Genomic DNA, 57025 nt, shown 5'->3' with positions numbered 1-57025 from the left:
CGCCTTCGAACATGTTGGCGATCTTGTCTGTGAAGGCCTTGTCGGTGTGCAGGCGCGCCACTTCGTACTCGTCCTTGTACGCCATCAGCTTGAACAGGTAGCGGGCCACGGCTTCGGACAACTTCGTGCTGGTGCCGAGCTTGGCTTCTGCCGCCTTCACCTTCTCGACAAAGGCCTGGTAGTCGGCAGCGTAAGCAGCGTTCTGGTAGCCGGTGAGGAACTCCACGCGCTTGGCGACCATTTCGGTCAGCGAGGGCTTCTTCACGAACTGGATCACCTGCGCCGCCTGGAACAGCGCCTGCACCGACGCCAGGTCGTGCGCGCAGCGGCGGCCCCATTCAAACGCCGCCTTGTTGTTGTCCACCTGCACGCCGTTCAGCTCCATGGCGCGCATCAGCGATGCCAGCGTGAGCGGCACGCGGCCCTTTTGCCAGGCGTAGCCGAGCATCAGCGGGTTGGTGTAGATGCTGTCGCCCAGCAGCTGCGTAGCCACCTGCTCGGCATCAAAGCTGCCTACACCGCCTGCGCCCACGGCCGCTGCAATCGCGCTATCGCAATTGGCGCCCGGGAACTGCCAGTCCGGGTTGGTCACAAACGCCGCGGTGGGCGTGCTGTGGGTGTTCAGCGCCACAAAGGTGCGGCCGGGCTGCATCACCGTCAGCGTGTACTTGTGGGCCGCCACGATGGAATCGCAGCCGATCACCAGGTCCGCCTTGGCCGTATCGACCTTGGTGGTGTAGATGGCTTCGGGGCGGTTGGCGATCTGGATGTGGCTCCAGGTGGCGCCACCCTTCTGCGCCAGGCCGCCAGCGTCCTGCGTGATGACGCCCTTGCCATCCAGGTGCGCCGCCATGCCCAGCAGCGAGCCAATGGTGATCACGCCGGTGCCGCCCACACCGCCGACCACGATGCCCCAGGCCGCTTCGGCCAACGGCAGCACGGGTTCAGGAATGGAGGGCAGCGCCGACAGGTCGCCCTTCTTTTCCTTCTTGGGCTTCTTGGGCTTGCCGCCCTCCACCGTGACGAAACTGGGGCAGAAGCCGTTGACGCACGAATAGTCCTTGTTGCAGGTGCTCTGGTTGATGCGGCGCTTGCGGCCAAATTCCGTCTCCACGGGCTCCACGGAAAGGCAGTTGGACTTGGTCGAGCAGTCGCCACAGCCCTCGCACACCAGCTCGTTGATGACCACGGTCTTGTCGGGCGTGGCCAACGTGCCGCGCTTGCGGCGGCGGCGCTTTTCCGTCGCGCAGGTCTGGTCGTAGATGATGACCGTGCAGCCCTTGATCTCGCGGAACTGGCGCTGCAGCGTGTCGAGCTCGTCGCGGTGGTGCACCGTCACGCCCTCGGCCAGCGCCACGCCGTCGTACTTCTGCGGCTCGTCGGTCACGATGATGAGCTTGACCACGCCCTCGGACTTCAGGCTGTTCATGATCTGCAGCACCGAGTGGCCCTCGGGCCGCTCGCCCACCTGCTGGCCGCCGGTCATGGCCACGGCGTCGTTGTAGAGCACCTTGTAGGTGATGCTGGTGCCCGCCGCAATGCTCTGGCGGATGGCCAGCAGCCCGCTGTGGAAGTACGTGCCGTCGCCCAAATTGGCGAACACGTGCGCGTCGGTGGTGAACGGCGCCTGGCCCACCCAGGTCACGCCCTCGCCGCCCATCTGCGTGAAGGTGGACGTCTTGCGGTCGGGCATCCAGTTGGCCATGTAGTGGCAGCCGATGCCCGCCACAGCGCGCGAACCCTCGGGCACGCGGGTGCTGGTGTTGTGCGGGCAGCCGCTGCAGAACCACGGGGCGCGTTCGCCCGTGTCCACCTTCAGCTCCGTCATCGCGCGTTCGCTGGCCTCGATGACGGCAATGCGCGAATCCATGCGCGCGATGATGTCGCTCGATACGCCCAGCTTCTTCAGGCGCTTGGCAATCGCCTTGGCGATGATGGCGGGCGTCAGGTCGGCCTTGGCGCGCAGCAGCCAGTTCTGGCTGGGGTTGGGCATGGACCATTCGCCGCCCGTGGCGTCGCCTTCGGGCTCGTCGAACTTGCCCAGCACGTTGGGGCGCACGTCGGCGCGCCAGTTGTACAGCTCTTCTTTCAGCTGGTACTCGATGACCTGGCGCTTTTCCTCCACCACCAGGATCTCCTGCAGGCCTTGTGCAAAGTCGCGCGTGATGGTGGCTTCGAGCGGCCACACCACGTTGACCTTGTGCACGCGGATGCCCAGCTGGCGGCAGGTGTCGTCGTCCAGGCCCAGGTCCACCAGCGCCTGGCGCGTGTCGTTGTAGGCCTTGCCGCTGGCAATGATGCCGAAGCGGTCATTCTTGCCTTCGATGACGTTGTAGTTGAGCTTGTTGGCGCGGATGTACGCCAGGGCCGCGTACCACTTGTAGTCCATGAGGCGCGCTTCCTGCTCCAGCGGCGCGTCGGGCCAGCGGATGTGCAGGCCGCCGGGCGGCATCACGAAGTCCTCGGGCATCACGATCTTCACGCGGTCCGGGTCGATGTTGATGCTGCTGGAGGACTCCACCACCTCCTGAATGGTCTTCATGCCCGACCACACGCCCGAGAAGCGGCTCATGGCAAACGCGTGCAGGCCCATGTCCAAAATCTCTTGCACGCTGCTCGGGAAGAACACCGGCGTGCCGCAGGCCTTGAAGATGTGGTCGCTCTGGTGCGCGGCCGTGCTGCTCTTGCTGATGTGGTCGTCGCCCGCAATCGCGATCACGCCGCCATGCTTGGCGGTGCCGGCCATGTTGGCGTGCTTGAACACGTCCGAGCAGCGGTCCACGCCCGGGCCCTTGCCGTACCAGATGCCGAAGACGCCGTCGAACTTCTTGCTCTGCGGGTACAGGTCCAGCTGCTGCGTGCCCCAGACGGCCGTGGCGCCCAGCTCTTCGTTCACGCCGGGCTGGAAGACGATGTTGTTGGCCGCCAGGTGCTTCTTGGCAGCCCACAGCGCCTGGTCGTAGGTGCCCAGTGGCGAGCCCCGGTAGCCGCTGATGAAACCCGCCGTGTTCAGGCCCGCCACGGCATCGCGCTGGCGCTGCAGCATGGGCAGGCGCACCAGGGCCTGCACCCCGCTCATGAAGGCCCGGCCGTGGTCCAGGGAATACTTGTCGTCAAGCGTGACGGTTTCCAGCGCCTTGCGGACGGATTCTGGGAGTGGGGCATTCATGGCTATGTCTCCAATGGCTTTTTTGTGGGGGCCGCGCCTTGTGGGCCGGTGGGGGGCAGAGTCCATCCGCCCGTTTAGGGCAGCGACTCCAGTGTGGAGAGAAGTGTATGTCTGCGCCGCTGATATGTCTTTGCGTTCTGTGCCGTGTTTAGGCTATTCTGAGAAAGGATCTTTCTCGTTGCAGCCATTTTGTGAACACTCTCGACAAATTCGATATCGCCATCCTCAACGAACTGCAGGCTGACGCCCGCCTGACGAACGCCGAGCTGGCTCAGCGCGTGGGCCTGTCGGCCGCGCCCTGCTGGCGGCGCGTGCGGGCCCTGGAGGAGCAAGGCTTCATCAAGGGCTACCGTGCCGAGATCGACCGGCACAAGATTGGGCTGGGGGTGCTGGCCTTTGTGCGGCTCGATGCCGACCGCAGCACGGGCAACCTCACGCGCAAGATGGAAGAGGCCATCCGCCAGATCCCCGAGGTCGTGTCGTGTCACTACATCAGCGGCACCGGCACCTTCGAACTGCAGGTGGTGGCGCGCGACCTGGACAGCTTCTCGCAGTTCGCGCGCGATGTGCTGCTGAACCTGCCCAATGTGAAAGACATGCACACCAGCTTCTCGCTGGGCGAGGTGAAGGCCAGCGGGGCGCTGCCGCTCACGCACCTGGCGCGGGTCAAAGCGTGATTGCTATTAGATCAATAGCTAGTAGGGCTTGATGGACGGGCGGAGAGGCCTGTTTTGGCCTCAAATCCGGGCAGCGCAAGCCCCCGCCCCGGGGCGTGGGGCTCGATGTGGCTGGGCGCCCTGCAGCAAGGTAACAAGGCGTTAAGGCGTGGTTCCTGCGCAGGGTGTGCTGTATAAGCCTGCAGAACCACAGCGGGGCTGCCAAGCTGCCGCACGCAACCTCTCCGCCACGCGCCTGCAAGGCCCTGCACCTCGTGTCCCTGACCGGGGTGTTGGTTCACAAGGTGGCTGCACGAGCAGTTGCCGGTGGGTCTACCAATACGACGGCTCCTTTCGCGCAAAGCCCCAGGGCCTGCCGACCGGAGCCTAAAAAAGAGGGCGAGGGCGGGCATGATCATCTGGGGCATTTTCTGGGGCGCGGTGCTGGGCTCGTGGTTCGGCGGCTACGGCGACTTCGGGCCGTTTGTGGGCGGCATTCTGGGCTTTTTCGCCGGGCTTTCGCTGCGCTGGGCAATCCGCTCGGCCATCCGCACCGAGCTGCAGGCGCACGCCACCAAGGCCACTGCCCAGCCCACGCGGGCACCGCAGGTGGCGGTTGCCGAAGACCAGCCTGTGGCGGTAGCGCCCGTGGCGCAACGGCCTGTGCCACACGCACCCCCTCCACCACCCACCACCAGCGACACCCCCCGGGATGCAGACGACGCCTTTTGGACCGGCGAACTCACGCCCCAAGGCCTGCCGCGTGTCCCGGTGTCGGCCCCGGCGTCGGCCCCGGTGGCCGCCCGCACGGATGCGCCTGACGCGCCCCGCAAGACAGCCCAGCCCGCCCAACCCAACCCCATCGAGCTGGCCGTGCTCGCGGCCAAGAACTGGCTCCTGGGCGGCAACACCATCGTGCGTGTGGGCCTGGTGATCCTGTTCATCGGCCTGTCCTTCCTTGCGCGCTACGCCGCCTCGGCCGGGCTGCTGCCGGTCGAGTTCCGCCTGGCGGCGGTTGCAGCGGTGGGCATTGCGCTGCTGGGGGTGGGGTTCCGCAAGCGCACCCACAAGCCCGGCTTTGCGCTGGCCCTGCAGGGCGGCGGTGTGGCGGTGATGTACCTCACCGTGTTTGCGGCCTTCCGGCTCTATGGGCTGCTGCCGCCGCTCTGGGCCTTCGGGCTGATGATCGCGGTCTGCGCGGCCAGCTGTGCGCTGGCGCTGCTGCAGGATTCGCGCGCGCTCGCGGTGGCGGCGTTCGCCGGCGGCTTCGCTGCGCCCATCCTGCTGTCCACCGGCCAGGGCAGCCACGTGGGCCTGTTCAGCTACTACACCCTGCTCAACCTGGCCATTCTGTTCATAGCCCACAAGCGCTCCTGGCGCGTGCTCAACGTGGTGGGTTTTGTCGCCACCTTTGGCGTGGCCACGGCCTGGGGGGCGCTCAAATACGTGCCCGATCACTACGCCAGCACACAGCCTTTCCTCGCGGGTTTTGTGCTGATCTACCTCGCCACCGCCATCCTCTATGCGCGCAACACGCCCACGAAGCTGGGCAAGACGGTGGACAGCATGCTGGTCTTCGGCACGCCACTCGTGGGCTTTGGCCTGCAGGCCGGGCTGGTGCAGCCGTTTGAGCTGGGCGCGGCCTTCTCGGCACTGGCCTTTGCTGCGGTCTACCTGCTGACCGCGACCATGCTGGCGCGCCGCGCGCAAGCCAGCTGGCGCCTGCTCACCGAGTGTTTTATCGCCATCGGCGTGGGTTTTGCCACGCTGGCCGTGCCGCTGGCGCTGGATGCGCAGTGGACCTCGGCGGTGTGGGCGCTCGAAGGCGCGGGCGCCTTCTGGGTCGGCATGCGCCAGGCGCGCTGGATGCCGCGTGCCTTTGGCCTGGTGCTGCAGGTCGTGGCCATGCTGGCGTTCATGGGTGGCGTGGACAGCGGGGGCCTGCAGGTCTCGCCTCTGCCGCTGGCCAACCCGGCGTTCCTGGGTGCGATGCTGATTGCGCTGCCCGCGCTGCTGCTGGCCTGGTGGCTGCGCCAGCCGCTGCCCCACAGCGGTTCGGCCTGGGCCCAGGGCTATGCCAGGGTGGAGGTGCTGCTGCCCAACCCTGCCTACCTCTACGGCTTTGTCTTCTGGTGCCTGGCCTGGTGGCTGGAGATCACGCGGCGTGTGCCCGGCCTGGAGCAGGGCCAGTGGCCCGTGCCGGTGTTCTCGGACCGCGTTGCCGAACTGCTGGGCATGCTGGCCGTGGTGCTCAGTGCGGCCCTGTCGATGGTGCTTGGCCTGCGCACGCGCTGGGCTGTGGCCACCTGGCCCGCGCGCGCCACCATCGGCGTGCTGGCGCTGGGGTGGGTGGCGCAGGTGGTGGATGGCCACCGCGTGCTGACCACGCCCGCCTGGGCCGTGTGGCCTATCGTGCTGGCGCTGCACGGGTGGATGCTGTGGCAGACCGATCGCTGGCAGGCGGCGGGCACTGAGGGCCCGTCCGCCCAAAGCGCGCCGCGCTTCGGCTGGTTCCACGCCGCTACGGCCTGGCTGGTGACCTTGCTGCTGGCCGACTGCCTCTGGTCCGGCATCGGCAAGGCCGAGCTGTGGCGCACCTCGTGGGCCGGTGTGGTCCTGCTGGTCAGCGCGATTGCGGTGCTGATGCTGCTGGCGCTCTGGGCGGGCCGTGGCAACCAGCCTGCGGCACGCGCGGCGCTGCCCTGGCCGCTGAACCCCCATGCCCAGGCTTACTACTGGTTGGCGGCCCTGCCCCTTGCGGTGCTGGTGTTCGGGGGCGCGCTGCTGGCGGCCGTGCATTCGTCCGGACACACGGCGCCGCTGCCCTACATCCCGCTGCTCAACCCCACCGACCTGACCCTGGCGCTTGCGCTGGGCGGCCTGGTGTTCTGGCGGCGCGTGCTGCTCGCAGCGCTGCCGCCCCCGGCCCGCTCGGGCGGGCTCACCGGGCGCCATGCGCTGGTGGCCTTGGCGCTGCTCGCGTTCATCGTGATCAACACCGTGTGGCTGCGGGTGGCCCACCACTTCTTTGGCGTGCGCTGGGATGCGTCGGCGCTGTTCAGCAGCTTCGTGGTGCAGACCGGCTACGCCATCCTGTGGACGCTGCTGGCGCTCAGCCTGATGGTGCTGGCACACCGCCGCGTGCAGCGGCCGCTGTGGCTGGTGGGCGCGGGCCTGCTGGGCGTGGTGGTGGTCAAGCTGCTGCTGATCGATCTGTCCAACGCGGGGGGTGCCGAGCGCATCATTGCCTTCATCGCCGTGGGTGTGCTGATGCTGGTGGTGGGCTACTTTGCGCCTTTACCTCCGAAGTCGCCTCCGAAGTCGCCACCCAAGTCGGACGCCCCTGCGGAGCCTGCCGCGCCACCGCTGGCGCCATCGCAACCAGAAACACTGCCATGAAGAAGCCTGTCGCCCTGAACCTGCCCCTGGTGCTGGCCGCTGCCGCCCTGTCCCTGTGCACCGGCGTGGCCCAGGCGGCGGCCGATGCCAACAGCCCTGCGGCCTACGCCATCCGCGTTCCTGTCACGCTCGCGGCCGATGCGCCGCTGCAGCGCGTGATGCTGCCTGCCGAGGTGCTGGTGCGCCTGCAAAGCCCGGGCTATGCCGACGTGCGCCTCTTCAACGGCGCGGGTCAGCCCGTGCCCATGGCACTGGCCGGTGTGGCGGCAGCCAGCGCGCCCGAGGAATCAGTGACCTTGCCCGCGTATCCCATCCTGGGCGCCGCCAGCACGGGCACGGCCGGGCTGGAGGGGCTGTCGCTGCGCATCGAGGAGCGCCAGGGCCAGCGTGTGGTGCAGATCGACACGACCACCACGGCAGGCCCTGCCACCCCGCAGGCCGTGCGCGGCGCGCTGCTCGACGCGCGCAATGTGCAGCTGCCCGTGGCCCGCATGGCCCTGGACGTGGATCTGCCTGCGGGCCAGCCCGTGACGTTCCGGGTGCAGGCCAGCAAGGACCTCAAACATTGGCAGCCACTGGCCGAGACCGTGCTCTACCGCGCCGACGCGGCAGCGGCACCCACGGCACCGGGCCGCCTGGGCAACGAGCAGATCGACCTGCAGCGCGCCGACCTGAAGGGCCACTACCTGCGCGTGACCTGGGGCGACGCCGCCGTGACCCTGCGCGGCGCCACGCTGGCCACCTCGCGCAGCACGGGCCCGCGCGAGCGCGTCAGCGCCAGCATGGCCACGCCCGCCCTGGCCAACCCGCGTGAACTGGTGTTTGCGCTGCCGTTTGCCACACCGGTCGCAGCGCTCGCCATCACGCCGCCCGGCAGCAATGTGCTGATTCCCGTGCGCGTGCTGGGCCGCAACCACCGCGAGCAGCCCTGGTCGCCACTGGCCAGTGCCGTGGTCTACAAGATGGCAACCGGCGGCAAGGAACAGGCCAGCGGGCCCGTGGAGCTGGGCGGTGCCTCGGTGCGCGAGATCAAGATCGAAGCCGACCCCAAGACCCCCGGGTTTGCTGCTGCGCCCGCTTTGGCGCTGCAGTTCGAGCCTGCGCAGCTGGTGTTCCTGGCCAGCGGGCAGGGGCCCTTCACGCTGGCGGCCGGGCTGCCCGGGGCCACGGCGGCGGCCAGCGCCTTCCTGCCCCTGGCCAGCCTGGTGCCGGGCTACCAGCCCGCGCAAGAGAACCAGCTGCCCGTGGCGCTGGCCGATGTAGCCCGGGCCGACATCACCGGCGGCCAGCCCGCAGACGGCGCGCTGGTGCCCGCTGCGGCGGCCAGCGGCGGCATCTCCACGCGCAGCGCCGTGTTGTGGGGCGTGCTGCTGGCGGGCGTGGCGGCACTCGGGCTCATGGCCTGGCTGCTGCTGCGGCAAACCAAACAGGCGGGCACCCAGGCCCCGGCTGCGCCGACCGATGCGGCGTGACGAGGCGGGAGAAGGCGCGATGTTTGGCGCAGGCCCGCAGTGGGCTATTTGGCGCTGAGCCACCACAGCCGCGCCAACCGTCGCACAATGCGCAGACATGCCGCCATTGCCGTCCCACGAAAGCACGCGCAGCGTTGCGCCCCCGCCCTCCCCTGATGCCCCGGACCTGAGCCCGGGCGCCCCGCCGCAAAGCGATGCGGCTGCAGACCGTGCCGCGCGTGCGGATCTGGCGCATGGCACCGAAGAGTCCGTCGCCGCCCAGTTGGGGGACAGCGCGGCGCTGAACCAGGCGGCTTCGCTCTCACCGTTTGCGCCGTTGTCGGTGCCCGTGTTCCGCATGCTCTGGCTCACCTGGGTGGCGGCCAACACCTGCATGTGGATGAACGACGTGGCGGCCGCCTGGCTCATGACCACGCTCACTACCTCGCCGGTGCTGGTGGCGCTGGTGCAGACCGCTTCCACGCTGCCGGTGTTCCTGCTCGGCCTGCCCAGCGGTGCGCTGGCCGACATCCTGGACCGGCGCCGTTACTTCATCGCCACGCAGTTCTGGGTGGCGGCCGTGGCGCTGGTGCTGTGCGTGTTCGTCATGGCCGGGGGCATGACGGCGCCGCTGCTGCTGGCGCTCACCTTTGCCAACGGCATTGGCCTGGCCATGCGCTGGCCGGTGTTTGCGGCCATCGTGCCCGAGCTGGTGAGCCGCCCGCAACTGCCCGCCGCATTGGCGCTCAACGGCGTGGCGATGAACGCCTCGCGCATCATCGGCCCGCTGCTGGCGGGCGCCATCATCGCCAGCGCGGGCAGCGCCTGGGTGTTTGTGCTCAACGCCGTGCTGTCCATCGTCTCGGGCCTGGTCATCATGCGCTGGAAGCGGGTGCACACACCCAGCCCGCTGGGGCGCGAAAAGCTGCCCAGTGCCATGCGCGTGGGCCTGCAGTTTGTGCGCCAGTCGCCGCGCATGCGCGCCGTGTTGTGGCGCATCTCCATCTTCTTTTTGCACGCCACTGCGCTGCTGGCCCTGCTGCCGTTGCTGGCCAAGGGGCTCGAAGGCGGCGGCGCGGGCACCTTCACGCTGCTGCTGGCCAGCATGGGCGCGGGCGCCATCACGGCGGCCATGTTCTTGCCGCGCCTGCGCCAGGCCATGGCGCGCGATGTGCTGGTGATACGCGGCACGGCGCTGCAGGCCGCCGCCACGGGCGTGATGGCCGTGGCGCCCAATGTGTACGTGGCCGTGCCCGCGATGTTCGTGGCGGGCATGGCGTGGATCACCACCGCCAACTCGCTGTCGGTGTCGGCCCAGCTCGCGCTGCCCAACTGGGTGCGCGCGCGCGGCATGTCCATCTACCAGATGGCCATCATGGGCTCCACCGCGCTGGGCGCCGCCGTGTGGGGCCAAGTGGCCACGGTCACCGATGTGCATGTGAGCCTGGGCATCGCCGCCGCCACCGGCGTGGTGGCCATGCTGCTGGTGCAGCGCCTGGTGGCCGACCGCAGCATGGAGGAAGACCTGAGCCCCTCGCGCGCCTTCAAGGCGCCCGTGGCCGACACACCGCCCGGATCAGGGCACCTGGTGGTCACCATCGAATACTTCATCGACCCCGCGCGCGCCGCTGAATTTCGCGCCGTGATGCAGGAAAGCCGCCGCAGCCGCCTGCGCCAGGGCGCTCTGGGCTGGCAGTTGCTGCACGACATCAGCCAGCCCGCGCGCTATGTGGAGCGCATTGAGGACGAGTCGTGGACGGAGCACCTGCGCCGTTTTGACCGCGTGACGGCCTCGGACGTGGCGCTGCGCGACCGCAAGCTGGCGTTTCATGTGGGCGAAGCGCCGCCGAGGGTGACGCGGTGGACGGTGGAATAGGCGCTTGCGTGCTGGGGGCCTCCCCGGTTTCGCCTACGATGGCGGCCTTCCCTGCCTGACCGCGTGCCCTTGGCGGGCCCGCCCTTTCTGCATGCCGAGCTATTTGCGTTCCGTCCTCTGGACCCTGGCCCTCGTGGCCCCTGCCATCCACGCCGCCGCCCCCGACCCCGCCCTGTTCGGCTGCTGGCGCGCCACCAAAATCGTGCTGCACACGCCGGATGGCGAGAAGGCTGAAGACAGCTCGGGCCGCTGCACGCTGCAGTTCAAGGACGACCAGTTCGACTCCGTCTGCAAGACCACCAGCGGCGTGTCCACCACCACCTACCGCTACCAGGTGGTGCGGCCCCAGGTGTATGCGGCCACCATGGCCAGCAGCAGTTTTCGCACCGAGATGGTGGGCTCGACGCGTGAATACGAATACCGCATCGACGGCGACCGGCTGCGCACTGTGACCGTGCCCCCGGCCATGGCGTTTGCGGCGGCGGCTGCAGCCCCCCGCGTGGAGACCGAGGCGGCCCGGGTAGCCTGCCCGTAAAGGCTGTGGGTTACTCCTGTTTTGATAGCTGTTAAGGCAATACCAACAGGCGGTAGCGGCCAAAAAAGCCAATAGTCAACCTGCCAGTGGGCCTGTGGGGTTGGTGCCAGCCCCCTCTGCCGCACAACTGCGCTGCAGGATCCCCATCAGCACGGTGCGCAACAGCGGTGTCAGGGCTTCAGCGTTTGCGCCGTCCTGCAGCGCGGCAGCCAGCGCCGCGCCATGGGCGGCCACCGTGCCGGTGACCTCGGCATGCCAGCGTGTGGCCCAGGGGTCAGCATCGCCCGGTGGCATGCGCTGCTGGTGGGCGATGGCAAGGTAGTGGCTGCAGGCCGCTTCGGCGGCGTGTTGCAGCAGGTCCTGCCGTCCTTCGTCCTTCTTTTGCAGCGATCGCACCACCCAGGCCGTGGTGCCGCCCAGCAGCGCGCCCAGGGCCGTGCCTGCACCCAGGGTCAGGCCGCCTGTGCCCAGGTCAATCAGCGCACCGGCCTTGGCCCCGGCGGCAGCGCCCGCAGCGGCCCCGGCCGAGGTGCCCAGGGCCAGGGCCGTGCTGTCGATGCGGCGTGGTGCGGACAGCGGTGGGGCCAACTGCGCCGACGGCATGGCCGGCGCAGTGGGCTCGCCATGCAGGGCGCGCAGCGTGGCGTCCAGCGCGCGCACCTGGTCTGCGTACTGCGCAGCGGCGGCATCTGGCGGCAGGCGGGTGAGCGCGGCACAGGCGCGCAGGTGCTGCGCGAGCGCCAGCAGGGCCTGGCCAAAACGCTGCTCGTTGCGTTCCACCCAGGCGGCGCGCAGGCGGGCCCATGCATGGCGCTGGGTGGGCAGGGCGCCGTCCAGCCGGTCGAACAGCCTGGGCTCCAGCACCCAGCTGGCGCCAAAGTCTTCCCAGCGCAACGCCACATGGGGGCGGCCTGCCAGGCGGGCGGAATGGGGTCGTCGGCCCAGGCCAGCACGGCGTCCACGGGCTGGTCGGGCTGGCCGGTGTGCCCGGTGTGGCACGTGTGGTCGGTAAACCGCAGGTGGTCGCCTTCCGGGGTCTGCAGGCGGGCGCCCAGCAGCACCTGGGTTTGCGCCTGCGGGCCGTGCAGGCCGATCACCAGGTCGCCCGGCAGGCTGGCGCGCAGCGTGTCAAAGGCGGCGCCCTGCGGGTCGATGTGGCCCTGCCACCGGTGTTCGCACCAGCGCGCCCAGGCGGCCAGGGCCAGGCGCGGCAACACCACGGCCAGCAGCAGCAGGCCCACGTACATCCCCACCCAGCGGCTGCCAGCGGCACTGCCCATGCCCGCCACGCCACTTTCGCCCGCAAAGTTCTGCGTGGCCGCGATCTCTTGCAGCGTGAAGGGCGCCAGGCCCAGCAGCAGGGTCAGCGGCGCAAACAGCACCGAGACGATGGCGTGCACCTGCGTGGCGTCGAGAAAGGTGCTCTCCCAGCCAAACTGGTAGCGCACCACCAGCCCGCGCAGCAGCAGTGACAGCGCAATGCCCGCGCCCCAGGCGGCGGCGCACAGGTGCAGCACCCGCGCGGCGCGCTGCTGCAGCAGGTCGGCCGCATGGGCCCACCAGCGTTGGTGAAAGTCGGCCGCAATGCGCGCGGCCAGCCCGCGCCCCCGCTCGGCACGGCTGAAGGGTGGACCGAGGGGGCGCAGCGCCTGCTGCAGCCATGCACCGGGCGCCTGGGGCGGGTGCATGGCGCGCCAGGCGATCAGCCAGGTAGACGGCGAGGTTCCAGGCCAGCACGGTGAGCAGCGGGGGCGAGAGCAGGTCCACCCGGTGCGCGTTGCTGATGCGGTCGATGGCCAGGCCCAGCAGCAGTGCCGCCAGCGGCAGGCCACGCGCCACCCAGGGCCCCAGCCCGCCTGCGCCGGGCTTCTGTGGGTGCAGTGCGGCCACGGTGTTGTCGCGGCCGCTGGCGTGGTTGGCGATGGTGGTGGCGCGTTCCAGCATCACCTCGGCCACCCCCACGCGGGGCACCCCGCGCGCCCGGGCGGCGGCCACGGCGCTGCGTGTGGCGTCCTGCAGCTCCACCGGGCTGACCAGGGTGTGCCGGGTGTCGGCCTGCTCGATGGCCTGGGCCAGCAGCAGGGTGCGCAGCTGGGGCTCCGTCACGCGCATGGATGCTCCTGATTCAATAGCTATCAGCGATTGATGGACGAGCGCAGAAGGGCATTTTGAGTACTACTTTGGCCACAGCGCCCAGAGCCGCAGGTTCTGCTTGAGGCGCCCGGCAATGTCGCCCGCCTCGGGGCCCCAGCCGGTGAAGTAGTCGGCCCGCACCGCGCCCAGGATGGCGCTGCCCGTGTCCTGTGCCAGCACCATGCGGCTGAGCTGCACCTGCGGGCCGCTGGAGGCCAGCCACACGGGCGTGCCGTAGGGGATGCTCTGGCGGTCCACCGCGATGGAGCGGCCGGGGGTCAGGGGCACGCCCTGTGCGCCCTTGGGGCCAAAACCTGCGTCCATGCCCACCAGGGGTTCCTCCTTGAAGAAGACGTAGCGCGGGTTGGTCCACATCAGCTCGTTGGTGCGCTGGGGGTTGGCGTTCAGCCAGGCGCGGATGCCGGGCCAGGTGGCGTCGCGGGTGTAGCCCTGGTCCAGCAGCCAGCGGCCGATGCTCTGGTAGGGCTGGTCGTTGGTGCCCGCGTAGGCCACGCGCACGGTGGTGGTGCTGCCATCGGCCTCGGTGATGCGCAGGCGGCCCGAGCCCTGGATGTGCAGCACCATGGATTCGACCGGGTCGCGCAGCCAGCCGATGGCGCGGCCCGCGAGTGCGGCCTGGGCCTCGGGCAGGGTTTCGATCTGCTGGCGTGTATACCAGGGCTTGCGTGCGCCAAAACCGGCGGGCAGGCGGTAGATGGGCACGGTGAAACCGTTGCCGGGCTGGCGCGCGGCGTCCATCATGGGTTCGTAGTAGGCGGTGAGCAGGCCCTCGGCATTGCCGTCGGTGGCTTCGACGCGGTAGGGCTGCAGGCGGGCCACCAGCCAGGCGCGTTGCTCGTCGGCGGTGGCAATGCTCAGCTGGCGCACGTCGCTGCACAGCGCGGTGAAGGGGGGAGCGGGCCGCTCGCAGCTTTTGATCCAGGCGTTCCAGGCCTCGTGCAAGGCGTCTTCGCCAAAGCCCGGCAGCTCGGCCCAGCGCACCGGGATCCAGCGGCTTTTGGGCTGTGCCAGCGGCGGTGGCAGCGGGCCGGTGTCTCCGGGCAGCACCACGGTGCTGGCAGGCGGCGGGGGCGGGATGGCCCCGGGGCGGGAGGGGCTTGGGGCGGGCGGCGTGGAGCAGGCTGCCAGCGTTCCTACAATCAGCGCCGTTACAACAAGGCGCAGGGGGTTCAGGGTCATGGGGCTGATTTTGCTTGAAGCGCTGCTGGCGCTGGTGCTGCTGGTGGCCATCGTCTGGTGGACCATGTTCTCGGGCCGCAAGAAGGGTGAACTGCCGGGCGACGATGCCGAGCAGCCGCCCAAGTAACTCTTTTTTGATAGCAATAAAGCGCCATTGGGTGCGCGCAGATGGCCAAAAAAAGGCCTGAAAACTCCTAAGCAGGCATTCCAAAGCCGCAGACAGTCACCCCGCCCCGCGCAGCAGGTTGGCCAGCTCCACGGCCGACTTGACCTGCATCTTGTCGAACACGCGCGAGCGGTGCACCTCCACCGTGCGCACGCTGATGTCGAGCTGGTCGGCGATCAGCTTGTTGGGCAGGCCCGCCACCACCAGGTCCATCACGTCGCGTTCGCGGTCGGTCAGCTCGCCCAGGCGCACCTGCAGGCCGCTGCGTGCACGCAGCTGGGTAAGGTGTTCGGTGGACTGGGCGAGTGCCTGTTCGATGCGGTCCACCAGGGCGTTGTCGGAGAAGGGCTTTTCGCAGAAGTCGAACGCGCCGCGCTTGACGGTGTCCACCGCCGTGGGCACGTCGGCATGGCCGGTGAGAAAAATCACCGGCATGGTGGCCAGGTCGCCGCGTGCGGCGAGCAGGTCGAACAGGGCCAGCCCGCTCATGCCGGGCATGCGCACATCCAGCAGCAGGCAGCAGGGCTGGCGCTGGGCCGGGCGGGTTTGCAGCATGGCGTCAAAGGCCTCGGCGCTGTCGTAGGACTCGCTGGGCAGCCTGCGCGAGCGCAGCAGCCAGGCCAGGGCTTCGCGCACGCTGGCATCGTCGTCCACGATGTACACGGTGGCGTTGGTGATGGGTTCCATCAGGGTCTTGAATCAGGTTGTGACGCAGGCAGCGTGAAAGTGAACACCGTACCACGCGGCACATTCGGCGCGAACCCGAGAAAACCGCCGTGCTGCTCGATCACCGTGCGGCACATGCTCAGGCCCAGGCCCATGCCCTCGGGGCGGGTGGTGAAGAAGGGGGTGAAGAGTTTGGCGGCCACGTCGGGCGGGATGCCGGTGCCCTGGTCGGTCACCACGAACTCGACCCAGCCGCTGTGCTGGCTGGGGGCCGCGTGCCGCACCCGGATGTCGAGCACGCGGCTGCGCACGGCGGGGTCGTCCATGGCCTGCATGGCGTTGCGCGCCAGGTTCAGCAGCACCTGCTCGACCATGGTGCGGTCGCACAGGGTGGGGGGCAGGCCGGGCTCCACGGTGGTGTGCACGCGCACGCCCAGTTTGCGCGCCTGCAGGCTCACCAGGGGCAGGATGGCGTCAAGCAGCTGTTGCGCGCTGACCGCCTCGCGCGCCTGGTCGCGGCGGCGCACGAAGTCGTGCACGCTTTTGATCACCCGGCCCGCGCGTTCGGCCTGGCGCGCAATCTGTCGCATGGCCATGCGCACGTCGTCCAGTGCGTCGGGGGCGGGCGGGGCGGCGCTGGTGCCCGGGGATGCAGATGCAGACGCAGAGGCCAGGGCCGGTGTGGCCTGCTGCTCCAGCAGGTTCAGCGAGCCGTTGGCGTAGCTGGAGATGGCGGCCAGCGGCTGGTTCAGCTCGTGGCTGAGCAGCGAGGCCATCTCGCCCACCGTGGCCAGCCGGGCGGTGGCCTGCAGCCGCTCTTGCGAGGCGCGTGAGAGTTCCTCGACGCGGCGCTGCTCGCTGATGTCCAGGAAGGCGCTCATCCAGCCGGTGTGTTGCCCCTGGGCGTTGATCAGCGGCGCCTCGATGATGAGCACCGGGAAGCGCGTGCCGTCCTTGCGCATGAATTCGGACTCGAAACCTTCGCGCGGTGGCATGGTGCCCGCAAAGCGGATGGCCTGGCGCTGCTGGTATTCCTCCACGCGCTCGGGCGGCCAGTACGGCGCCGACATGCTCAGGCCCAGCAGCTCCTGCGGCGCGAAGCCCACCATCTCGCAGAACGCCGGGTTCACGTAGGTGATGCGGCCCTGCAGGTCGCGGGCGCGCAGGCCGGTGACGAGCGAGTCCTCCATCGCCTTGCGAAACGCCAGCGCGTCGGCGAGATCACGTTCGGCACGCAGGCGGCGGCGGTTGTCGCGCACCAGCACCACCATCACCGTGACCAGCGCAATCGACATGGCGGTGACCAGCGCCGTGAGCACGTTGGGGAACACGCTGGGCGCGGTGTGCCAGCCGTCCATGCGCAGCACCAGGGTGGCGCCGGGCAGGTCCAGCAGGTGCTGGGCGGTGAACATGCGCGAGCCCCGGCGGGCCGCGCCCATCACGGCCAGGCGCGTGCCGTCGGGTTCGGTGAACGAGGCCTCCTGGCTGCGCGTGAGGTTGTGCGCCACCAGGTTCAGCAGGATGTCCTGCAGCCCGTAGGTGGCCACCAGGAAGCCGGTGGTGCGCCCGCCTGCGGTCAAGGGCACACACAGCTCCATCATCTCGGAGCCCAGGCCGTCGCCATGCGGCTGGAAGTAGCTGGTGGAATAGGCGGGGCTGCCCAGGCGCCGGGCGTTGGTGCAGGCGATGGTGAGGTCGGACTGGCTGCTGTCGCGTGCCCGCATGTCCCAGGCCACAGGGCGGTAGGGCGACTGCACATGGGTGCGCAGCTTCAGGTGGGCGTCGCGCAACTCGATGCGCACCAGCTCGCGGCGGATGCGCAGCAGCTCGGAGGCCTCGACCTCCCAGGCCAGCTGCCCCGGGGTGTCGGCAGGCAGGGCCTGCAGGCTCTGCAGGTTGTGTGTGAGCGCGGTGCGGATGTCGGACACCGCATCGGCCGCGTCGCGCTCCAGGCGCGTCTGCACCTGGCTGGCTTCGTAGCGCCCCGCCAGCCACACCATGGTGGCCAGCATCGACACCACCAGCAGCACCAGTGCCGTCCACAGCGACCAGCGGCGCCAGGCGCCACGCCAGCGCTGCAGCAGGGTGCGGGGGGCGCGCGGGGCGCGTGGGTCGGTCACGGCAGCACGCGGTGCGTGAGCGCGGGCAGCTGGGCGCGCACGGCGCGCAGCCGCTCGGCGTCGAGCACGCCGGTCACGGCGCCGGGGCCCTGGTCCTGCTGCGCCAGCACGGTGCCCCAGGGGTCCACCAGCATGCTGTGGCCCCAGGTGTGGCGCCCGTTCTCGTGCACGCCGCCCTGGGCGGGGGCCAGCACATAGGCCAGGTTCTCGATGGCGCGGGCGCGCAGCAGCACCTCCCAGTGCGCCTGCCCCGTGGTGTGGGTGAAGGCGCTGGGCACCAGCAGCAGGTCGGCGCCCGCCCGGGCATGGGCGCGGTACAGCTCGGGAAAGCGCAGGTCGTAGCACACCGACAGGCCCACGCGCCAGCGCTGGCCGTCGCGCGCCTGCAGGTCAAACTGCACCGGGGTGTTGCCCGCCTCGATCACGCGGCCTTCGTCGTACAGCTCGCGCCCGTTGTCGAAGTGGAACAGGTGGATCTTGTCGTAGCGCGCCACGCAGGCGCCCGTGGGGTTGAAGACCAGCGTGGTGTTGCGCACGCGGTCAAGGGCAGTGGTCTGCAGCGGCAGGGTGCCACCCACGATCCACATCTGCAGCGCGCGCGCCGTGTCGGCCAGAAAGCGCTGGATCACCCCATCACCGTTGGCCTCGCGCAGCGCGAGCTTGTCGGTGTCCTTGTGGCCCATCACGCAGAAGTATTCGGGCAGCACGGCCAGCTCGGCGCCGCCCTGCGCAGCCTGCTCCAGCAGCGCACGGGCTGCGCCCAGGTTGTCGTCGCGCTGGGTGCCAGACACCATCTGGATGGCGGCTACTTTCATGAGGGCTCTCCGGTTTTGGGGGGGCTGCTGCGGGGCGGGGTATCGGTGGTGGGGTTGGCCTCGCGGCCCCGGCGCGCCACACGCACCACGCGCGGGTCGACCCAGGTGCCGTCCACGCGGAACTCCTGCGTGGCGGCTTCGATGAGCGGGCCGCGCAGGAACACCTGGGCCAGGAAGCTGCCCAGCCCGATCACGGGGTTGATGGCCGTGGCCACCAGCGAGGCCGTCATGGCATTGATCTCGGGCACCACTACCACCCGCAGGTCCTGGGTTTCCTGGTCGATGTTGGCATGGCCTTCCATCAGCACGGCGGCGTTCACGCCTTTCATCTGCAGGTTGTTGGTGATGGCGACGCCGCGCTCGATGCGCAGGTCGCCGCGCACAAAGTCAAACGCGAAGCCCTCGCTGAACACGTCGCGGAAGTCGAGCGTGAGCCGGCGCGGCAGCGACTGCAGGCTCAGCACGCCCAGCAGCTTGGCCAGGCCTGGGTCGGCCTTGAGGAACTGGCCGGACTCGATGTTGAGGTTGATCTGTCCGGTCATGCTGCGGTAGTCGGGGCTGAACGGCGCGCCGATCCAGGCCACCTGCCCCTCCATGCGGCCCTTGCCGCGCCGCATCACGTTGGCCATGCCCATGCGGCCCAGCAGGTCGCCCGAGTCGCGGATGTCGAGCTTGAAACTGAGCACCGTGCGCCGCTCGGCCGCACGCGGGCCGGCCCCTGCGGCATTGAGCACGGCCCAGTTGCCGTTGGCCGTGAGGCTGGCCTCGGGCGCGGTGATGTTGAACTTGGCGAGGCGCCATTCGCGCTGGGCGCCCTCGCCGCCCCGGTTCTGGGCTTCCATCTCGACCCGGCCCAGGCGTTTTCCGCGCAGCTCGAAGTCGTCCACCACGATGTCGAGCGCAGGCAGCGTGCCGGGCTGTTCGTCCAGCAGGGATTCCACCTGCGTGACCTCGCTCTGCGGCATGTTCACGCGCGACAGGCGGGCAAACAGGCGGCCGCTGGCGTTGTCGGGGGGGCCGGGCTGGCGGTATTCCAGATAGCCGTTGAGTTCGGTGGCGTCCAGGTTGGCGCGCCAGGTCGTGCCGTCGCGCAGGGCGCCCGCCACCACGTTGTGCAGGGTGCGGCCCTGCAGTGTCAGTTCGCGCGCGCGCAGCGCCAGGGTGGTGGGCAGGTAATCCTGTGCCATGGCCGGTCCGGAGGTGCTGGGCGTGGCGGCAGTGGTCGGGACCGTGCGCGCGGGGGGCTCGGCCGTGGTGGCCTGCGTCAGCACGTCTTCCCAGGCGTCCACGTCCACCTTGCCCTGGCTGATGTTGGCAGCCACGCCCTGCACGGGCAGCGGGGCGGACTCTCCGCCGCTCAGCCCCAGGCCAATGGCGCCGCGCAGCACGCGGGGCTGGGGGCCGCTCAGGTCGCGCAGGTAGGTGGCCGAGCCCAGGGCGCCCAGGTCCAGTGTGATCTGGTCGCGCAGCGGTGGCGTGTTGCTGCCATTGCCGTTGCTGCTGCCATTGGCGGCCAGGCCGGTGAGGGATTCGCGCGCCACCTGGTTCTCGAAGCGCAGCGGCAGGCTGCTGTCGGCAGGTTTTCCCAGCGGGGGCGGCAGTGCCAGCGCCAGGCCCTGCAGCGTGGTGCTTACCTGCAGCTCGGGCACACCCCGGCGGAACGCCAGGGCCAGGGTGTAGGGCGTGCTGCCGGTGGCGCGGCGCGCCAGCTGCGCCAACATGCCCAGCTGGGGCGTTTGCTGCAGGCCCTCGGCGGTGGCCGTGCCCTGGGCACGCAGCTGCACGGCCGACTCGGTGGCGGGCGCGTTGGGAGCCAGCGCCCGCATGCCGCCTTCGAGCCGCACGTTGCCGCCCAGCGCCTGGGCCTGCACGTTGGTCAGCGAGAACCCGGTTTCGCTGAACTGCACGGCGCCCCGCACCCGGCTCAGCGCGGGCGTGTCGGGGGTGATGCGCAGCTCGTTGCCCGCCAGCGTGACGGTGCCCTGCACCTTGGATTTGTTGATGTCGCTGATGGGCAGGCTCAGGCGCAACTGGAAGTCGGCATTGCCGGTGCCGCTGGCCTGGTCGAGTGCGTGGCCGGTCATGCCCCCCAGGGGCGAGGTGGTCATGAGCGTGAGCAGCTCGGCCAGCGGGCCACGCGCGTCGGCGTTCACGGCCACCACGGTGTGTTCCAGGTCGGGGATCTTGGCGTCCACCTTGGACAGCCGCAGGCCCTTGCTGCCCGCAAAGCTGCCGCTGGCGCCGCGCACCATCATGGATGAACGCTCGAAGATCAGCTCGCCGCCCAGCTCCGTGAGCGCGGGCCAGGGCAGGGTGCCCGCAGGCTGCAGCGAGGGCGGCACATAGGCGTAGGTGACATCCTTGACCCGCGCAGCGATGCGGAATTCGCCCAGCTTGGGGTCGTTGAAGGGCAGGTCGTGCAGATCGCCCTTGACGCGGAACTGCACGTTGCTGGCGCTGCCCGCCACCACAGCGTCGCGCACATAGTGGCGCGACTCGGCAGGGATGGACAGGGGCAGGTAGCGGTGCACGCGTGTGCCGTCGGCGCGGTTGAGCGTGCCGGTGAGGTCCAGCACCCCGGGGAAGCGCGATTTGTGGGGTGCCTTGTTGGCATCGCTGGTGTGCCAGGTGGCGCGGGCCTCGCCCTGCGCATCGGCGTTGGCAAACTGCACGTCGTTGGCCTGCACGGCAATGCGACTGCCTTCGATCTGCCAGCGCAGGTCGGCGCTGAGCCGGTCCAGCGGCAGCAGGGGGTCTTCAAACACCCCCGGCAGCACCAGTGCCCCGGAGGCCATGGTGAGCGCGGCCTTGCCGCCAGCCTGGGTCATGTCGATGTCCACCGTGGCGCCGCGCAGGCCAAGGTGCTTGGGCGCCACCCCGGCGGGGGCTCCAGCCAGCGCCAGGCCCCGGATGCGGCCCTTGACCTGGTATTGCTGCAGGGCATCCAGGGGGCCTTTCCAGGTGGCCTGGATCTCATCGACCAGGCCCTCGGGGGTGTAGGTGCGCACGGCATCGTGGGCCGTGGGCCCCAGAGGCAGGCGGCTGGCGATCTGTGCCAGCGCAGCCAGGTCCAGGCGGTCGGCACGGAACTCGCCCTGCTCCGGGGCCTTGCCCGTGGCCGCCGTGTGGATGAGTCGCAGGTTGCCGCCGGGCCAGGTCAGGCCGTCGTCGGTCTGGAACTGCAGGCCCTGCGTGGAGAACTCGAACCCGCCGTTCAGCCGCCGTCCGCCCAGGCGCCCCTGGATGGAAGGCAGCACCAGCGCCTGCAGGTCGGGGCTGAGGGTGGTGTTCACGTCGGCCAGCGCCAGGTCGGCCGTGCCGCCCACGATCTGCCCGCCGCGCACATCGGCCCAGGCGCGCAACGCGCCCCGGCCTTGCGCCACCTCAATGCCCACGTCGGCGTGGTGGCGCAACTGCGAGACATCGACGCGTGCGAAATCGGCAAACACCTGGCCGTTCCAGTGCTTCCAGTTGCCGTCGCCAGCGCGCAGCAGCGGCGCGCGGAACAGGCCCACCACCGAAAAGCGGTCGCCCCAGGCCGGTGGCGGTGTGGCGTCCAGCCGCATGTGGTGGTGCCAGTTGCCGTTGCGCAGCAGCAGGTTGACCTTCTCCAGCGCCAGCGCGGGGGCGCCGCGCTGCTCGTCGGTCCAGCGCACGGTGCCATCCTGGATGAACACCTCGCCCTGTGAAAAAAGCCAGTCGGCCGCGTCGTTGTTGTCGCCCTGGTTCTCGGCAAACTCCAGGCCCGCGACGTAGATGCGGCCATCGGTGGCACGGCGCACGTCCAGCTCCGGCCCCTGTACATAGAGCTGCTCGAACCCGCCCTTGAGCAGCGAGCGGGGCGACAGCGCCACCACCACACGGGGCAGGTGCAGGGCCGAGCGGCCCGATGCGTCCAGCAGCGCCACGTCCGACAGCTCGATCGATGGCACCAGCCCCTCGGTGCGGGCCGCGATGGCGCCGATCTGGACGGGAACCCCCAGAGCCCGTGCGGCATGCGCCTCCAGCTGTGGGCGGAAGTCCCCGATTCGCGGCACAATCCAGCCATGAAGGGCCCCCCACGCGATGGCCAGCAGCAGCCAGAAGGCCAGCAGCAACCCCAGTGACCACCGCGCAAAACCTGCCACTATTTTGAGCAGGCGTGAGGGGTGCGTGGTGGGATCGATCATGGTGGGATTCAATGTGGCAGGAATTATGACCCGCAGGCCTCGCGCGGGTTCACTACAAACCAGTGTTCTTATGGATGCAGCCCAGCGCTGCGGCCGCCCTATCCTCCATGACCGCACCGTCCTCTGACCCCCGCTGCAACCAGCCCTTCCTTGAGGGGCCGCTGGCCGGACACTCGCGCTTCTACCAGCGCCTGCACCGCCGCTACGCGGATGACCTGGCCCTGCTGCCGCCGGGTTGCCCGGTGCTGGCCACCATGGAGCAGGCCTACGATGCGTTGTGTGCCCGGGGCTGTGACACCGGCACCGCCCTGCGCATGCTGCGCCAGCTGGTCATGGAACGGCTCATTCAGCTCGATTGCGAAGCCCAGGCCCCGCTGGCCGACATCACCCGCGCCGTGACCGAACTGGCCGAGCTGGCCCTGGACCGGGCCTGCGCCCAGGCGCGCCGCGAACTTGACGAGCGCCATGGTGCACCCTGCGGGCCGCAGGGCCAGCCCGTGCAGCTCTGGATCATTGGCATGGGCAAGCTCGGCGCCCGCGAGCTGAACGTGTCCAGCGACATCGACCTGATCTACGTGTACGAACACGACGGAGAAACGGCGGGCATGCCCGATGGCCGGGGCCGCATCTCCAACCATGAATACTTTGCGCGCGCCGTCAAGGCCATCTACAGCCTGGTGGGCGACACGACCGAGCATGGTTTTGTGTTCCGCGTGGACCTGGCGCTGCGCCCCAACGGCAACTCGGGCCCGGCCTCGGTGTCGCTGGCGGCGCTGGAGGAATACCTGCAGATCCAGGGCCGTGAGTGGGAGCGGTTTGCCTGGCTCAAGAGCCGGGTGGTGGCGCCACGTGACTGCATTGGCCGCCCCGAGGTGCAGGCGCTGCGCGGGGTGGTGCTGCCTTTTGTGTTCCGCCGCTATCTGGACTACAGCGTGTTCGATGCGCTGCGCTCCCTGCACAGCCAGATCCGCGACCATGCGTCCAAACGCAGCGCCGGGCACCCCGAGCGCGCCAATGACGTGAAGCTCTCGCGCGGGGGCATCCGCGAGATCGAGTTCACCGTGCAGCTGCTGCAGGTGGTGCGCGGCGGGCAGTTCCCCGAGCTGCGCCGCCGCCCCACGCTCGATGCCCTGCAGCGGCTTGCCCACGCAGGCCTCATGCCGCAGGCGACGGCCGACGCCCTGGCGCAGGCCTATGTCTTCCTGCGCCGGGTCGAGCACCGCATCCAGTACCTGGACGACCAGCAGACCCATGTGCTGCCCACGCGCGACGACGACCTGGCCTGGATCGCCCAGACTCTGGGTTTCAAAGACTGCTGCGCGTTCTTGCACGAGCTGGACGCCCACCGCGAGCTGGTGGCGCAGGAGTTCGACACCCTGCTGGGTGGCGCGGGCAAAAAACAATGCAACGGCGGCGGCTGTGGTGGCCCCCGCGCTGCCGCGCCCCCACCGCCCGAGCTGGAAGCCCTGCTGGAGCAACTGCCCGGTGGCTTCCGCGAGCGTGTGGCCGAATGGCGCAGCCACCCGCGTGTGGAGGGGCTGCGCGACGAGGCGCGCGCGCGCCTGTTCCGCCTGGTGCAGCGTACCGCGCAGTGGCTCAAGGAAGGGCGTGTGACCGAAGAGGCCGCCGTGCGCCTGGCCAACTGGCTCGAACCCCTGCTGCGCCGAGAGAGCTACCTGGCGCTGCTGCTGGAGCGCCCCTCGGTGCACGAACAGCTGCTGCACCTGCTGGGCGCCGCCAAGTGGCCCGCGCGCTATTTGCTGCAACACCCGGGCGTGATCGATGAGCTGGTGGGTGACCACCTGCTGTCCGAACGTTTTGTGGTGGCCGACTTCGAGCGCGAGCTGGCCATGCGCCTGGCCTCGCTGCGGTCCACCGGCGAAGACGACGACGAAACCCTGCTCAACCTGCTGCGCCGCGCGCAGCACGCCGAAACCTTCCGCACCCTGGCGCGCGATGTGGAACGCCGCATCACGGTCGAGCAGGTGGCCGACGACCTGAGCGCGCTGGCCGACAGCGTGCTGCGCATCACCAGCCAGTGGTGCTGGAGCCGCCTCAAGAACCGCCACCGCGACGAACCCCAGTTCGCCATCATTGGCTACGGCAAGCTGGGCGGCAAGGAGCTGGGCTATGGCAGCGACCTCGACATCGTGTTTGTGTTTGACGACGATGACGAGCGTGCGCCCGAGGTCTATGCGGCCTTTGTGCGCAAGCTCATCAACTGGCTCACGGTGAAGACCGGCGAAGGCGACCTGTACGAAATCGACACCGCCCTGCGGCCCAACGGCAACTCCGGCCTGCTGGTGACCAGCTTTGAGGCCTATGCCAACTACCAGCAACAGCGCGGCAGCAACACCGCCTGGACCTGGGAGCATCAGGCCATGACGCGGGCGCGTTTTGTGATGGGCAGCGAGGCCTTGCGGGCGCGGTTTGACGCCGTACGCGAAGCCGTGATCACCTCCAGCCGCGACCCGCTGGCCTTGCAAGGCGAGATCGCGACCATGCGCGAGCGTGTGCGCTCGGCCCACCCCGCACCCGCCGGGCGCTTCGATGTGAAGCACAGCACGGGCGGCATGGTGGACGCCGAATTCGCCGTGCAGTACCTGGTGCTGTCGCAGTCGGCGGCCCACCCCGAACTGCGCGGCAACGTGGGCAATATTGCGCTGCTGCAGCGCGCCGAGCAGGTGGGCCTGCTGCCTGCCGGTGTGGGCATGGCGGCCGCCGACGCGTACCGGGAACTGCGCCGCGTGCAGCACGTGGCGCGCCTGGACGAAGCCCCCACCCAGGTGACCCCCCCCGCGCTGCAGGCCGAACGCGATGCGGTGCTGGCGCTGTGGCGGGCGGTGTTTGGCGCGGAGGCATAGCGCCTTCTGGGGCGGTGACAAATGGTTGCATCTTGGTGCTGCGCCGCTTCATGAAAAATTCATTAATTCAAACAACTGTTTGAATTCTGGTGGTTTAATCCGGGGCCATGAGTTCCGGTGCCCCTTCCATCATTCCCGCCTCCCAGCGCACGGCCCGCAGCGACGGCGAAGACACGCGCGCACGCCTGCTGCAGGCCGCGTTGCAGCTCTTTTCTGAAAAGGGCTTTGCCCAGACCTCCGTGCGGGCCATCGCCCAGGCGGCGGGCACCAATGTGGCGGCCATTGCCTACCACTTCGGCGACAAGGCCCAGCTCTACACCGCCACGTTCTATGAGCCCTTTGGCAGCGGCAGCGACCTGATCCCGGTGTTTGCCGATCCGGCGCTGGACCTGGCGGGCGCGCTGCACCACTACTTTGCAGGTTTTCTGGAGCCACTCAAGCACGATGACCTGGTGACGCAGTCGCTGCGCCTGCATGTGCGCGAGCTGCTCGACCCCACCCATGTCTGGCCCGAACTCATCGAACGCGAGTGCCGCGCCCCCCACATGGCACTCATCCAGGTCCTTTGCCGACACATGGGTGTCTCGGTGGTGGACGACGATATGCACCGCCTCGCCTTCTCCCTGGCGGGTTTGATCATGCAGCTGTGGACGCAGCGCGACCCCCTGCAGGCCATTGCCCCCCAGCTGGCGACAGCGGCGGCGGTGGACCAGTGGGTGGAGCGGCTCACCGGCTATGCCCTCTGCATGGTGCAAGGGGAAATCATCCGGCGGCAGGCCACACAAGGGCCCGCGCGCCGCGCTTCCAGGACTTCGCACAAGAAGGAATCCAACGCATGAGATTGAGCACTACCTTGCGCACCCGCCAATGGGCGTGGGCGGCCTGGGCGGCCTTGCTGCCCCTGGCGCTGGGCGCCTGCGCAACCACCGCGCCGCCCGCCCAGGTGCCTGCGGCCCCGCCCGCGGCCTGGCAGGCCCCCTTGCCACACCAGGGCTCGCTGGGCGACATGGCCCGGTGGTGGACCCAGCTGGGCGACCCGCTGCTGGTCGAGCTGATCGACGCCGCCCAGGCCGTGAGCCCGGGCATCGCCCAGGCCCAGGCACGCCTGGTGCAGGCCCGCGCCACGCAGGTCAGCAGCCGCGCCGCGCTGCTGCCGTCGCTCGATGCGCAGGCCAGCACCAGCCGGGGCTTGAACGAGCAGTTGGCACGCGTAGCCACCACGGCGCAGGCCGGGCTGCAGGCGAGCTGGGAGATCGATCTTTTTGGCGCGAACCGGGCTACCAAGACCGCCGCCGATGAGCGGCTGGCGGGCGCGCAGGCCCTGTGGCACGAGGCCCGCGTGAGCGTGGCGGCCGAGGTGGCGCTGCAGACCAGCAGCCTGCGCACCTGCCTGGCGCAGCTGCAGGTGGCCGAGCGCGATGCGCAGTCGCGCGGCGAAACCTCGCGGCTGTCGGGCCTGAGCGAGCGCGCAGGGTTTACTGCCCCCGCCACGGCGGCCCTGGCCCGCGCCAGTGCGGCCGAAGCCCAGGCCCGGGCATCGCAGCAGCGCATGCTGTGTGATGTGGACGTGAAGACCCTGGTGGCGCTCACGGGCTGGGAGGAACCCATCCTGCGCACCCGCCTGGCCACGCCCGTGGCTGCGGTGCCCGACACGCTGTTTGCGATTGCCGCGCTGCCTGCCCAGGTGCTGGCCCAGCGCCCCGACGTTTACAACGCCGAGCGCGAAGTGGCTGCCGCCAGCGCCGAAGTGGGCAGCGCACAGGCGCAGCGCTACCCGCGCCTGTCGCTCAGCGGCTCGGTGGGCAGCGCCTGGGTGCGCGCCAACGGTGTGACGACCGACCTGAACACCTGGACCATTGGCCCGCTGGCGCTGAGCGTTCCCCTGTTCGACGGCGGCCGCCGCGCTGCGGCGACCGACGCCGCACAGGCCCGCTACGACGAGGCCGCCGCGCTGTACCGCGCCAAGGTGCGCCAGGCCGTGAGCGAGGTGGAGCAGGCGCTGGTGCGGCTGCAAAGCACGGCCGAGCGCAACGCGAGCGCACGCACGGCGGCCGAGGGCTACCGCGCCTCGTTCGACGCGACCGAGGCGCGCTGGCGTGGCGGGCTGGCCAGCCTGGTGGAGCTGGAGGATGCGCGGCGCACTGCGCTCGCTGCCGAGAACGCGCTGGTTGCTTTGCAGCACGAACGCCAGACCGCCTGGATTGCGCTGTATCGCGCTGCGGGCGGAGGCTGGGACGGGCAGACGGCCGTCGCCACGGCCGCCCCCTCTGCGGCAGCCACCGCTGCACGCTGAACGAAACCCCGGGGGCCAGGCCGATCGCCGACCTCCATTTCCTGACACCGACTGGATGAACGGATAGACAACATGCCAACGCAACGCTTTCAATTTTCTGCCACCGCCTTCGCCGTGATCGCCGCCTGTGTGCTGGCCACGGGGGGCGCCCTGGTGTACTCCGGCGCATCGCGCGCAGCCGACGAACCCAAGGCGGGCCAGCCCCGCCCCGCGCTCACGGTGAGCATGGCCCAGCCGCAGCGCACCGCCGTGCCCGTGCGCCTGGCCGCCAACGGCAATGTGGCCGCGTGGCAGGAGGCCAGCATCGGCGCCGAGAGCAATGGCCTGCGCCTGACCGACGTGCGTGTGAACGTGGGCGATGTGGTCAAGGCCGGTCAGGTGCTGGCCACCTTCTCGGCCGAGACGGTGTTGGCCGATGTGGCGCAGGTGCGCGCCAGCCTGCTCGAAGCCCAGGCCAATGCGGCCGAGGCTGCCGCCAACGCCGACCGGGCCCGCGCGCTGCAGGCCACGGGCGCATTGAGCCAACAGCAGATCCAGCAGTTCACCACGGCAGAGAAGACGGCCCAGGCGCGGGTGGAGGCGGCCCAGGCCACGCTCAACGCGCAGCAGCTGCGGCTGAAATACACCCAGGTGGTGGCGCCCGACAGCGGCGTGATCTCGGCCCGCACGGCCACCGTGGGCGCGGTGGTGGGTGCGGGCACCGAGCTGTTCCGCATGGTGCGCAAGGGCCGCCTCGAATGGCGCGCAGAAGTCACCTCCACCGAGCTGCGCCGCATTGCGCCCGGCGCCAAGGTCAGCGTGACGGCGGCCAGCGGCACCACGGCCGAAGGCACGGTGCGCATGGTCGCGCCCACGGTGGACCCGCAGACGCGCAACGCGCTGGTGTATGTGGACCTGCCCGCCAACGCCGACTTCCGGGCGGGCATGTTTGCGCGTGGCGAATTTGCGCTGGGCAACAGCGATGCGCTCACCGTGCCGCAGGAGGCGCTGGTCGTGCGCGATGGCTTCTCGTACGTGTTTGTGGTGGGGGCCGACCAGCGCGTGCAGCAGCGCAAGGTGCAGGCAGGCCGCCGCGTGGCCGACCGCGTGGAGGTGCTCACGGGCCTGGACGCCAATGCCTCGGTGGCTGTGCGGGGCGCCGGGTTCCTCAACGACGGCGACCTGGTGCGTGTGGCCGCAGCCCCCGCAGTCCCAGCCGCGGCCGTGCAGACCTCAGCGGTTGGAGATTCAAAGCAAAAACAGCCTTCACCGCGCGACGGTAAAGCGCTGAATGCTATCAATTGAGGAGCAATCGGATGAATGTATCCACCTGGTCCATCAAGAACCCGATACCGGCGCTGATGCTGTTTGTGCTGCTGACCTTCGGCGGCCTGCTGTCCTTCAACGCCATGAAGGTGCAGAACTTCCCGGACATCGACCTGCCCACGATCTCGGTGACCGTGGCGCTGCCGGGTGCCTCACCCGCGCAGCTCGAAAACGATGTGGCGCGCAAGATCGAGAACAGCATCGCCACGCTGCAGGGCCTCAAGCACATTTACACCAAGGTGCAGGATGGCGGGGCCACCATCACCGCCGAGTTCCGCCTGGAAAAACCCACGCAGGAGGCGCTGGACGATGTGCGCTCGGCCGTGGCCCGCGTGCGCGGCGAGCTGCCCGGTGATGTGCGCGACCCCATCGTGACCAAGATGGATCTGGCCGCCCAGCCCGTGCTGGCGTTCACCATTGCTTCGACCCGCATGGACGACGAGGCGCTGTCGTGGTTTGTGGACGATGCCGTGGCCAAGAAGCTGCTCACCGTGCGCGGCGTGGGCGCGGTCACCCGCGTGGGCGGCGTGCAGCGCGAGGTGCATGTGGCGCTGGACCCGGTCAAGCTGCAGGCCCTGGGCGCCACGGCGGCCGATGTGTCGCGACAGCTGCGCCAGGTGCAGACCGAAAGCGCTGGGGGGCGCACCGACCTGGGCGGCAGCGAGCAGCCCGTGCGCACGCTGGCCACCGTGCAGTCGGCGCAGGAGCTGGCGGGCCTCACGCTCGCGCTGTCCGACGGGCGGCATGTCCGCCTGGACCAGGTGGCCACGGTGTCCGACACCATTGCCGAGCCCCGTGCCATGGCCCTGCTGAACGGCAAGCCGGTGGTGGGCTTCGAGGTGGCGCGCAGCAAGGGCGCGAGCGAGGTCGAGGTGGGTGCCGCCGTGCAGGTGGCCCTGCAGGAGATGCGCGCCCAGCACCCCGACCTGGAGATCACCGAGGCCTTCAACTTTGTGCTGCCGGTGCAGGAGGAATACGACGGCTCCATGCACCTGCTGTACGAGGGCGCGCTGCTGGCTGTGCTGGTGGTGTGGCTGTTTCTGCGCGACTGGCGCGCGACCTTTGTCTCGGCCGTGGCGCTGCCGCTGTCGGTGATCCCGGCGTTCATCGGCATGTACTGGCTGGGCTTTTCCATCAACGTGATCACGCTGCTGGCCATGTCGCTGGTGGTGGGCATCCTGGTGGACGATGCGATCGTGGAGGTCGAGAACATCGTGCGCCACCTGCGCATGGGCAAGACGCCCTACCAGGCGGCCATGGAAGCCGCCGATGAAATTGGCCTGGCCGTGGTGGCCACCACCTTCACGCTGATCGCGGTGTTTTTGCCCACCGCCTTCATGAGCGGCATCGCGGGCAAGTTCTTCAAGCAGTTTGGCTGGACGGCGTCGCTGGCGGTGTTTGCCAGCCTGGTGGTGGCGCGCGTGCTCACGCCCATGATGGCGGCCTACATCCTCAAGCCCATCGTGGACGAGCACAAGGACCCGCGCTGGATGACGGTGTACCTGCGCTGGGCGGCCTGGTGCATCAAACACCGCTGGATCACCTTCATTGGCACGGCGGCGTTTTTCATCGGCTCGCTGGCGCTGATCCCGCTCCTGCCCACGGGCTTCATCCCGCCCGACGACAACTCGCAGACCCAGGTCTATCTGGAGCTGCCCCCCGGCGCCACGCTGTCACAGACCCGCGCAGCGGCCGAGGATGCGCGCGAGCGCATCGCCCGGGTGGACCATGTGAAGAGTGTCTACACCACCATTGGCGGCGGCACGGCAGGGGGCGACCCGTTCATGGGCAGTTCCAATGCCGAGACGCGCAAGGCCACGCTCACCATCCTGCTGGCCGAGCGGGGCGACCGCCCGCGCAAGCAGGGCATTGAGAACCAGATCCGTGCCGCGCTGGAGACCCTGCCGGGCGTGCGCAGCAAGGTGGGCCTGGGCGGCTCGGGCGAGAAGTATGTGCTGGTGCTCACCGGCGATGACCCGCAGGCGCTGACCACGGCCGCGCTGGCGGTCGAGAAGGATCTGCGCACCATTCCCGGCCTGGGCAGTGTGTCGTCCACCGCCAGCCTGGTGCGCTCCGAGATCGCCGTGCGCCCCGACTTCGCACGCGCCGCCGACCTGGGTGTGACCAGCAGCGCCATTGCCGAGACGCTGCGCATCGCCACCGTCGGCGACTACGACGTGTCGCTGCCCAAGCTCAACCTGGCCTCGCGCCAGGTGCCCATCGTGGTCAAGCTGCAGGACGATGCGCGCAAGGACCTTGCGCTGCTGGAGCGCCTGCCGGTGCAGGGCAGCAAGGGCCCGGTCATGCTGGGCCAGGTGGCCACGCTGGAGTTCAGCGGCGGCCCGGCCGTGGTGGACCGCTATGACCGCGCGCGCAACGTGAACTTCGAGATCGAACTCTCGGGCCAGCCCCTGGGTGATGTGACCAAGGCCGTCGCGGCCCTGCCCTCCATCCAGAACCTGCCGCCGGGCGTGCGCCAGATCACCATTGGCGATGCGGAGATGATGGGCGAGCTGTTTGCGAGCTTTGGCCTGGCCATGCTCACCGGCGTGCTGTGCATCTACATCGTGCTGGTGCTGCTGTTCAAGGACTTCCTGCACCCGGTCACCATCCTGGCGGCGCTGCCGCTGTCGCTGGGGGGCGCGTTTGTGGGCCTGCTGGTGGCGCAAAAGAGCTTTTCGATGCCCTCGCTCATCGGGCTCATCATGCTCATGGGCATTGCCACCAAGAACTCCATCCTGCTGGTGGAATACGCCATCCTGGCGCGGCGCGAGCATGGCATGACGCGCTTTGAGGCGCTCATCGACGCCTGCCACAAGCGTGCGCGGCCCATCATCATGACCACGCTGGCCATGGGCGCGGGCATGTTGCCCATCGCCATCGGTTTTGGCGCGGCAGACGCCAGCTTCCGCTCGCCCATGGCGGTGGCGGTGATCGGGGGGCTCATCACCTCCACGCTGCTGAGCCTGCTGGTGATTCCGCCGGTGTTCACCAGCGTGGACGACCTGGGCCAGTGGTTCGGGCGCATGCTGCGCCGGTTGCGGGGGCTGCAACCGGTGCGTGCGCAGGCGGTGTCGCCCACCCCGGAGACGCCCCCTGCCACTCAATGAGAGCGGGTGCTTACATTTTTGGGGATTTCCTTTGGCAGAAAAGCCGGGAAATCACCCGGTAGGCCATGGCTTTGGCGGGTGGGGAAGCGTTAGATAATGTAACGAGCACCATGAACCTCGTCAGCCTCAACATCGAATCCATCCAGCTCGGCCACCCGCTGCCTTTTGTGCTGCGGGGCTCCGATGGCGTCCTGCTGGCCCAGAAAGGCTATGTGATCCGCACCCGCGAGGAACTGGCCAAGATGGTGGCCCGGGGGCGGCAGCTGTGTGTGGACACCGACGAGTCGGGCGAGAGCCACCGCGCCTACCTGGCCCAGCTGCAGCGCATGCTGATGGCCGACACCAACCTGGGCGAGATCGCCTCGATGAAGATGAAGGCCGCCGAGGAGTCCGCGAGCCGGGACCGCGCCGCTGCGGCCCGGGCGCAGGCGGACTGGCCCGAGCTGCAACTGCGCGCCACCCAGCTGCTGCGTTCCCCTTCGCCCAGTGATTTCAGCGGGCGCTTCCAGGCGCTGCACGACGAGCTGGTACGCCACTGCGAACAGACGCCCGACGCCACCCTGCTGGCGCTGATCTACCTGTCGGCCCAGGAAACCCGCATGTACAGCGCCACGCATTCGATGCTGGTGAGCTGCGTGTGCATGGTGGTGGCGCGTGAGATGCTGCGCTGGCCCGCAGGCCGGGTGCAGCAGGTGGGGCATGCCGCCCTCAGCATGAACATCGCCATGACCGAGCTGCAGGACCAGCTGGCCCAGCAGACCCACCCGCTGACCGCTGCCCAGATCGCCGCCGTGGAAAACCACGCCGCGCGCTCCGAGGCACTGCTGCGCCACCTGGGCGTGGCCGACCCCGTGTGGCTGGAGGCCGTGCGTTGCCACCACCACCGTACGCCCGGGCCGCTCGATAAAAAGACCGAAGCCCAGCAAATGGCGCGCCTGGTGCAGCGCGCTGACATCTTCGGCGCCCGGCTCGCGCCCCGCGCCGCCCGCTGGCCCATGCCGGTCACGGCGGCCATGCAGGCCAGTTACTACGACGAAGAGCAGCAGGCCGACGAAGCCGGTGCGGCACTGGTCAAGACCCTGGGTGTGTACCCGCCGGGCGCCTTTGTGCGGCTGGCCAGCCGCGAGGTGGGCGTGGTCGTCCGCCGGGGCACCACGGCCACCACGCCCAAGGTGGCCGTGGTGACCAACCGCGACGGCATGCCCACCGGCGAGCCCATCCCGCGCGACACGGGCATGCCGCCCTGGAAGATCACCGGCGTGGTGGCTTTCAAGGATGTGCGGGTCAAGCTATCGCTGGACCGCTTGCTGCAGATGGTCTGACCGCTGGCTGCACCCTGGGTGTGGCCATCCGTTTCTTCCCCTCCTTCCCTTTTTCCCCTGCTCTGCCCGCCGGCCCTGCGCCTTGCGGGCATGGCCTGCGTGCGCCTGCCTGTCTGGCCCCTGGACGCACGGCGGACAGGTCCGCCCATGCCGCCATGTCGGAAATCTGAATCCAAACGCGGGGATACTGCGTATACCGCTCAGTACAAATAAAAACTCATGTGGACAAAAAATAATGAAGCGGTTAAATTGCCTCCATCGCCCGCCTGCTGCACACCACACCATGAACACACCGTCTCGCTGCTTCTCTCTGGCCGCCCTGCTGGCGGCGGGGCTGTTGCTATCGCCCGCCGCCCAGTCGGCCGATGCGCCCGCCAATTGCCCGGCCACGTTGCAGCACAGCTTTCCGCGTCTGCAGGACGAAAAGCCCCAGTCGCTGTGCCAGTACAGCGGAAAAGTGGTGCTGGTGGTCAACACGGCCAGCTTCTGTGGCTTTACCGGCCAGTACAAGGGGCTGGAAGAGCTGTATGCGCGCTACAAGGACAAGGGCCTGGTGGTGCTGGGCTTCCCGTCCAACGACTTTGCCCAGGAAAAAGGCAGCAACAAGGAAATCGCGGACTTCTGCGAAAACACCTTCGGGGTGAAGTTCCCGATGTTCGCCAAGAGCAGTGTGAAAGGCCCCGAGGCCTCGCCGCTGTTCCAGCAGCTGGCGCAGCTGTCGGGCACGGCTCCGCGCTGGAACTTCCACAAGTACCTGCTGGGTCGCGACGGCCAGATGGTGGACAACTATTCCAGCCTGACCGGCCCCGACAACAAGGGCCTGGTGCGTGCCATCGAGCAGCAACTGGCTCGGCCCGTCCCCCGGTGAGCGCCATGGCTTCTTTACGTTTCTTTAAAAAAAATCCGGGCGGGTTCTGGAACTTCGCGGAAATGGCACCACTCTATCCATTGCGCAAGACGATTGCGCGGCGTACAGTTTTAACGTTGCGAAGCCTTTCGGGCCCCTGGGTTCCGACTGACCTCCTGGAGCGCTTCTCCTCCCTCCCTCTCTTATTCGTTTCGGGACGCTTCGCAACCTTTTTATTCCAGGCGCCGGCCAGAGGGGGCCGGCCATGAAAATCGCCATCATTGGCTCCGGCATCTCCGGGCTTTCCGTCGCGCACCAGCTGCGCGGCCAGGCGGACATCACGCTGTTTGAGGCGGGCGACTACTTCGGCGGCCACACCCACACCGTCGATGTCACCCTGCCCGATGCGTCAGGCACCCCGGTCACACACGGCGTGGACACCGGCTTTCTGGTGTTCAACGAGCGCACCTATCCCCACCTGATCCGCCTGCTGGCCGAGCTGGGCGTGGAGACCGCCAAGTCGGACATGTCGTTCTCGGTGCAGGTGCCCGCAGCCTTGGGCGGTGGCCGCGCGCTGGAGTGGAGCGGCACCAACCTCAGCACCGTGTTTGCCCAGCGCTCCAACCTGGTCAACCCGCGCTTTCTGGGCATGCTGCGCGACCTGCTGCGCTTCAACAAGCTCTGCACGCGCATTGCCGAAAAGCAGGCCGAGGCCGCGCTGATGCAGCCCCTGGGAGACTTCTTGCGCGAGCACCGCTTTGGCGACGCCTTCCGTGACTGGTATTTCTTGCCCATGCTGGGCTGCATCTGGAGCTGCCCCACCGACCAGATGCTGAAGTTCCCCGTGGCCACCATGATCCGGTTCTGCCACAACCATGGCCTCATCCAGGTGAGCAACCGCCCACAGTGGTGGACGGTGTCCGGTGGTGCGCGCCACTACGTGGACAAGATCGCGGCGGGCATTGCCGACAAGCGCCTGAACACCCCCGTGCGCCGCATCGAGCGCGATGCTGCCGGGGTGCGCGTGATGACTGCTGACCACACCGAACACTTTGACAAGGTGGTGCTGGCCACACATTCCGACCAGTCGCTCGCCCTGCTGGTCCAGCCCACCACCCAGGAGCGCGCCGTGCTCGGCGCCGTCCGCTACCAGGCCAACCGCGCTGTGCTGCACACCGATACGTCCGTGCTGCCAGAGCGCCGCGCCGCCTGGGCCGCGTGGAACTACGAACGTGCCCCGCAGCGCAGCCGCGAGTCGGCCCGCGTGTGCCTGCACTACCTCATCAACCAGCTGCAGCCCGTGCCGTTTGCCCAGCCTGTGGTGGTGTCGCTCAACCCGGTGCGCGACATTGCACCCGAACAAGTGATCGGCAGCTACGAATACGCACACCCAGTGTTCGACATGGCCGCCATCCGCGCGCAGCAGCAGGTGGGCAAGCTGCAGGGGCAGCAGCACACCTGGTTCTGCGGCGCCTGGACGGGCTATGGCTTCCACGAAGACGGCCTCAAATCCGGTCTGGCCGTGGCCGAGCAACTGCTGGCCGCTCTGCCAGCGCCTTTGGCGGAGGCTGCGTGAGCCACGCCCCGGCCCCCCCCGCAGCGCCCCTCATCGGCTTCGGCCAGGTGCGCCACACGCGGCTGCGGCCCCGGCGGCATGCGTTTGCCTACCCCACGTTCTTCCTGATGCTGCCCATGCGCAACCTGCCCGGCCTGGGCAGCGCGCTGGCCGTGAACCGGCGTGGCGCCATCAGCTTCCATGACGTGGACCACGGCGACGGCCGCAGTGCCGCGCAGGGTGGTGCGCTGGCCTGGCTCGATGAGCTGCTGCGCACCGAAGGCGTCACCGACGCCACGGGCGAGGTCTGGTTGCACTGCTATCCGCGCGTGCTGGGCTACACCTTCAAGCCCGTGAGCTTCTGGTACTGCCACCGTGCCGACGGCCACCTGCGCGCCATCGTGGTGGAGGTGAACAACACCTTCGGCGAGCGCCACTGCTACCTGCTCGATGCCCCGCAGTACGGCGTGGAACAGCAGGCGCGCAAGGTGTTCCATGTCTCGCCGTTCTGTGCGGTGAACGGGGGCTACCGGTTCCGCTTCATGCGCACCGAGGCGGGGGCACAGGACGCGGGCCGCACCGTGGTGCGCATCGACCACGACGACGACACCGGCCCGCTCATCCAGACCAGCGTGAGCGGCACCCTGCAGGCCATCACGCCCCAGACCCTGCGCCAGGCGCTGTGGGGCTACCCCGCCATGACGCTGGCCATCATTGCCCGCATCCACTGGCACGCGCTGCAGCTGTGGCTCAAGCGCGTGCGTTTTCACCGCAAGCCCGAGGCGCCTGCATCCATCGTGACCCGCTGAATTCCATGACGAACGAGAACGCCGCCATGAACTCCACCACCGCCCCCCGCACCGCCCTGGCCCTGCCCGCAGGCACCCCGGCTGCCGCCCGCACGGCGCTCAAGCTGCTGCAGCGCCTGCAGCATGGCCACCTCACGGTGCAGCTGCCCGACGGCACCTTGCAGCATTTCGGGCATGGCAACGGCCCCTCGGCCGCGATCACGCTCAAGAACTGGAACGTGTGCAGCGCCGCGCTCAAGTCCGGCGACATCGGCTTTGCCGAGAGCTACATCGCAGGCGACTGGACCACGCCGCACCTCACCGACCTGCTCAAGCTCTTCATCGCCAACCGCCAGCAGGTGGAAGGCGTGATCTACGGCACCTGGGCGGGCCGCCTGCTGTACCGCATCAACCACCTGCTCAACCGCAACACCCGAGCCAACAGCCAGAAGAACATCCATGCCCACTACGACCTGGGCAACGCGTTCTACGAACTCTGGCTGGACGACACGATGAACTATTCGTCCGCCTGGTTCGAGGGCGATGCGGGCGGCGACATGCGCAAGGCCCAGCACGCCAAGGTGCGCCGCGCGCTGCGCATGGCGGGGGTTGAGCCGGGTTCCCGGGTGCTGGAGATCGGCTGCGGCTGGGGCGCGTTGGCCGAGATGGCGACGGTCGAATTTGGTGCGAATCTGACGGGTGTGACGCTCTCCACCGAGCAGCTCGCGTTTGCACAACAGCGCATGGTGCAGCAGGGCGTGGCGCCATACGCCGACCTGCGCCTGCAGGACTACCGCGACATCCAGGACGGCCCGTACGACGCGATCTGCTCCATCGAGATGGTCGAGGCCGTGGGCCGCGAGTACTGGCCCACCTACTTCCAGTCGGTGCACCGGCTGCTCAAGCCCGGTGGCAAGGCCTGCATCCAGAGCATCGTGATCGACGACAGCCTGTTCGAGCGCTACATCAGCTCCACGGACTTCATCCAGCAGTACATCTTCCCGGGTGGCTGCCTGCCGTGTCCGCGCGAATTCCGCCGCGAGGCCGAGGCGGCAGGCCTGCGTGTGGTGGACGAATTTGCATTTGGCCAGGACTACGCCGAAACCCTCAAACGCTGGCGCGAGCGTTTCCTGGCGCAGCGCGCGCAGATCCTGCAGCTGGGGTTTGACGAGCGTTTCATGCACATCTGGGAGTTCTACCTCGCCTACTGCGAGGCCGCGTTTGCGATGCGGAACATCGACCTGGTGCAGTACACGCTGGTGAAAGCATGAGTGCTATAAAAAACATAGCTATCAGCGCTTTACTAGCGGGCGCAGGAGCCGTTTTTTTCTCAAATTTTGCAATGGCACAGGGGGCCGAAGGGGTGGCGAGCGTGTCGCTAGCCGCCAGCACACCGCTGGAAGGCGCGCGCCTGGTGGGGCAAGGCACCATGCGTTTCCTGGGGTTTGAGGTGTACCGCGCGCGCCTGTGGGCCCAGCCCGGTTTTGATGCCGACCAGTACACCGCCCACCCGCTGGCGCTGGAGCTGACCTACCAGCGCAACTTCACGGCCGAGGCGATTGCCAAACGCTCCATCGAAGAGATGCGCCGTGTGGGCCGATTCACGCCGCAGCAGGCCACCCGCTGGCAGCAGGCGCTGCAGGCGGCCTTGCCGGATGTGAAACCCGGCGACCGCCTGCTGGGCCTGTACCAGCCCGGCGCCGGCGCCGTCTTCAAGATGGGCGGCCGCGTGGTGGGCGAGGTGCCCGACGCCGAGTTCTCGCGCCTGTTCTTTGGCATCTGGCTGTCGCCCCAGACCTCCGAGCCCGGGCTGCGGCAAGAGTTGATTGCGGCCACCCGCACCGCAGGCCAAGGGCAGCCATGACCACCACCATGCCCATGCGCGCCGGCCACGGCCTGGCCTATGGGCTGTTGGGCCTGCCCCTGGCGTTTGTGGCGCTGCCGCTGTATGTGCTGCTGCCTAACCACTACGCGCGCGAATTTGGCATGCCGCTGGCCACGCTGGGCGCTGTGCTGCTGGCCGCGCGGCTGTTCGATGCGTTCACCGACCCGCTGCTGGGCCGCCTGGCCGACCACCTGTTTGGCCGCTCGGTGCGCGCCGTGCTGGCGGTGGGCGCGGTGTCGGCGGCGGTGCTGGCACTGGGGCTGACCAGCCTGTTCTTTCCGCTGGTGCGCGGTGCCGATGCGCTCGTGGCCTGGGCGCTGGCGGCGCTGCTCATCACCTACGTAGCCTACAGCCAGCTCAGCATTGCGCACCAGTCCTGGGGTGCGCGCCTGGGTGGCGATGAATTGCAGCGCGGCCGCATCGTGGCCTGGCGCGAAGGTGCCGCACTGGTGGGCGTGGTGCTGGCCTCGGTGCTGCCTGCGCTGCTGGGCCTGCCGGTGATGCTCAGTGTGTTTGCTGTCGCCCTGCTGCTGGGCTGGTGGTGCTGGGCGTTGGCCCCACGCCCGGTGCTGCAGGAAGCCGGTGTGTACCGGCCGCCGCAACGCACCAGCCTGTGGCGGCCCTGGGGGCGCCCGGCCTTTCGCCGCCTTTTGGCCGTGTTCATGCTCAACGGGATTGCCAGCGCCATCCCGGCCACGCTGGTGCTGTTCTTCATCCAGGACCGCCTGCAGGCCCCGCCCGCGCAGGAGCCGATGTTCCTCGCTGCCTATTTCGTCTGCGCGGCGCTGTCCATCCCGCTGTGGTTGCGCGCCGTGGCGCGCTGGGGCCTGGCGCGCACCTGGCTCGCGGGCATGCTGCTGGCGATTGCCGTGTTTGTGTGGACTGCGTTTCTGGGCGCGGGTGATGTGGTGCCGTTCCTCGTCGTCTGCGCGCTGTCGGGCGTGGCGCTGGGCACCGACCTGGCCCTGCCCAGCGCACTGCTGGCGGGCGTGATCGCGGCCGAGGGCGACAGTGGCCAGCACGAAGGCGCTTACTTCGGCTGGTGGAACTTTGCCACCAAGCTCAACCTGGCTTTGGCCGCAGGCCTCGCGTTGCCCCTGCTGGGCTGGTGGGGCTACACCCCCGGCACACGCAGCGAAGAAGGACTGCAGACCCTGGGCTGGGCCTATGCCGTGTTGCCCTGTCTGCTCAAGCTGCTGGCAGCGGGGGCGCTGTATTGGTTGGTGCTTCGGCCTGCGCGCGGTGCAGCCAGTGCCTGATTTTTTTAGGGATGCCCGACATGCAAAGACGCCTTCTTCTCTCCGCCGCCGTGGCTGCCCCTGTGGTCCTGGCTGGCTGCGCCAGCCAGAGCCTTGATGGCTACGCCAGCGAAAAGCCGGTGCTGGACCTGGCCCAGTATTTCAACGGCAAGATCGACGCCTACGGCATCTTCCAGGACCGCAGCGGCCAGATCGTCAAGCGCTTCACCGTGGTCATGGACTGCAGCTGGAAAGGCAACGAGGGCGTGCTCGACGAAGCCTTCACCTACTCCGACGGCACCACGCAGCGCCGCATCTGGCGTCTGACGAAGCATGCCGACGGCCGCTACACCGGCACCGCCGACGATGTGGTGGGCACGGCCAACGGCCAGACACGCGGCAACGCTTTCCGCTGGAACTACACGCTGGCCCTGCCCGTGGACGGCAAGGTCTACAACGTGGACCTGGACGACTGGATGTACCTCATCGACGACCGCGTGATGCTCAACCGCGCCACCATGAGCAAGTTCGGCGTGCGCCTGGGCGAGATCACCCTGTCCTTCACCAGTCGCGCACCATGAAACTCAACCCACCCTTGCGCGACTGGCAGGGCCACCGGGCCTGGCTCATCGGTGCCAGCAGCGGTATCGGCCGGGCCACGGCGGCGGCGTTGCATGCGCGCGGCGCGCAGGTCATCGTGTCGGCCCGCAGCGGCGATGCGCTGAACGCCTTTGCCCGGCAGCATCCCGGTAGCACGGCGCTGGCTTTCGACACGGGCGAACCCGAGCAGGTGCAGGCCGCCGCCGCGCAGGTGCTGGCAGGTGGCGCACCCGACCTGGTGTGCTACTGCGCCGGCTACTACCGCGACATGCGCGCCACCGACTTCGACCTGGCCGTGATGCTGCGCCACGAGCAGATCAACTACAACGGCGCACTGCATGTGCTGGCCGCCGTGCTGCCCGCCATGCTGGCCGCCGCACAGGCGGGGCGCCCGGGGCATGTGAGCCTCATCAGCAGCGTGGCGGGGTTCCGGGGCCTGCCCAAGAGCCTGGCCTACGGGCCCACCAAGGCCGCGCTCATCAACCTGGCCGAGGCGCTGTACCTGGACCTGCACGACCTGGGGCTGGGCGTGAGCGTGATCAACCCGGGCTTTGTGGCCACGCCGCTCACGGCGGGCAACGACTTCACGATGCCCGCCCTCATCTCGCCCGAGGCAGCGGCCTGCGAGATTCTGCAAGGCTGGGCACGCGGGCAGTTCGACATCCACTTTCCCAAGCGCTTCACGCGCGTGATGAAGCTGCTGCGGCTGCTGCCGTATCGGTGGTACTTTCCAGCGGTTCGCAAATTCACCGGTCTTTGAGCTTCATGCATCCAACAGAAACTACGGCGTCCACCGAAAAGGCAGTCGCCCGCGTTGTGGCGTTCTTTGAGAACCTGTCACCCGCCGACGTGGCGACTATCGGCCAGTTCTACGCACCCCAGGCACGCTTCAAGGACCCGTTCAACGAGGTGCAGGGCGTGCACGCCATCCAGGGCATCTTTGCCCACATGTTCGAGGCACTGGAGCAGCCGCGTTTTGTGGTCACGGGCCGCGTGGTGCAGGGGCAGCAGTGCTTTTTGACCTGGGACTTCCTGTTCGCCTTCAAGGACTTCCACAAGGGCGTGACGCAGACGGTGCGCGGCGCCTCGCACCTGGTGCTGGACGAACAAGGCCTGGTGAGCTTGCACCGCGACTACTGGGACGCCGCCGAAGAACTGTACGAAAAGCTGCCCGTGGTGGGCGCGCTGATGCGCTGGCTCAAGAAACGCGCCAACAGCTGATCGTTGGCCGTTGACGCTTTGACGCGTTGGTCACGCCAGGGTCTTGATGCGCGGGTGTCCGGGCAGCGGTACGGCGCGCTGCAGCACCCCCTCAGCCAGCCACAGCGCACTGTTCCACGCGCGTTGCGCCACATAAGGCAGCGGTAGCTGCTGGTAGTCGTCGTTGAAGACCTCAAAGCTGTAGTCGCACTGGTAGCCCATGCCATCGAGCGTGCGCACCAGCTCGGCCAGCGCCTGGCTGTGCACGCCTTCGCCAGGAAACACGCGAAAGTGCCGGGCCGTGTCGATGCGCTCCTGCACCGTGCGCGTCTCCTGCCACATGAAGTCTGACAGCTGCACCAGATAGATCTTCTCGGGGTCCACATCTTCCAATGCCGAGAGCGGCGTGCTGGTGGCGAACTGGTGGTACGAGTCGATGGCCAGACCGAGGTTGGGGCAATCGGCCTGCTCCACTGCGGCCCAGGCCTGGTGCACTTCGTTGATGTGGCGGCCCCACGAGAGTCCTTCAAACGCCACGCGGATGCCGTGTGGCAGCGCCAGCAGGGCGAGCTTGCGCAGGTCGCGCGCAATCGCCTCGGCATCGGCCGTGGCGTGCGATGAGGTGGAGCTGCAGGCCAGCAGCACGGGCGCACCCAGGTCGCGTGCCATCAAGATCATCTGCTTGGCAATGTCCACCTTGTAGCTGTGCAGGTGGCCCGACAGGCCCTCGAAGTCGCGCAGCACCTGAAAGCCCGTCACGCGCAGGCCACTGTTGCGCACCGCGTCCACAGCGGCTTCGATGCCCTCAGGGTGGCCCACGATGTCGCGCGCGGCCAGCATGATCTGGCCGAAGCCGGCGGCTTTCACGGCGGCCAGCTTGGCCTCCAGTGGGCCCGCCAGGCTGATGGTGTCCATTCCGAAATCGGCGACGTTGCGTTGCATGGTGGATTGGCGCATGGGCGGTCTCCAGGCTCAGCGGGCGTCGAGCACCAGCTCGAAGCTGGGCGATGCGGTGTCGGCGCGCGTGAGGGCACCGCGCGTGCCGGTGTGCACGCCCGTGGGCGACTCGACAAACTCCACGCCGCGCGCACGCAGCGCTTGCACCGTGGCCAGCACGTCGGGTGTGCCAAAGGCCACGCGCTGCAGCAGCTCCTCGGGGTCGGCATCCAGCGCATCGACCAGCGGTTCAATCAGCTGCCAGTGCAGCGTGCCGCAGGGGCTGGCCAGGATGCGGCCATGGGTGAGCACGCCAAACGACTGGTCGGGTGCCAGCTCGGCAAAGCCGAACAACTCCGCGTAGAAGTGAATCCAGTCTGCTGCGCGGCCCAGGCCGATGTACTGCACCACGCCAAACAGGTGCAGGCCCTGCAGCGCGGGCGGGCGCGGGTTGACAGTGGGGATGGGCACAAAGTCCACGTCGTAGATCGAGAACTCTTTCCAGCGGTCCACAAAGTAGATTCGGCTCGCGCCCACGCCGTGGATGGCGGGGATGTTCAGCTCCATCACCTCGACCTCGGTGTGCACCGCCCAGGCGCCCAACTCAAGCACGCGGCGAAATGCTGCGGCTGCGTTGCCCACGCGGAAGGCGATGGCGGCCAGCACCGGTGTTTCCGTGAGTGCGGGTGGCGCATGCACGCCGGTGCGTTCGGTGTCCTGGTGCGCGTTGACGATGATGTTCATGTCACCCTGGCGGTACAGCAGCACCTCGCGCGAGCGGTGGCGCGCCACGGGCTGAAAACCCATGCGCTCCAGCGCCTGGCCCAGCGTCTGCGGGCGGCTGGTGGCGTATTCGATGAACTCGATGCCCTGCAGGCCCAGGGGGTTGGGCATGTCGCCCAGCGCTTCGCTGGTGGCCACCATCGGGGTGCTCATGGGTTCAGCTCCTTGTGTTGTCGTGCGCGGAAGGGGTCAGCTGGCGCTGCTGACCAGGCGGCGGAAATGCGCGTCCATGCGGGCGGCGTCAGGGGCCTCGCCGGTGAACAGCTCAAACGCTCCCACGGCCTGGCCCACGGCCATGCCGCCGCCGTCCGATACCCGGCAGCCCAGCGCGCGTGCGGCCTGCACCAGGGCGGTATCGAGCGGGAAATACACGACTTCGGACACCCACATGGCGGGGCGCAGCAGACCCACATCCAGCGGCAGGCCCGGCAGCTTGTCCATGCCCGTGGGCGTGGCGTGGATCAGGCCGGTGGCCTGCGCCATGGCCGATTGGATGTCGGAGGCTTCGGCACGGGCTCCGTAGAGCGCATTCACGTCGGCTGCCAACTGCGCCGCACGCTCGGGTTGCGCATCGACGATGCTCAAGTGCTCGGTGCCCAGCCGCAGCACGGCGTGCGCAATGGCGGCGCCTGCGCCACCCGCGCCCAGCAGCACCACGCGGCGCAGGTCAGCGCCGGGCAACGCGCGGGTAAAGCCCCAGGCCCAGCCCGATCCGTCGGTGTTGTGTCCCACGAGTTTTCCGCCCTGGATGACCACGGTGTTCACGGCGCCCATGGCGCGCGCTTCTTCGGACAGGCTGTCGAGGTGCGGGATCACCGCCTGCTTGCAGGGGTAGGTCACGTTGCAGCCCGCATAGCCCATGATGCGCGCCGCAGACAGCAGCGTGGGCAGATGCTCTGCCGACGAAGCAGAGCGGTCCAGGTCGATGAGCTGGTAATGCAGGCGCATGCCGTGGTGGCGTGCTTCTTCTTCGTGCAGGGCAGGCGACAGCGACTTCTGGATGCCGGCACCGATCAGCCCGATCAGCACCTTGCGGGGGCTAGTGGAAGACATGGTGGACGTGGTGGGGATGACCGGGGGATCGAGGAGCTGGGGGCTCATGGGGCGGGCGGAATGCGGGGTGGGCGCGCTGCCGGGTTGGTGGTGTGTTCACCGCACGGCAGCGCAGGGGTTGCAGCGGTTGCTTACTTGCCGCCGCGCAGTTTGGCCAGCGTGGAATAGACCTCCTGCACGGTCTCGGCGCCCACCTTCTCGCTGTGTTTTTCAACGACGGGTTTCACCTTGGCGCGCAGCTTGTCCAGCTCGGCAGGCGAGAACTCGGACACCTGCATGCCCGCCTTCTTGAGGTCGTCGAGCGCCACGTTGGCCTGCACGCGCGACACGCCGCGCTGGAAGGTGGTGGCTTCGGCCATGGCGTCATTCAGCGCCTTCTGGTCGGCGGGGTTCAGGCTGTCCCAGAACTTTTTGCTCACGAGCACGGCCTGGGGGTTGTACATGTGGCGCGTGACGGTGAGGTACTTCTGCACCTCGGCAAACCTGGACGACAGGATGGTGGAGAACGGGTTCTCCTGGCCGTCCACGGCCTTCTGTTCCATGGCGGTGTACAGCTCGGGGAAAGGCATGGGCACCGCGTTGGCACCCAGCGCGTTGAACAAGTCAATGTAGATCGGCGACTGGATCACGCGGATCTTGAGCCCTGCGATGTCTTCGGCTTTGGTGATCGGGCGCTTGCTGTTGGTGAGGTTGCGGAAACCCAGCTCCCAGTAGCCCAGGCCCACGAGGTTCTTGGCCTGCAGCTTGTCGAGCAGCTTCTTGCCGAAGGGCCCGTCGGTCACAGCATCCGCCTCCTGGGGCGTGGCGAACAGGAACGGGAAGTCGTAGATGCCGAATTCTTTGGACTGCGCGGCCAGGATGCCGGCGTTGAGCACGGTCATTTCCACCGTGCCGCCTTGCAGCGCCGACACGGTCTGCAGGTCACCCCCCAGTGTGCCGCCGGGGAAGAGCTTGACGGCGATGCGGCCGCCGGTCTTGGCGGCCACCAGGTCGGCGAATTTTTGCGCACCCTGGGCCTGTGGGTGGTCCTTCTGGTTCTGGAAAGCGAACTTGATGGTGCGCTCCTGGGCGTGCGCGGCGGGCAGCAGCGACGCGGCAACCAGGGCCGTGGCGAGCAGGGTTTTGAGCAGCTTCATGAGAATGTCTCCTTGGGGTTTTGGCGGGCAGAAAAACGCGGAAATCAGATCAGGCTGTGGGCTCAGCCCCCCAGCCAGCGCATCGGCACGGTGACGAGTGAGGGGAACATCACCAGCAGGAACATCACAACGAATTGCGCCAGCATGAAAGGCATCACGCCGCGTGTGACCTGCCCCATCGAAATGCGCCCCACACCGGCAACCACATTCAGCACGGTGCCGACGGGCGGGGTGATGAGGCCGATGGAGTTGTTGATGATGAACAGCACGCCGAAATAGACGGGGTCGATGCCAGCGGCCTTGACGACGGGCATCAGCGCGGGCGTCATGATGAGGATGGTGGGTGTCATGTCCATGGCGGTGCCGACCACCATGACCAGCAGCATGATGGCCACCAGCAGCAATGTCGGGTTGTCCATGAACGGCTGCAGCATGCCGATGACCTTGGATGGCAGGTCGGCCACGGTGATGAGCCAGGCCGACACCATGGCGGCAGCCACCAGGAACATGATCACGGCGCTGGTGCGTGCGGCTGCCTGGAAGATGCCGGCGAGCTGGCGCCACGAGAGTTCGCGGTAGACCACCATGGAGACGATCAGTGCATACATCGCGGCCACCACGGCGGCCTCGGTGGGCGTGAAGACGCCCATGCGCAGCCCGACCAGGATGATGATGGGCAGGCCCAGCGCCCAGGCGGCTTCGCGCAGGGCCAGTTTCAGCTCGGCACGCGTGGCACGCGGTGGGGGGGTGACGTTTTCGCGGCGGCCCAGCCACCACCAGGTGAGAGCCAGCGACACAGCCAGCAGCAGCCCCGGGAAGATGCCCGCGAGGAACAGCTTGCTGATGGACACGTTGGCAGCGACACCAAAAATCACAAAGCCAATGGAGGGAGGAATGATGGGGCCGATGACGCCTGCCGATGCGATCAGGCCCGCCGAGCGCTCCTTGTTGTGGCCTGCGACCACCATCATGGGCAGCAGCAGCGAGGTCAGCGCGGCGGCATCTGCCACCGCCGAGCCCGAGACGGCTGACAGGATCACCGCCGCCATGATCACCACGTAGCCCAGACCTCCGGGGATGTGGCCCACGAGTGCCAGCGCGAGCTTGACGATGCGTTTGGACAGGCCGTCCACGTTCATGATCTCGCCGGCCAGCATGAAGAAGGGCACGGCCAGCAGCGGAAAGCTGTCGGCCCCATTGATGACGTTCTGCGCCAGGATCTGGGCATCGAACAGGTCCAGGTGCCACATCAGCGCCACGCCGCTGAGCAGCAGTGCGTAGGCGATGGGAATGCCGATGGCCATGGCCAGCAGCAGGGAGCCGAGGAAGATCGCAACGGTCATGGGAGTGGTTCCAGGCAGGTGGTCGTCAGGGCTTGTTCGCGCCTGGGGTGTCGGTGGCCGCTTTTGCATCGCGCTGGATCTGCTCCAGCGCGGCGGCTTCCTCGCTCTCCTGCACCATGATCAGTTCATGGTCGGCCAGGGGAACGAACAGCGTGCGCAGCAGATCGCGCAACAGGATGGCGATGGCCGAGGCACCCATGAGCACGCCGCTGGCGTAAAAGATGCCCACGGAGGCCCCGGTGACGGGGGCTTCGGTCTCCCAGTTGATGACCGTTTGCGACCAGCTGCCCGTGAGCAGCAGCCAGGACACGTAGAGCATGGCTGCCTGCGCCAGCACAAGGCAGATTTTTTTGCCCCATGTGGGCAGGCGCAGAACCAGGGCGTCCACGCCCAGGTGGCTGTGTTCGCGCAGCGCCACCACAGCGCCCATGAAGGTCAGCCACACGAACAGCCAGCGCGAGAGTTCTTCCGACACCGTGATGCCGGAGTTCATGGTGTAGCGCAGCACCACGTTGCCAAACACCAGCACCACCATGACGGCAAGGCACAGGCCTGCCAGTGCATCCAGCAGGCGGGTGTATCCCCGCAGCACGCGGTCGGCCAGTGCGAACATGGTGTCTCCAGTCGTTGTATTGAAACGCTGGAAGAAGTTTGTACGAACTGGTTAGTATTTGATCCAGGTGCAAACCCTGCATGGTTTGTCATTGCAGGACGCAGCCATGCGGCAGGCTGGAGCGAGGACGGGTTGCCATGCCCGCATGGGCTGCAGGGGGCTGGCTGGCAAAGGCACCGGGCCAAGCCGGCCGCCGTGGTTCAGGGCCGCAGAAAACGCACGATCATCTCGATGATCGATTCACGGCGTTGCGCCGTGGCGGCAGGGGTATCGAGCGAGCGCTTGAAGATCGCACCAAAGGTGTGGCGGTTGGCCTCGTTGAAGAAGCACAGGGCCGAGATGGACATGTGCAGGTCCACCGGGTCCACGTCGGGGCGGAACACACCTGCCGCCACGCCACGCTGGTACACGTCACGCACGGCATGGATGACGGGGATGTTCAGCTCCTGGATCGTGGCCGACTTGCTGATGAACTCGCCCCGGTGCATGTTCTCGTTCATCACCAGGCGGATGAAGTCGGGGTTGGCGAGCTGGTAGTCCACCGTGAAGCCCACCAGGGTGCGCAGGGCCTGCTCGGGCGCCAGGTCTTCCAGGTGCAGTTCCGATTCGATGCGCCGGATGCGCCGGTAGGCCTCCTCCAGCACCGCCACGTACAGACCTTCCTTGCTACCGAAGTAGTAATAGATCATGCGCTTGCTGGTGCTGGTCAGTGCCGCGATCTCGTCAATGCGTGCGCCCGCCAGGCCCTTGTCGGCAAACTCCGCCGTGGCCACCTGCAGGATGTTGGCCATGGTGCGGTCCGGGTCGTTGACGCGCACGCGGTCGGCGCCCGGGGTGGCGGCGGCTTCGCGGGCGGCACGCTGCCGCGTGGCGCGCGTGCCAGGTGCTTTCGAAGGGTTTTGAACCATTTCGTTCATAAGCACCCGAGCATACGGCAAGCCCGGCACGGGGTCTTTGCCAAACCGGGGCTGCCTGCGCTGGCCGCTCAGGACGGCTTGGTATCGGCGAAGCTCGGGCGCAGCATCAGCTTGTCGAGCAGCTTGCCCAGGTTGGGGTACTCGCTGCGCCAGGCGATGTCGGGGAAGCGGAACTCCAGCCAGCCCAGTGCGCAGCCCACGGCAATGTCGGACAGGCTCAGGTGGATGCCGCTGCAATACGGCTTGTCGCCCAGGCCCTGGCTCATGGACTTGAGGCCGTCGTTCACCTTGACCAGTTGGCGGTCGATCCAGGCCTGGCTGCGTTCGCTGTCCTTGCGGTGGGCCCAGGTGGCTTCCAGGCGTGCCAGGATGGCGGCGTCCATCACGCCGTCGGCCAACGCCTCCCAGGTCTTGACCTCGGCGCGTTCGCGGCCCTGCGACGGAATCAGCTTGCCCACGGGCGACAGGGTGTCGAGGTATTCGACGATCACGCGGGAGTCAAACACCGCCTCGCCGCCTTCCATCACCAGGCAAGGCACCTTGCCCAGCGGGTTGGAGGTGGCGATGTGGGTGTCATCCGCCCAGACGTTTTCCTGCACGAACTGGTAGTCGAGCTTTTTCTCAGCCATCACGATACGTACCTTGCGCACGTAGGGGCTGGCGGTGGCTCCGATCAATTTCATGGTGTGTCTTCCAGTGCGCGGGGATGCTGAACAATTCGGGTTTGATTCTATCGACAGCGACCCGGCGTGAGGCTGACTGATGCGTGGCGCCTACACACCCCGCCTACAATTGCGCGCCATGAGCCTGTCCACCATCACCGCCCTGTCGCCGCTTGACGGCCGTTACGCCACCAAACTTGCCGCCCTGCGCCCGATCATGAGCGAGCACGGCTACATGCACCGCCGCGTGCAGGTGGAAGTGGCCTGGTTCATCGCGCTGTCGGACGCGGGTTTTGCTGAATTCAAGCCACTCACCACCGGAGCACGCGCTTACTTGCTGGGCCTGGTCAAGAACTTCTCCGAAGCCGACGCAGCAGCGATCAAGGACATCGAAAAGACCACCAACCACGACGTGAAGGCGGTCGAGTACTGGATCAAGAGCAAGTTCGAAGCCCGCCCCGAGCTGGAAAAGGCCTCCGAATTTGTGCACTTTGCGTGCACCAGCGAAGACATCAACAACACCAGCCACGCGCTGCAGCTGCGCTCGGGCCGCGACCAGGTCGTGCTGCCGGGCCTGGACCGCATCGTGCTCAAGCTGCGCGAAATGGCCCATGCCTTTGCCGACGTGCCCATGCTCAGCCGCACCCATGGCCAGACAGCCAGCCCCACCACCGTGGGCAAGGAAATGGCCAACGTAGTGATGCGCCTGCAGACGGCCTGCGAGAAGATCGCCGCCGTCAAGATCATGGGCAAGATGAACGGCGCCGTGGGCAACTACAACGCCCACCTGTCCGCCTGGCCCGAGTTTGACTGGGAAGCCTTCAGCAAGAAGGTCATCGAAACGCCCGAACCCCTGGGCCTGGGCCTGACCTTCCAGCCGTACTCGATCCAGATCGAGCCGCACGACTACATGGCCGAGCTGTTCGACGCCGTGGCGCGTGCCAATACCATCCTGATCGACTTGTCGCGCGATATCTGGGGCTATGTGAGCCTGGGCTACTTCAAGCAGCGCCTGAAGGCGGGCGAGATTGGTTCCAGCACCATGCCGCACAAGGTCAACCCCATCGACTTTGAGAACGCCGAAGGCAACCTGGGCCTGGCCAACGCGCTGCTCAAGCACCTGTCTGAAAAGCTGCCCATCAGCCGCTGGCAGCGCGACCTGACCGACAGCACCGTGCTGCGCAACATGGGCGTGGCGCTGGGTTATGCCACGCTGGCCTACGCCTCGCTGCTCACGGGCCTGAACAAGCTGGAAATCAACGAAGAGGCCCTGGCCGAAGACCTGGACGCCGCCTGGGAAGTGCTGGCCGAACCCATCCAGACGGTGATGCGCCGCTTTGGTGTGCAAGGCGCCTACGAAAAGCTCAAGGAAGTGACCCGCGGCAAGACTGTGACGGCCGAGGCGCTGCACGGGCTGATCAACTCGCTGGAAATCCCCCAGGCAGAAAAAGACCGCCTGCTGGCGATGACGCCGGGCAGCTACGTGGGCAAGGCGGCCGAGCTGGCTCGCCGGGCCTGACCCCCCGAGGCGTCGCTGCGCGCCTCACCCCAGGGGCGCAAACTGTGGCCCGACCAAGCCCCGGGTCTTCGGTGTTACTGGCTTGTGCCCCAGCCGGGGGCATGTGCTGCCGGATTTTTGACATATTTTGGCCACTGGCGCGCATCTGGTAAGCGCTGGCAGCTATTCATTTTATAGCGAGGCTGCATGGCCATCAAATCCACCATTTTCAAGGCGAACCTGCAAATCGCCGACATCGACCACGGCTACTACGCCGACCATGCGCTCACGCTCGCACGCCACCCCAGCGAGACCGACGAGCGCATGATGGTCCGGCTGGCCGCTTTGGCCATCCAGGCGCACCAGCTCAATGATCTTTGCAACGGCGATGCCACCCTGGCATTTGGCGCAGGACTGTCAGACCCCGATGATCCGGACGCCTCGTTGACCGACTTCACCGGGCGCAAGCGCGTGTGGATCGAGGTGGGCCAGCCGGAAGACAAGCCGCTGACCAAAGCCTGCAGCAAGGCAGATTCCGTGATCGTGTACTGCTTCAACCATGCAGCAGAGATCTGGTGGAAGGGCATTGAAACCAAGCTGTCGCGCCTGGACAAACTACAGGTCTGGCGCATTCCTACCGAAGCCTCCCAGGCTCTAGCGCAGTTGGCTGAGCGCAGCATGCAGTTGCAGGCCACGGTGCAGGAAGGCTCCATCACACTGAGCAGTATCTTGGGCAGTGTGCATGTGGAGCCCGTGCGCTGGAAGTAGATTCTCAGGCTGGAAAAGGCCTTCGCCGCGCGATAGACATGCCTTTGTTGCTATCGAATTAATGGCGTGAATGTTCGTCTGCGTGCTCAGGTGCCGGCATGCGCGGGCAGGCGTTTCAGTTTCAGTCCCGTGGCATGAGTGCGCCACATTGCCAGCACTGCTCGAAGCCGCCTTCCACAATTTCGCCGCAGCGGCAGGCCCAGTGGCGCTGCGGCAGGGCCTGCAACGCTTGCAGCAGGGCGCGTGCGCGGGTGGCGTGTTCGTCGTAGTCCAGCCAGATCTCGGGCAGGCACTGGTCGGGCGGCAGGTGCCCGGCGGCGGCTCCCAGGTACTGGCGCTGCACCGATGCCGTCATGCCTGCCTCGCACAGCAGGTCGGCCCACAGTGTGGCGATGGCGATGTTCGGGGCTTGGGTTAGGCGCAGCATGGCTCCACCATAGCCGCTGCGGAGGTTGGCGTACAGCCCCTGCCCTTGCCGGTCTCAGGGCGCGGGTGGTGGGGGTGTTGAGGCTCCCTCGGCCGCACGCTCGGCGTAGCGGTTGAAGCGCCACGCAGAATGCTCCATGGTGATGCGGCGCCACACCACGCGCTTTTCTACGGGGCTCATGGCAGGCCAGTGCTGTACCTCATCAAAAGTGCGCCCGCAGCCTTTGCACAGATCATCCCCCTGGCTGGTGGAGCAGATGGCGATGCAGGGGGTGTCGGGGGTCGTGTCGTACCAGGCATGCCATGCAACCAGCGCGCGTGCGGGCAGGTCGCTTTCGCCGATGGTGGTCTGGCGGTGGTAGACCATCAGCGCATACGCTTCTCCAAGGGCCTCGATCTCTGGCGCCAGCGCCACGCCATCCGGCGATGGCGCGCGCTGGCGCCAGTGGTTGATGGCGGCTTCGATGTCGGTGATGTGGATGGCGGCCATGGACGGGCAGAACACAAGGGGGCTGGATCATAGCCGCCCGCCCGGGGGATGCTGGCGGTGGTGTTATCCGAAGGGGCATCCGAAGCAGAGGCGTTCATACGCAGTAACCACAACATGCCGACCCTTGCGCCGCCGCGCTGGCAATGTTCCAATCGAGGGCTCGAAGGGGAGTAGCTCCCGACTTGTATTGCAGCGGGGCCCGGCCCTGGTAGTCGCAGTGCAAGGCATCGGATTCGTCGTCAATACGAAGCATCGCTTCCGGCGTTCCGGGTTCCACGCCCATGCTCCATGGGCTGAACCGAGCAAGACCTTTGATGGGCCCACGGTGGGCTGATCAAGGCTGCCTCTTCGCGTGCCGCGCCCCCCGCAGCGCGGTGGCAAGTCCCTGATCCTCCGACCGCAGGCCCTCTATCCCAGGGATGGACTCGGCGCTACAGTGGCGGCGAGATCCTCCCTTCGCGCTCTTGATACTGAGGAATTTATGGACTTTTTGGCATCGCCCGAATTCTGGCTCGCACTGGGCCAGATCATCATCATCGACATCCTGCTGGGTGGCGACAACGCTGTGGTCATTGCGCTGGCCTGCCGCAAGTTGCCCCCCGCACAGCGCACCAAGGGCATCATCTGGGGCACGGCGGGCGCCATCATCCTGCGTGTGATCCTGATCGCTTTTGCGATGACCCTGCTGGCACTGCCTTTCCTCAAGTTCGTGGGCGCCATCCTGCTGGTGTGGATTGGTGTCAAGCTGCTGGCCCCCGATGAAGAAGGCCATGGCGACGTGCAGGGCAGCGACAAGCTGCTGGCCGCCATCAAGACCATCATCGTGGCCGACCTGGTGATGAGCGTGGACAACGTGATCGCGATTGCTGGCGCTGCACAGAACGCGGGCGAACACCAGTTCCTGCTGGTCGTGCTGGGCCTCTTGATCTCCATCCCGATCATCGTCTGGGGCAGCCAGCTGGTCATCAAGCTCATGGAGCGCTTCCCGATGATCATCACGCTGGGCGGCATGCTGCTGGGCTGGATCGCCGGTGGCATGCTGGTCACCGACCCCGCACTGGCCAACCCCGACAAGTGGCAGTGGATGCTGAAGATGCCGCTGGACGCCTCGGGCGATGTGCTTGACACGGTCAAGTACGGTGCCAGCGTGGCGGGTGCACTGCTGGTGTTGGCGGCTGGGAAGTTCATTCTTTCGCGCCGCGCCGCTACAGCGCCTGCCGAACAGCAGCATTGATCTGATCGATGGCCCCGGGGGAGTGTTTCACGCCCCGGGGCCTCGGGGCTTTCACAGGAGGCGGTATGGACAGAGTCATCGTGTACGTGGACGACGCAGCGTATGCCCAGCAGGTGCTTGCGCCCCTGTTTGCCCGTGAAGCAGCGGCGCCGACCCAGTGGGTGCTGGTGGCCTGCGCCCCGCGCATGACCCACCGTATCAGCAAATGGGTGAGCCACAGTGCCCGCGAAAACTGGCGCACCAAGTGGGCGGACAAACTGTTTGCCCAGATCCTCCCCGGCCTGCGGGCCCCTGCGAACAGCGTGACCACGGTGGTGGCCAAGGGACCCTTGGTGGAGCTGACGGAACAACTGCAGGCAGCCCAGCCCTCTGCGGCCCAGGTGGTGGACGCTCGTCGTCCCAAATCCGACGCCCCGGAGGATGCGGAGAAAGGCCAGACTGCGGGCCGCCGCTGGCCAACGCCCAGACCGGGCACCCTCATGGGCAGCCTGCTCACAGGTTTTGGCACCCTATGGGTGTTGGCGCTGGAGTGACTGGGCGCGTCGAAAGACGCCAAAGGGCCTGTCCTCTGATCGGAGCAGGTGCTGTGACAAAAAAGGGCCTGCCAGGCCCTTTTTTGTGGGTCACTGGCCGGTGCTATTCTTAGGCCATGAAACTTCTTCTCAAATGGCTGCTCAGCGCAGCCGCGCTGTTGTTCGTGGCGTACATCTACAGCGGTGTCGAGGTGAAAAGCTTTCCCTCGGCATTGATTGCGGCCTTCGTGATCGGGTTGTTCAACGTGGTGCTGCGGCCGGTGCTGGTGGTGCTTACGCTGCCGGTCACTATTGTCACGGTGGGGCTGTTCCTGTTTGTGATCAACGCGCTCATGTTCTGGGCGGCCGCCAGTGTGCTCGACGGCTTCCATGTCGCGGGCTTTGGCGCAGCCCTGCTGGGCTCGCTCATCTACTCGGTGCTGGGCGTGCTGATCGAGTCAGCGCTCGGCGGCTTGTTCACGAAGAAGTGACTCCATGGCGCGCAGCCGGGTGTCGATGATCGACGCCTCGATGTGGTCCGCTGCGGCGCCACCACGGCGGGCCAGGTCCTGGCCTGCTTTGAACCGGTCCACCGCCGCCGCATAGTCATAGCGCGCGGCATGGGCCTCGGCTTCCGCGCGGATGGCGCGCAACCCCTGCCCCTGGGCCTGCCACACGGCCGCTAGCAGGTGCCATGCGCTGGCATCCTTAGGGTGGTTGGCCACCCAGGTCTGCAGTGCGCCCGTCCCTGCGCTGGGCTGGCCTGCCTTGAGTAGGATCTGGGTGCGCAGCAGCAGCTCAGGCCTGCGTGTGTTGGTGCCGACGCCTTTTGCTTCTGGTAGTGCCGTCTGCGCTGCCGAGACATCACCAGCAGCCAGCTCAATCTCAGCGCGCAGCAAGCGCCCAAGCCGCAGCGCGGCAGCGTCGGCCTGCGCCAGCGCTTCGAGCTTTTGCGCCGCCGACCGTGCACCCGCCATGTCCCGCAGCTGCTGCGCCCCCAGGGCTGCTGCATAGAGCACCGCCGCACGCCGTTGCGGCGGCTGTGCCGCGAACCCGATGCCTTGGGGCTCCTGGACCCATTGGCGCAAGGTGTCCACCCCGGGGTTGGAGAGCACCCGGGCGCGGGCCGCCACCATGGCATGCTTGAGCGAGGTGGCCCCTGCCTGGCCGGGGTTGGCGCCGGGTGGGTGGCGCGATTGCATGTCTGCCATGCGCTCGGTGGTCAGCGGATGGCTGCGCAGATAGGGCCACGAGCCATTGTCATTGAGTCGATTGGCCTGCTGCAGCTTGTCAAACATGCTCACAAAACCAAGAGGCGAGAACCCGGCGGGTGCCATAAGCCCGTAGCCGATGCGGTCCGCCTCCCGCTCCATATCGCGCGAAAAGTTCAGCTGGTTCTGCATGGCCAGGGCCTGGCCGCCCACCACCAGGGCCTGCGTGGCACCGGGGTTCTTGCTGGCCGCCAGGGCCCCCAGCACCAGCGCCCCCAGCAGCAGCGGGGTTTGCTTGCTTTGCTGCGTGATCAGGCGCGAGATGTGTCGCTGGGTCACATGGCTGAGTTCGTGCGCCAGCACCGATGCGAGTTCATCACGTGTCGCCACCACCCCCACCAGGCCCAGGTGCACGCCCAGGTAGCCGCCGGGTAGGGCGAACGCGTTCACCGTGCGGTCCCGTCCCAGCAGAATCTCCCAGGCGAAGCGCTCCTCCAGCTCGGCAGAAAGCTCTCCGCGCGCCCGGGCCGCCTCCATCAGCGGCTGCCAGATGCCCTGCACATAGTCTGCGATGACAGGATCATCGATGTAGTCGGGGTCCCGGTACAGCTCGCGGATGATGCGGTCGCCCAGGCGGCGTTCGGCGCTGGTGGTGAGGTCGCCGCTTTCGCCGAGGGTGGGCAAATGCGACTGGGCATGGGCTGGGAAAACCAAGCAAATTGCCATAATATTTATAGCAATCAAAGCATGACTAGCGCGCCAGAAAAGCGAAAAAATATCAAGAACAGCAAGGGGATGGGGCCGAAGTGGGGCGGCAAGCCCCCGGGACCAAAAGCGATTCCGCATGCCCGTATGATGCCCTGAGCCACCGATTGTTTCGTAACAACAACCATTTGCGACCCACTGCCATGTCTTCCCTCACCCACTTCGACGCCCAAGGCCAAGCCCACATGGTGGACGTAGGCGCCAAACCCGCCACCCACCGCATCGCCGTAGCGACTGGCCGCATCGAGATGCAACCGGCAACCCTGGCCATCATCGAGGGCGGCACGGCCAAGAAGGGAGACGTGCTGGGCATTGCCCGCATCGCAGGCATCATGGCCGCGAAGAAAACCAGCGATTTGATTCCGCTGTGCCATCCGCTGGCGTTGACGCGGGTGGCGGTGGAGCTGGAGTCAGTGCCCGCCGAAAACGCTATTCAATGCACGGCCACTGTTGAGACGGTGGGCCCCACCGGTGTGGAGATGGAGGCGCTGACGGCGGTTCAGGTGGCCTTGCTTACCGTTTATGACATGTGCAAGGCGGTGGATCGAGGAATGGTGATTCATGGCGTCCACGTGATAGAGAAAAAAGGTGGAAGGTCGGGAGCATGGACGGTAAGTTCTGAATCACCCCGGTTGTGAATTGAGTCGCTCGTGATGATTCAGTGGACTGCAAGGATGGTTGCTCTTTTGGCTGAACTCAGGTGTTGAAAAATGCGATTGAAGCGGCTCTTGGTCTAAAATTCAAAAGCCATCACCTTTCAAAAATCCTCGAATCATTCCTTTGTTGTCCAAAATAGCAATCCAATCGCGTCGCGCAACAACGGGTAAGTAAAAAAAATCATCATAATTAGAATCATTTAGATTGATTATTTTTTTTGCGGCGCTTTCTTGTTGTGGAAATTTTTTCAGGAAATCACGTAAATTTTTAGCTCTCTTGAGGGATTTTGCAGCAGCGTCCCCTTCATAGCGAATATAAAAATCTGCGCGTTCGGCATAGTCTCTACCCCCTTGCACGGACTCGAACATCACTTCTTGGCGCTCTCGTGCGTCTTTAGGATCTCGGATTGCAATGACCATTGGCCCTGCATTCCAACGCGGGCGTAGTGCTTCTTCCAGGTTAGCCACTTTAGTCATTTCCAGTTCTGGCAGTGTAATGACTTTAAATCGATCTACCTCTTGAACCAAATATACTGGACGTGCATGCCATAGGATATTCAATCCATATGAGAGCGCTCCCAGTTGAATGATAAAAATAAATCCTAAATCTCGCCACAATTCTGATCGTGGTTTCTTGGGGTCAAAAACAACTGCCGTGAG

Annotated in this window: 47 protein-coding genes (2 of these 47 cut by a window edge); 27 read left to right on the top strand and 20 right to left on the bottom strand. The window is 67.5% G+C overall.

Annotated features, from left to right (window positions below; all coding sequences use genetic code 11):
• Positions 1 to 3169: the 5' portion of an indolepyruvate ferredoxin oxidoreductase family protein gene (locus tag ACYZGB_RS01040; RefSeq protein WP_462386316.1), read on the bottom strand. Its footprint begins 407 nt before the window's first position; only the first 3169 of its 3576 coding nucleotides appear in the window; the start codon lies at positions 3167 to 3169; its stop codon lies off the left edge, out of view.
• 191 nt (positions 3170 to 3360) lie between these two features.
• Here ACYZGB_RS01040 and ACYZGB_RS01035 point away from each other — a divergent pair, with 191 nt between their 5' ends.
• The 5 genes from ACYZGB_RS01035 (at position 3361) to ACYZGB_RS01015 (ending at position 11086) form a co-directional block, all read left to right on the top strand.
• Positions 3361 to 3846: an Lrp/AsnC family transcriptional regulator gene (locus tag ACYZGB_RS01035; protein WP_462386314.1), complete on the top strand. Its 486-nt coding sequence runs from the start codon at positions 3361 to 3363 to the stop codon at positions 3844 to 3846.
• A gap of 390 nt (positions 3847 to 4236) precedes the next feature.
• Positions 4237 to 7224, top strand: coding sequence for a DUF2339 domain-containing protein (locus tag ACYZGB_RS01030; protein ID WP_462386313.1), 2988 nt, complete (start codon positions 4237 to 4239; stop codon positions 7222 to 7224).
• Positions 7221 to 8696 (top strand): DUF3999 domain-containing protein, encoded by a 1476-nt coding sequence (locus ACYZGB_RS01025; protein WP_462386312.1) that lies wholly within the window; start codon positions 7221 to 7223, stop codon positions 8694 to 8696. Before ACYZGB_RS01030 ends, ACYZGB_RS01025 begins: the two co-directional genes overlap by 4 nt.
• 97 nt (positions 8697 to 8793) lie before the next feature.
• Positions 8794 to 10551 (top strand): MFS transporter, encoded by a 1758-nt coding sequence (locus tag ACYZGB_RS01020; RefSeq protein WP_462386311.1) that lies wholly within the window; start codon positions 8794 to 8796, stop codon positions 10549 to 10551.
• Between the two features lie 103 nt (positions 10552 to 10654).
• Positions 10655 to 11086, top strand: a complete 432-nt coding sequence (locus tag ACYZGB_RS01015) for a hypothetical protein (RefSeq protein ID WP_462386309.1) — start codon at positions 10655 to 10657, stop codon at positions 11084 to 11086.
• A gap of 75 nt (positions 11087 to 11161) precedes the next feature.
• Here the strand turns inward: ACYZGB_RS01015 and ACYZGB_RS01010 are convergent, their stop codons facing one another.
• Positions 11162 to 11674 (bottom strand): DUF3482 domain-containing protein, encoded by a 513-nt coding sequence (locus ACYZGB_RS01010; protein ID WP_462386308.1) that lies wholly within the window; start codon positions 11672 to 11674, stop codon positions 11162 to 11164.
• Entirely contained in the window at positions 11563 to 12774 is a 1212-nt protein-coding gene (locus tag ACYZGB_RS01005; RefSeq protein ID WP_462386307.1) for a DUF2868 domain-containing protein, read from the bottom strand. Before ACYZGB_RS01005 ends, ACYZGB_RS01010 begins: the two co-directional genes overlap by 112 nt.
• A 104-nt stretch (positions 12775 to 12878) precedes the next feature.
• On the opposite strand from ACYZGB_RS01005, the gene ACYZGB_RS01000 reads away from it, so the two are divergent.
• Positions 12879 to 13232 carry a hypothetical protein gene (locus ACYZGB_RS01000; RefSeq protein WP_462386306.1) on the top strand — a complete coding sequence of 118 codons (354 nt, stop codon included), beginning with the start codon at positions 12879 to 12881 and terminating at the stop codon, positions 13230 to 13232.
• A gap of 29 nt (positions 13233 to 13261) precedes the next feature.
• Here the strand turns inward: ACYZGB_RS01000 and mltA are convergent, their stop codons facing one another.
• The 5 genes from mltA to ACYZGB_RS00975 all read right to left on the bottom strand — a co-directional run bounded on the left by mltA (position 13262) and on the right by ACYZGB_RS00975 (position 22355).
• Positions 13262 to 14485: a murein transglycosylase A gene (gene mltA, locus ACYZGB_RS00995; protein WP_462386304.1), complete on the bottom strand. Its 1224-nt coding sequence runs from the start codon at positions 14483 to 14485 to the stop codon at positions 13262 to 13264.
• A gap of 157 nt (positions 14486 to 14642) precedes the next feature.
• Positions 14643 to 15272, bottom strand: coding sequence for a response regulator transcription factor (locus ACYZGB_RS00990; protein WP_462386302.1), 630 nt, complete (start codon positions 15270 to 15272; stop codon positions 14643 to 14645).
• A complete protein-coding gene (locus tag ACYZGB_RS00985; protein WP_462386301.1) occupies positions 15272 to 17371 on the bottom strand; it encodes a two-component system sensor histidine kinase NtrB in 2100 nt (699 codons plus the stop codon). The genes ACYZGB_RS00990 and ACYZGB_RS00985 overlap by 1 nt, the downstream gene beginning before the upstream one ends.
• The gene (locus ACYZGB_RS00980) at positions 17368 to 18186 is read right to left on the bottom strand and encodes a carbon-nitrogen hydrolase family protein (protein WP_462386300.1); all 819 of its coding nucleotides are present in this window, start codon (positions 18184 to 18186) and stop codon (positions 17368 to 17370) included. The genes ACYZGB_RS00985 and ACYZGB_RS00980 overlap by 4 nt, the downstream gene beginning before the upstream one ends.
• The gene (locus ACYZGB_RS00975; protein ID WP_462386298.1) at positions 18183 to 22355 is read right to left on the bottom strand and encodes a YhdP family protein; all 4173 of its coding nucleotides are present in this window, start codon (positions 22353 to 22355) and stop codon (positions 18183 to 18185) included. The genes ACYZGB_RS00980 and ACYZGB_RS00975 overlap by 4 nt, the downstream gene beginning before the upstream one ends.
• A 107-nt stretch (positions 22356 to 22462) precedes the next feature.
• Between ACYZGB_RS00975 and glnE the strand changes: the two genes are divergently transcribed.
• The 15 genes from glnE to ACYZGB_RS00900 all read left to right on the top strand — a co-directional run bounded on the left by glnE (position 22463) and on the right by ACYZGB_RS00900 (position 41383).
• Complete coding sequence (gene glnE, locus ACYZGB_RS00970) at positions 22463 to 25219, top strand: bifunctional [glutamate--ammonia ligase]-adenylyl-L-tyrosine phosphorylase/[glutamate--ammonia-ligase] adenylyltransferase (protein WP_462386296.1); 2757 nt, start codon at positions 22463 to 22465, stop codon at positions 25217 to 25219.
• 107 nt (positions 25220 to 25326) lie between these two features.
• Entirely contained in the window at positions 25327 to 26058 is a 732-nt protein-coding gene (locus ACYZGB_RS00965) for a TetR/AcrR family transcriptional regulator (protein WP_462386295.1), read from the top strand.
• Positions 26055 to 27512, top strand: a complete 1458-nt coding sequence (locus ACYZGB_RS00960; protein ID WP_462386293.1) for an efflux transporter outer membrane subunit — start codon at positions 26055 to 26057, stop codon at positions 27510 to 27512. The genes ACYZGB_RS00965 and ACYZGB_RS00960 overlap by 4 nt, the downstream gene beginning before the upstream one ends.
• 72 nt (positions 27513 to 27584) lie before the next feature.
• On the top strand, positions 27585 to 28796 hold the full coding sequence (locus ACYZGB_RS00955; RefSeq protein WP_462386292.1) for an efflux RND transporter periplasmic adaptor subunit: 1212 nt from the start codon (positions 27585 to 27587) through the stop codon (positions 28794 to 28796).
• A gap of 11 nt (positions 28797 to 28807) precedes the next feature.
• The gene (locus ACYZGB_RS00950; RefSeq protein WP_462386291.1) at positions 28808 to 31927 is read left to right on the top strand and encodes an efflux RND transporter permease subunit; all 3120 of its coding nucleotides are present in this window, start codon (positions 28808 to 28810) and stop codon (positions 31925 to 31927) included.
• 110 nt (positions 31928 to 32037) lie between these two features.
• Entirely contained in the window at positions 32038 to 33249 is a 1212-nt protein-coding gene (locus ACYZGB_RS00945; protein ID WP_462386290.1) for an HD-GYP domain-containing protein, read from the top strand.
• A gap of 283 nt (positions 33250 to 33532) precedes the next feature.
• Positions 33533 to 34117 (top strand): glutathione peroxidase, encoded by a 585-nt coding sequence (locus ACYZGB_RS00940; RefSeq protein WP_462386288.1) that lies wholly within the window; start codon positions 33533 to 33535, stop codon positions 34115 to 34117.
• 244 nt (positions 34118 to 34361) lie between these two features.
• Entirely contained in the window at positions 34362 to 35672 is a 1311-nt protein-coding gene (locus ACYZGB_RS00935; RefSeq protein WP_462386287.1) for an NAD(P)/FAD-dependent oxidoreductase, read from the top strand.
• Positions 35669 to 36460, top strand: coding sequence for a DUF1365 domain-containing protein (locus tag ACYZGB_RS00930; RefSeq protein ID WP_462386285.1), 792 nt, complete (start codon positions 35669 to 35671; stop codon positions 36458 to 36460). Before ACYZGB_RS00935 ends, ACYZGB_RS00930 begins: the two co-directional genes overlap by 4 nt.
• Before the next feature lie 26 nt (positions 36461 to 36486).
• The gene (locus tag ACYZGB_RS00925; RefSeq protein WP_462386610.1) at positions 36487 to 37710 is read left to right on the top strand and encodes a class I SAM-dependent methyltransferase; all 1224 of its coding nucleotides are present in this window, start codon (positions 36487 to 36489) and stop codon (positions 37708 to 37710) included.
• A 71-nt stretch (positions 37711 to 37781) separates the two neighbouring features.
• Complete coding sequence (locus tag ACYZGB_RS00920) at positions 37782 to 38303, top strand: chalcone isomerase family protein (protein ID WP_462386283.1); 522 nt, start codon at positions 37782 to 37784, stop codon at positions 38301 to 38303.
• On the top strand, positions 38300 to 39583 hold the full coding sequence (locus ACYZGB_RS00915; RefSeq protein ID WP_462386281.1) for an MFS transporter: 1284 nt from the start codon (positions 38300 to 38302) through the stop codon (positions 39581 to 39583). Before ACYZGB_RS00920 ends, ACYZGB_RS00915 begins: the two co-directional genes overlap by 4 nt.
• A 20-nt stretch (positions 39584 to 39603) precedes the next feature.
• On the top strand, positions 39604 to 40143 hold the full coding sequence (locus tag ACYZGB_RS00910) for a DUF3833 domain-containing protein (RefSeq protein ID WP_462386279.1): 540 nt from the start codon (positions 39604 to 39606) through the stop codon (positions 40141 to 40143).
• Positions 40140 to 40922 carry an SDR family NAD(P)-dependent oxidoreductase gene (locus ACYZGB_RS00905; RefSeq protein WP_462386278.1) on the top strand — a complete coding sequence of 261 codons (783 nt, stop codon included), beginning with the start codon at positions 40140 to 40142 and terminating at the stop codon, positions 40920 to 40922. Before ACYZGB_RS00910 ends, ACYZGB_RS00905 begins: the two co-directional genes overlap by 4 nt.
• 5 nt (positions 40923 to 40927) lie before the next feature.
• Positions 40928 to 41383, top strand: coding sequence for a nuclear transport factor 2 family protein (locus tag ACYZGB_RS00900; protein WP_462386276.1), 456 nt, complete (start codon positions 40928 to 40930; stop codon positions 41381 to 41383).
• A 30-nt stretch (positions 41384 to 41413) separates the two neighbouring features.
• Here ACYZGB_RS00900 and ACYZGB_RS00895 read toward each other — a convergent pair whose 3' ends face one another.
• The 8 genes from ACYZGB_RS00895 to ACYZGB_RS00860 form a co-directional block, all read right to left on the bottom strand.
• Complete coding sequence (locus ACYZGB_RS00895) at positions 41414 to 42319, bottom strand: sugar phosphate isomerase/epimerase family protein (protein ID WP_462386274.1); 906 nt, start codon at positions 42317 to 42319, stop codon at positions 41414 to 41416.
• Between the two features lie 15 nt (positions 42320 to 42334).
• Positions 42335 to 43234 carry a VOC family protein gene (locus ACYZGB_RS00890; protein ID WP_462386272.1) on the bottom strand — a complete coding sequence of 300 codons (900 nt, stop codon included), beginning with the start codon at positions 43232 to 43234 and terminating at the stop codon, positions 42335 to 42337.
• 36 nt (positions 43235 to 43270) lie between these two features.
• Positions 43271 to 44182, bottom strand: coding sequence for a shikimate dehydrogenase (locus tag ACYZGB_RS00885; RefSeq protein WP_462386270.1), 912 nt, complete (start codon positions 44180 to 44182; stop codon positions 43271 to 43273).
• An 83-nt stretch (positions 44183 to 44265) separates the two neighbouring features.
• Positions 44266 to 45270, bottom strand: coding sequence for a TRAP transporter substrate-binding protein (locus ACYZGB_RS00880; RefSeq protein ID WP_462386268.1), 1005 nt, complete (start codon positions 45268 to 45270; stop codon positions 44266 to 44268).
• Between the two features lie 62 nt (positions 45271 to 45332).
• Positions 45333 to 46613, bottom strand: coding sequence for a TRAP transporter large permease (locus ACYZGB_RS00875; protein ID WP_462386266.1), 1281 nt, complete (start codon positions 46611 to 46613; stop codon positions 45333 to 45335).
• Between the two features lie 25 nt (positions 46614 to 46638).
• Complete coding sequence (locus ACYZGB_RS00870; protein WP_462386265.1) at positions 46639 to 47226, bottom strand: TRAP transporter small permease; 588 nt, start codon at positions 47224 to 47226, stop codon at positions 46639 to 46641.
• A gap of 200 nt (positions 47227 to 47426) precedes the next feature.
• Entirely contained in the window at positions 47427 to 48143 is a 717-nt protein-coding gene (locus tag ACYZGB_RS00865; RefSeq protein WP_462386263.1) for a TetR/AcrR family transcriptional regulator, read from the bottom strand.
• A 68-nt stretch (positions 48144 to 48211) separates the two neighbouring features.
• The gene (locus tag ACYZGB_RS00860) at positions 48212 to 48826 is read right to left on the bottom strand and encodes a glutathione S-transferase N-terminal domain-containing protein (RefSeq protein WP_462386261.1); all 615 of its coding nucleotides are present in this window, start codon (positions 48824 to 48826) and stop codon (positions 48212 to 48214) included.
• 118 nt (positions 48827 to 48944) lie between these two features.
• On the opposite strand from ACYZGB_RS00860, the gene purB reads away from it, so the two are divergent.
• Together purB and ACYZGB_RS00850 are read left to right on the top strand one after the other, a co-directional pair.
• The gene (purB, locus tag ACYZGB_RS00855) at positions 48945 to 50324 is read left to right on the top strand and encodes an adenylosuccinate lyase (protein ID WP_462386260.1); all 1380 of its coding nucleotides are present in this window, start codon (positions 48945 to 48947) and stop codon (positions 50322 to 50324) included.
• Between the two features lie 186 nt (positions 50325 to 50510).
• Positions 50511 to 51071 carry a YaeQ family protein gene (locus ACYZGB_RS00850; protein ID WP_462386258.1) on the top strand — a complete coding sequence of 187 codons (561 nt, stop codon included), beginning with the start codon at positions 50511 to 50513 and terminating at the stop codon, positions 51069 to 51071.
• 121 nt (positions 51072 to 51192) lie between these two features.
• Here ACYZGB_RS00850 and ACYZGB_RS00845 read toward each other — a convergent pair whose 3' ends face one another.
• Positions 51193 to 51498, bottom strand: a complete 306-nt coding sequence (locus ACYZGB_RS00845) for a DUF2007 domain-containing protein (protein ID WP_462386257.1) — start codon at positions 51496 to 51498, stop codon at positions 51193 to 51195.
• A 54-nt stretch (positions 51499 to 51552) separates the two neighbouring features.
• Positions 51553 to 51987, bottom strand: a complete 435-nt coding sequence (locus ACYZGB_RS00840) for a DUF3717 domain-containing protein (RefSeq protein ID WP_462386255.1) — start codon at positions 51985 to 51987, stop codon at positions 51553 to 51555.
• 481 nt (positions 51988 to 52468) lie between these two features.
• Between ACYZGB_RS00840 and ACYZGB_RS00835 the strand changes: the two genes are divergently transcribed.
• From ACYZGB_RS00835 to ACYZGB_RS00825, 3 genes are all read left to right on the top strand, one after another.
• The gene (locus ACYZGB_RS00835; protein WP_462386253.1) at positions 52469 to 53221 is read left to right on the top strand and encodes a TerC family protein; all 753 of its coding nucleotides are present in this window, start codon (positions 52469 to 52471) and stop codon (positions 53219 to 53221) included.
• Between the two features lie 65 nt (positions 53222 to 53286).
• Positions 53287 to 53754: a hypothetical protein gene (locus tag ACYZGB_RS00830; protein ID WP_462386252.1), complete on the top strand. Its 468-nt coding sequence runs from the start codon at positions 53287 to 53289 to the stop codon at positions 53752 to 53754.
• Between the two features lie 116 nt (positions 53755 to 53870).
• On the top strand, positions 53871 to 54224 hold the full coding sequence (locus ACYZGB_RS00825) for a phage holin family protein (protein ID WP_462386250.1): 354 nt from the start codon (positions 53871 to 53873) through the stop codon (positions 54222 to 54224).
• Here the strand turns inward: ACYZGB_RS00825 and ACYZGB_RS00820 are convergent.
• Positions 54192 to 55670 (bottom strand): M48 family metalloprotease, encoded by a 1479-nt coding sequence (locus tag ACYZGB_RS00820; protein ID WP_462386249.1) that lies wholly within the window; start codon positions 55668 to 55670, stop codon positions 54192 to 54194. The two genes, ACYZGB_RS00825 and ACYZGB_RS00820, sit on opposite strands and share 33 nt — an antisense overlap.
• A 182-nt stretch (positions 55671 to 55852) precedes the next feature.
• On the opposite strand from ACYZGB_RS00820, the gene moaC reads away from it, so the two are divergent.
• Positions 55853 to 56347, top strand: a complete 495-nt coding sequence (moaC, locus tag ACYZGB_RS00815; protein WP_462386248.1) for a cyclic pyranopterin monophosphate synthase MoaC — start codon at positions 55853 to 55855, stop codon at positions 56345 to 56347.
• 102 nt (positions 56348 to 56449) lie between these two features.
• On the opposite strand, the gene ACYZGB_RS00810 is transcribed toward moaC, so the two are convergent.
• A protein-coding gene (locus ACYZGB_RS00810) for a pilus assembly protein (protein WP_462386247.1) crosses the window boundary here: on the bottom strand, positions 56450 to 57025 show its 3' portion. The gene runs 198 nt beyond the window's last position; the window shows 576 of its 774 coding nt (coding positions 199-774); its start codon lies off the right edge, out of view — the gene reads right to left on this strand; it ends in the stop codon at positions 56450 to 56452.

The sequence above is a fragment of the Acidovorax sp. Q11 genome (genome assembly GCF_054950075.1).
The sequence above is the reverse complement of the archived record's forward strand: the minus strand, read 5'-3'. Positions and strand labels throughout refer to the sequence as shown.

Excerpts from the sequence above, each read along its gene's own strand:
- ACYZGB_RS00915 (WP_462386281.1), top strand. The coding sequence starts at position 38,300 with ATGACCACCACCATGCCCATGCGCGCCGGCCACGGCCTGGCCTATGGG.
- ACYZGB_RS00840 (WP_462386255.1), bottom strand. The coding sequence starts at position 51,987 with ATGGCCGCCATCCACATCACCGACATCGAAGCCGCCATCAACCACTGG.
- ACYZGB_RS00905 (WP_462386278.1), top strand. The coding sequence starts at position 40,140 with ATGAAACTCAACCCACCCTTGCGCGACTGGCAGGGCCACCGGGCCTGG.
- ACYZGB_RS00955 (WP_462386292.1), top strand. The coding sequence starts at position 27,585 with ATGCCAACGCAACGCTTTCAATTTTCTGCCACCGCCTTCGCCGTGATC.
- ACYZGB_RS00945 (WP_462386290.1), top strand. The coding sequence starts at position 32,038 with ATGAACCTCGTCAGCCTCAACATCGAATCCATCCAGCTCGGCCACCCG.
- ACYZGB_RS00975 (WP_462386298.1), bottom strand. The coding sequence starts at position 22,355 with ATGATCGATCCCACCACGCACCCCTCACGCCTGCTCAAAATAGTGGCA.
- ACYZGB_RS00880 (WP_462386268.1), bottom strand. The coding sequence starts at position 45,270 with ATGAAGCTGCTCAAAACCCTGCTCGCCACGGCCCTGGTTGCCGCGTCG.
- ACYZGB_RS00895 (WP_462386274.1), bottom strand. The coding sequence starts at position 42,319 with ATGCGCCAATCCACCATGCAACGCAACGTCGCCGATTTCGGAATGGAC.
- mltA (WP_462386304.1), bottom strand. The coding sequence starts at position 14,485 with ATGGTCCACCAGACGATGGCCACCAGCAGCACCAGCGCCAGCAGCGCT.
- moaC (WP_462386248.1), top strand. The coding sequence starts at position 55,853 with ATGTCTTCCCTCACCCACTTCGACGCCCAAGGCCAAGCCCACATGGTG.
- ACYZGB_RS00980 (WP_462386300.1), bottom strand. The coding sequence starts at position 18,186 with ATGAAAGTAGCCGCCATCCAGATGGTGTCTGGCACCCAGCGCGACGAC.
- ACYZGB_RS00920 (WP_462386283.1), top strand. The coding sequence starts at position 37,782 with ATGGCACAGGGGGCCGAAGGGGTGGCGAGCGTGTCGCTAGCCGCCAGC.
- ACYZGB_RS00845 (WP_462386257.1), bottom strand. The coding sequence starts at position 51,498 with ATGCTGCGCCTAACCCAAGCCCCGAACATCGCCATCGCCACACTGTGG.
- ACYZGB_RS00935 (WP_462386287.1), top strand. The coding sequence starts at position 34,362 with ATGAAAATCGCCATCATTGGCTCCGGCATCTCCGGGCTTTCCGTCGCG.
- glnE (WP_462386296.1), top strand. The coding sequence starts at position 22,463 with ATGACCGCACCGTCCTCTGACCCCCGCTGCAACCAGCCCTTCCTTGAG.
- ACYZGB_RS01030 (WP_462386313.1), top strand. The coding sequence starts at position 4,237 with ATGATCATCTGGGGCATTTTCTGGGGCGCGGTGCTGGGCTCGTGGTTC.
- ACYZGB_RS00950 (WP_462386291.1), top strand. The coding sequence starts at position 28,808 with ATGAATGTATCCACCTGGTCCATCAAGAACCCGATACCGGCGCTGATG.
- ACYZGB_RS00825 (WP_462386250.1), top strand. The coding sequence starts at position 53,871 with ATGAAACTTCTTCTCAAATGGCTGCTCAGCGCAGCCGCGCTGTTGTTC.
- ACYZGB_RS01005 (WP_462386307.1), bottom strand. The coding sequence starts at position 12,774 with ATGCACCCGCCCCAGGCGCCCGGTGCATGGCTGCAGCAGGCGCTGCGC.
- ACYZGB_RS00865 (WP_462386263.1), bottom strand. The coding sequence starts at position 48,143 with ATGAACGAAATGGTTCAAAACCCTTCGAAAGCACCTGGCACGCGCGCC.
- ACYZGB_RS00940 (WP_462386288.1), top strand. The coding sequence starts at position 33,533 with ATGAACACACCGTCTCGCTGCTTCTCTCTGGCCGCCCTGCTGGCGGCG.
- ACYZGB_RS00890 (WP_462386272.1), bottom strand. The coding sequence starts at position 43,234 with ATGAGCACCCCGATGGTGGCCACCAGCGAAGCGCTGGGCGACATGCCC.
- ACYZGB_RS00870 (WP_462386265.1), bottom strand. The coding sequence starts at position 47,226 with ATGTTCGCACTGGCCGACCGCGTGCTGCGGGGATACACCCGCCTGCTG.
- ACYZGB_RS00990 (WP_462386302.1), bottom strand. The coding sequence starts at position 15,272 with ATGGAACCCATCACCAACGCCACCGTGTACATCGTGGACGACGATGCC.
- ACYZGB_RS00835 (WP_462386253.1), top strand. The coding sequence starts at position 52,469 with ATGGACTTTTTGGCATCGCCCGAATTCTGGCTCGCACTGGGCCAGATC.
- ACYZGB_RS01025 (WP_462386312.1), top strand. The coding sequence starts at position 7,221 with ATGAAGAAGCCTGTCGCCCTGAACCTGCCCCTGGTGCTGGCCGCTGCC.
- ACYZGB_RS01000 (WP_462386306.1), top strand. The coding sequence starts at position 12,879 with ATGGCCAGGCCCAGCAGCAGTGCCGCCAGCGGCAGGCCACGCGCCACC.
- ACYZGB_RS00910 (WP_462386279.1), top strand. The coding sequence starts at position 39,604 with ATGCAAAGACGCCTTCTTCTCTCCGCCGCCGTGGCTGCCCCTGTGGTC.
- ACYZGB_RS00850 (WP_462386258.1), top strand. The coding sequence starts at position 50,511 with ATGGCCATCAAATCCACCATTTTCAAGGCGAACCTGCAAATCGCCGAC.
- ACYZGB_RS01020 (WP_462386311.1), top strand. The coding sequence starts at position 8,794 with ATGCCGCCATTGCCGTCCCACGAAAGCACGCGCAGCGTTGCGCCCCCG.
- ACYZGB_RS00860 (WP_462386261.1), bottom strand. The coding sequence starts at position 48,826 with ATGAAATTGATCGGAGCCACCGCCAGCCCCTACGTGCGCAAGGTACGT.
- ACYZGB_RS00900 (WP_462386276.1), top strand. The coding sequence starts at position 40,928 with ATGCATCCAACAGAAACTACGGCGTCCACCGAAAAGGCAGTCGCCCGC.
- ACYZGB_RS00925 (WP_462386610.1), top strand. The coding sequence starts at position 36,487 with ATGAACTCCACCACCGCCCCCCGCACCGCCCTGGCCCTGCCCGCAGGC.
- ACYZGB_RS00965 (WP_462386295.1), top strand. The coding sequence starts at position 25,327 with ATGAGTTCCGGTGCCCCTTCCATCATTCCCGCCTCCCAGCGCACGGCC.
- ACYZGB_RS00820 (WP_462386249.1), bottom strand. The coding sequence starts at position 55,670 with ATGGCAATTTGCTTGGTTTTCCCAGCCCATGCCCAGTCGCATTTGCCC.
- ACYZGB_RS00885 (WP_462386270.1), bottom strand. The coding sequence starts at position 44,182 with ATGAGCCCCCAGCTCCTCGATCCCCCGGTCATCCCCACCACGTCCACC.
- ACYZGB_RS00830 (WP_462386252.1), top strand. The coding sequence starts at position 53,287 with ATGGACAGAGTCATCGTGTACGTGGACGACGCAGCGTATGCCCAGCAG.
- ACYZGB_RS00960 (WP_462386293.1), top strand. The coding sequence starts at position 26,055 with ATGAGATTGAGCACTACCTTGCGCACCCGCCAATGGGCGTGGGCGGCC.
- purB (WP_462386260.1), top strand. The coding sequence starts at position 48,945 with ATGAGCCTGTCCACCATCACCGCCCTGTCGCCGCTTGACGGCCGTTAC.
- ACYZGB_RS00875 (WP_462386266.1), bottom strand. The coding sequence starts at position 46,613 with ATGACCGTTGCGATCTTCCTCGGCTCCCTGCTGCTGGCCATGGCCATC.